Annotated in this window: 66 protein-coding genes and 2 riboswitches (1 of these 68 running past the window's edge); of the genes, 11 read left to right on the top strand and 55 right to left on the bottom strand. The window is 30.4% G+C overall.

The annotated features are described in order from the left end of the window. The 3 genes from LGK97_RS14435 to LGK97_RS14425 all read right to left on the bottom strand — a co-directional run. A protein-coding gene (locus LGK97_RS14435) for a GNAT family N-acetyltransferase (RefSeq protein ID WP_226260461.1) crosses the window boundary here: on the bottom strand, positions 1-86 show its beginning. The gene continues 475 nt to the left of window position 1, outside the view; 86 of the gene's 561 nt are visible here — the first part of the coding sequence; its start codon is at positions 84-86; its stop codon lies off the left edge, out of view. Positions 87-206: 120 nt separating this feature from the next. Next, positions 207-773, bottom strand: a complete 567-nt coding sequence (locus LGK97_RS14430; RefSeq protein ID WP_226260460.1) for a GNAT family N-acetyltransferase — start codon at positions 771-773, stop codon at positions 207-209. A 152-nt stretch (positions 774-925) separates the two neighbouring features. Then, positions 926-1,834, bottom strand: a complete 909-nt coding sequence (locus LGK97_RS14425) for an AraC family transcriptional regulator (protein ID WP_226260459.1) — start codon at positions 1,832-1,834, stop codon at positions 926-928. A 575-nt stretch (positions 1,835-2,409) separates the two neighbouring features. On the opposite strand from LGK97_RS14425, the gene LGK97_RS14420 reads away from it, so the two are divergent. Further along, the gene (locus tag LGK97_RS14420) at positions 2,410-3,006 is read left to right on the top strand and encodes an HAD family hydrolase (protein WP_226260458.1); all 597 of its coding nucleotides are present in this window, start codon (positions 2,410-2,412) and stop codon (positions 3,004-3,006) included. A 154-nt stretch (positions 3,007-3,160) separates the two neighbouring features. Here the strand turns inward: LGK97_RS14420 and mntA (LGK97_RS14415) are convergent, their stop codons facing one another. From mntA (LGK97_RS14415) to LGK97_RS14400, 4 genes are all read right to left on the bottom strand, one after another. Beyond that, positions 3,161-3,598, bottom strand: a complete 438-nt coding sequence (gene mntA, locus LGK97_RS14415) for a type VII toxin-antitoxin system MntA family adenylyltransferase antitoxin (RefSeq protein WP_226260457.1) — start codon at positions 3,596-3,598, stop codon at positions 3,161-3,163. 134 nt (positions 3,599-3,732) lie between these two features. Next, positions 3,733-4,257 (bottom strand): dCTP deaminase, encoded by a 525-nt coding sequence (dcd, locus tag LGK97_RS14410; RefSeq protein WP_226260456.1) that lies wholly within the window; start codon positions 4,255-4,257, stop codon positions 3,733-3,735. 130 nt (positions 4,258-4,387) lie between these two features. Continuing rightward, the gene (locus LGK97_RS14405; protein ID WP_226260455.1) at positions 4,388-5,380 is read right to left on the bottom strand and encodes a S66 peptidase family protein; all 993 of its coding nucleotides are present in this window, start codon (positions 5,378-5,380) and stop codon (positions 4,388-4,390) included. Positions 5,381-5,496: 116 nt separating this feature from the next. Beyond that, entirely contained in the window at positions 5,497-6,498 is a 1,002-nt protein-coding gene (locus LGK97_RS14400) for a Fic family protein (RefSeq protein WP_226260454.1), read from the bottom strand. Between the two features lie 267 nt (positions 6,499-6,765). Between LGK97_RS14400 and LGK97_RS14395 the strand changes: the two genes are divergently transcribed. From LGK97_RS14395 to LGK97_RS14385, 3 genes are read left to right on the top strand one after another with little or no spacing between them, the layout of a single operon-like run. Further along, positions 6,766-7,785: an ABC transporter substrate-binding protein gene (locus LGK97_RS14395; RefSeq protein ID WP_226260453.1), complete on the top strand. Its 1,020-nt coding sequence runs from the start codon at positions 6,766-6,768 to the stop codon at positions 7,783-7,785. Further along, on the top strand, positions 7,760-8,521 hold the full coding sequence (locus LGK97_RS14390) for an ABC transporter permease (RefSeq protein WP_226260452.1): 762 nt from the start codon (positions 7,760-7,762) through the stop codon (positions 8,519-8,521). Before LGK97_RS14395 ends, LGK97_RS14390 begins: the two co-directional genes overlap by 26 nt. After that, the gene (locus tag LGK97_RS14385; protein ID WP_226260451.1) at positions 8,518-9,132 is read left to right on the top strand and encodes an ABC transporter ATP-binding protein; all 615 of its coding nucleotides are present in this window, start codon (positions 8,518-8,520) and stop codon (positions 9,130-9,132) included. Before LGK97_RS14390 ends, LGK97_RS14385 begins: the two co-directional genes overlap by 4 nt. A gap of 71 nt (positions 9,133-9,203) precedes the next feature. Here LGK97_RS14385 and LGK97_RS14380 read toward each other — a convergent pair whose 3' ends face one another. After that, positions 9,204-12,140, bottom strand: a complete 2,937-nt coding sequence (locus tag LGK97_RS14380) for an insulinase family protein (protein WP_226260450.1) — start codon at positions 12,138-12,140, stop codon at positions 9,204-9,206. A gap of 288 nt (positions 12,141-12,428) precedes the next feature. Continuing rightward, positions 12,429-12,531: riboswitch (TPP riboswitch) on the top strand. 149 nt (positions 12,532-12,680) lie between these two features. After that, positions 12,681-12,808, top strand: a riboswitch (TPP riboswitch). Between the two features lie 72 nt (positions 12,809-12,880). Between LGK97_RS14380 and thiS the strand changes: the two genes are divergently transcribed. The 6 genes from thiS to LGK97_RS14350 all read left to right on the top strand — a co-directional run bounded on the left by thiS (position 12,881) and on the right by LGK97_RS14350 (position 17,589). Continuing rightward, positions 12,881-13,075, top strand: coding sequence for a sulfur carrier protein ThiS (gene thiS / locus LGK97_RS14375; protein ID WP_226260449.1), 195 nt, complete (start codon positions 12,881-12,883; stop codon positions 13,073-13,075). A gap of 3 nt (positions 13,076-13,078) precedes the next feature. Next, positions 13,079-13,690 (top strand): sulfur carrier protein ThiS adenylyltransferase ThiF, encoded by a 612-nt coding sequence (thiF, locus tag LGK97_RS14370; protein WP_226260448.1) that lies wholly within the window; start codon positions 13,079-13,081, stop codon positions 13,688-13,690. Between the two features lie 27 nt (positions 13,691-13,717). Then, the gene (locus LGK97_RS14365; protein WP_226260447.1) at positions 13,718-14,494 is read left to right on the top strand and encodes a thiazole synthase; all 777 of its coding nucleotides are present in this window, start codon (positions 13,718-13,720) and stop codon (positions 14,492-14,494) included. After that, positions 14,494-15,597: a 2-iminoacetate synthase ThiH gene (thiH, locus tag LGK97_RS14360; RefSeq protein WP_226260446.1), complete on the top strand. Its 1,104-nt coding sequence runs from the start codon at positions 14,494-14,496 to the stop codon at positions 15,595-15,597. Before LGK97_RS14365 ends, thiH begins: the two co-directional genes overlap by 1 nt. A gap of 68 nt (positions 15,598-15,665) precedes the next feature. Next, complete coding sequence (gene thiC / locus LGK97_RS14355) at positions 15,666-16,979, top strand: phosphomethylpyrimidine synthase ThiC (RefSeq protein WP_226260445.1); 1,314 nt, start codon at positions 15,666-15,668, stop codon at positions 16,977-16,979. A gap of 1 nt (position 16,980) precedes the next feature. After that, on the top strand, positions 16,981-17,589 hold the full coding sequence (locus tag LGK97_RS14350; RefSeq protein WP_226260444.1) for a thiamine phosphate synthase: 609 nt from the start codon (positions 16,981-16,983) through the stop codon (positions 17,587-17,589). 24 nt (positions 17,590-17,613) lie between these two features. On the opposite strand, the gene LGK97_RS14345 is transcribed toward LGK97_RS14350, so the two are convergent. The 40 genes from LGK97_RS14345 to LGK97_RS14150 form a co-directional block, all read right to left on the bottom strand. Next, positions 17,614-19,314 (bottom strand): ABC-ATPase domain-containing protein, encoded by a 1,701-nt coding sequence (locus LGK97_RS14345; protein ID WP_226260443.1) that lies wholly within the window; start codon positions 19,312-19,314, stop codon positions 17,614-17,616. 73 nt (positions 19,315-19,387) lie between these two features. Further along, positions 19,388-19,807, bottom strand: a complete 420-nt coding sequence (gene mntA, locus LGK97_RS14340) for a type VII toxin-antitoxin system MntA family adenylyltransferase antitoxin (protein ID WP_226260442.1) — start codon at positions 19,805-19,807, stop codon at positions 19,388-19,390. Between the two features lie 115 nt (positions 19,808-19,922). Further along, positions 19,923-21,248 (bottom strand): FtsW/RodA/SpoVE family cell cycle protein, encoded by a 1,326-nt coding sequence (locus tag LGK97_RS14335; protein ID WP_226260441.1) that lies wholly within the window; start codon positions 21,246-21,248, stop codon positions 19,923-19,925. Further along, a complete protein-coding gene (locus LGK97_RS14330) occupies positions 21,239-21,580 on the bottom strand; it encodes a PadR family transcriptional regulator (protein WP_226260440.1) in 342 nt (113 codons plus the stop codon). Before LGK97_RS14330 ends, LGK97_RS14335 begins: the two co-directional genes overlap by 10 nt. A gap of 181 nt (positions 21,581-21,761) precedes the next feature. Beyond that, positions 21,762-22,025, bottom strand: a complete 264-nt coding sequence (locus tag LGK97_RS14325; protein ID WP_226260439.1) for a hypothetical protein — start codon at positions 22,023-22,025, stop codon at positions 21,762-21,764. 205 nt (positions 22,026-22,230) lie between these two features. Beyond that, positions 22,231-22,842 (bottom strand): class I SAM-dependent methyltransferase, encoded by a 612-nt coding sequence (locus tag LGK97_RS14320; protein ID WP_226260438.1) that lies wholly within the window; start codon positions 22,840-22,842, stop codon positions 22,231-22,233. A 60-nt stretch (positions 22,843-22,902) separates the two neighbouring features. After that, the gene (locus LGK97_RS14315; protein ID WP_226260473.1) at positions 22,903-23,241 is read right to left on the bottom strand and encodes a GNAT family N-acetyltransferase; all 339 of its coding nucleotides are present in this window, start codon (positions 23,239-23,241) and stop codon (positions 22,903-22,905) included. 28 nt (positions 23,242-23,269) lie between these two features. Then, positions 23,270-23,812: a GNAT family N-acetyltransferase gene (locus tag LGK97_RS14310; RefSeq protein WP_226260437.1), complete on the bottom strand. Its 543-nt coding sequence runs from the start codon at positions 23,810-23,812 to the stop codon at positions 23,270-23,272. Between the two features lie 38 nt (positions 23,813-23,850). Further along, complete coding sequence (locus LGK97_RS14305) at positions 23,851-24,387, bottom strand: AAA family ATPase (RefSeq protein WP_226260436.1); 537 nt, start codon at positions 24,385-24,387, stop codon at positions 23,851-23,853. Positions 24,388-24,429: 42 nt separating this feature from the next. Further along, entirely contained in the window at positions 24,430-24,948 is a 519-nt protein-coding gene (locus LGK97_RS14300) for a GNAT family N-acetyltransferase (RefSeq protein ID WP_226260435.1), read from the bottom strand. Positions 24,949-25,069: 121 nt separating this feature from the next. After that, positions 25,070-25,897 (bottom strand): MBL fold metallo-hydrolase, encoded by an 828-nt coding sequence (locus LGK97_RS14295; RefSeq protein WP_226260434.1) that lies wholly within the window; start codon positions 25,895-25,897, stop codon positions 25,070-25,072. After that, the gene (locus LGK97_RS14290; RefSeq protein WP_226260433.1) at positions 25,897-26,823 is read right to left on the bottom strand and encodes an aminoglycoside phosphotransferase family protein; all 927 of its coding nucleotides are present in this window, start codon (positions 26,821-26,823) and stop codon (positions 25,897-25,899) included. The genes LGK97_RS14295 and LGK97_RS14290 overlap by 1 nt, the downstream gene beginning before the upstream one ends. A 13-nt stretch (positions 26,824-26,836) precedes the next feature. Next, a complete protein-coding gene (locus LGK97_RS14285) occupies positions 26,837-27,400 on the bottom strand; it encodes a DUF1697 domain-containing protein (RefSeq protein WP_226260432.1) in 564 nt (187 codons plus the stop codon). Positions 27,401-27,402: 2 nt separating this feature from the next. After that, positions 27,403-27,777 carry an MmcQ/YjbR family DNA-binding protein gene (locus LGK97_RS14280; protein ID WP_226260431.1) on the bottom strand — a complete coding sequence of 125 codons (375 nt, stop codon included), beginning with the start codon at positions 27,775-27,777 and terminating at the stop codon, positions 27,403-27,405. A 24-nt stretch (positions 27,778-27,801) separates the two neighbouring features. Then, entirely contained in the window at positions 27,802-28,284 is a 483-nt protein-coding gene (locus tag LGK97_RS14275; protein WP_226260430.1) for an NUDIX hydrolase, read from the bottom strand. A 44-nt stretch (positions 28,285-28,328) separates the two neighbouring features. After that, positions 28,329-29,489, bottom strand: a complete 1,161-nt coding sequence (locus LGK97_RS14270; protein ID WP_226260429.1) for a MerR family transcriptional regulator — start codon at positions 29,487-29,489, stop codon at positions 28,329-28,331. A gap of 114 nt (positions 29,490-29,603) precedes the next feature. Further along, a complete protein-coding gene (locus LGK97_RS14265) occupies positions 29,604-30,356 on the bottom strand; it encodes a class I SAM-dependent methyltransferase (protein ID WP_226260428.1) in 753 nt (250 codons plus the stop codon). Positions 30,357-30,735: 379 nt separating this feature from the next. Beyond that, positions 30,736-32,046 (bottom strand): helix-turn-helix domain-containing protein, encoded by a 1,311-nt coding sequence (locus LGK97_RS14260; protein ID WP_226260427.1) that lies wholly within the window; start codon positions 32,044-32,046, stop codon positions 30,736-30,738. Positions 32,047-32,142: 96 nt separating this feature from the next. Then, positions 32,143-32,607, bottom strand: a complete 465-nt coding sequence (locus tag LGK97_RS14255) for an NUDIX domain-containing protein (RefSeq protein ID WP_226260426.1) — start codon at positions 32,605-32,607, stop codon at positions 32,143-32,145. A gap of 40 nt (positions 32,608-32,647) precedes the next feature. After that, positions 32,648-33,052, bottom strand: coding sequence for a VOC family protein (locus LGK97_RS14250; RefSeq protein ID WP_226260425.1), 405 nt, complete (start codon positions 33,050-33,052; stop codon positions 32,648-32,650). A gap of 67 nt (positions 33,053-33,119) precedes the next feature. Continuing rightward, a complete protein-coding gene (locus LGK97_RS14245; protein ID WP_226260424.1) occupies positions 33,120-33,698 on the bottom strand; it encodes a hypothetical protein in 579 nt (192 codons plus the stop codon). A gap of 201 nt (positions 33,699-33,899) precedes the next feature. Beyond that, a complete protein-coding gene (locus tag LGK97_RS14240; RefSeq protein ID WP_226260423.1) occupies positions 33,900-34,367 on the bottom strand; it encodes a GNAT family N-acetyltransferase in 468 nt (155 codons plus the stop codon). 69 nt (positions 34,368-34,436) lie between these two features. Beyond that, positions 34,437-35,066, bottom strand: coding sequence for a non-canonical purine NTP pyrophosphatase (locus LGK97_RS14235; RefSeq protein WP_226260422.1), 630 nt, complete (start codon positions 35,064-35,066; stop codon positions 34,437-34,439). Positions 35,067-35,083: 17 nt separating this feature from the next. Continuing rightward, the gene (locus LGK97_RS14230; protein ID WP_226260421.1) at positions 35,084-35,650 is read right to left on the bottom strand and encodes an NUDIX hydrolase; all 567 of its coding nucleotides are present in this window, start codon (positions 35,648-35,650) and stop codon (positions 35,084-35,086) included. A gap of 15 nt (positions 35,651-35,665) precedes the next feature. Further along, positions 35,666-36,430 (bottom strand): peroxide stress protein YaaA, encoded by a 765-nt coding sequence (yaaA, locus tag LGK97_RS14225; protein ID WP_226260420.1) that lies wholly within the window; start codon positions 36,428-36,430, stop codon positions 35,666-35,668. Between the two features lie 7 nt (positions 36,431-36,437). Continuing rightward, the gene (locus LGK97_RS14220) at positions 36,438-36,980 is read right to left on the bottom strand and encodes a GNAT family N-acetyltransferase (protein ID WP_226260419.1); all 543 of its coding nucleotides are present in this window, start codon (positions 36,978-36,980) and stop codon (positions 36,438-36,440) included. 57 nt (positions 36,981-37,037) lie between these two features. Continuing rightward, a complete protein-coding gene (locus LGK97_RS14215; RefSeq protein ID WP_226260418.1) occupies positions 37,038-37,535 on the bottom strand; it encodes an NUDIX domain-containing protein in 498 nt (165 codons plus the stop codon). Between the two features lie 20 nt (positions 37,536-37,555). Then, a complete protein-coding gene (locus LGK97_RS14210) occupies positions 37,556-38,161 on the bottom strand; it encodes a class I SAM-dependent methyltransferase (protein WP_226260417.1) in 606 nt (201 codons plus the stop codon). Between the two features lie 31 nt (positions 38,162-38,192). Continuing rightward, a complete protein-coding gene (locus tag LGK97_RS14205; protein WP_413228441.1) occupies positions 38,193-38,561 on the bottom strand; it encodes a GNAT family N-acetyltransferase in 369 nt (122 codons plus the stop codon). A gap of 30 nt (positions 38,562-38,591) precedes the next feature. Next, positions 38,592-39,071, bottom strand: coding sequence for an HIT family protein (locus tag LGK97_RS14200; RefSeq protein ID WP_226260415.1), 480 nt, complete (start codon positions 39,069-39,071; stop codon positions 38,592-38,594). Between the two features lie 85 nt (positions 39,072-39,156). Next, positions 39,157-40,926 (bottom strand): M3 family oligoendopeptidase, encoded by a 1,770-nt coding sequence (locus LGK97_RS14195; protein ID WP_226260414.1) that lies wholly within the window; start codon positions 40,924-40,926, stop codon positions 39,157-39,159. A 182-nt stretch (positions 40,927-41,108) separates the two neighbouring features. Beyond that, positions 41,109-41,522, bottom strand: coding sequence for an NUDIX hydrolase (locus LGK97_RS14190; protein ID WP_226260413.1), 414 nt, complete (start codon positions 41,520-41,522; stop codon positions 41,109-41,111). 95 nt (positions 41,523-41,617) lie between these two features. Further along, entirely contained in the window at positions 41,618-42,094 is a 477-nt protein-coding gene (locus LGK97_RS14185; RefSeq protein WP_226260412.1) for an HAD domain-containing protein, read from the bottom strand. A 71-nt stretch (positions 42,095-42,165) separates the two neighbouring features. Continuing rightward, positions 42,166-42,771: a lactate utilization protein gene (locus tag LGK97_RS14180; protein ID WP_226260411.1), complete on the bottom strand. Its 606-nt coding sequence runs from the start codon at positions 42,769-42,771 to the stop codon at positions 42,166-42,168. A gap of 143 nt (positions 42,772-42,914) precedes the next feature. Next, positions 42,915-43,202 (bottom strand): NUDIX domain-containing protein, encoded by a 288-nt coding sequence (locus tag LGK97_RS14175; RefSeq protein WP_226260410.1) that lies wholly within the window; start codon positions 43,200-43,202, stop codon positions 42,915-42,917. Between the two features lie 60 nt (positions 43,203-43,262). Next, positions 43,263-44,669 carry a helix-hairpin-helix domain-containing protein gene (locus LGK97_RS14170; protein ID WP_226260409.1) on the bottom strand — a complete coding sequence of 469 codons (1,407 nt, stop codon included), beginning with the start codon at positions 44,667-44,669 and terminating at the stop codon, positions 43,263-43,265. Between the two features lie 211 nt (positions 44,670-44,880). Next, a complete protein-coding gene (locus LGK97_RS14165; RefSeq protein WP_226260408.1) occupies positions 44,881-45,168 on the bottom strand; it encodes a hypothetical protein in 288 nt (95 codons plus the stop codon). A gap of 66 nt (positions 45,169-45,234) precedes the next feature. Next, positions 45,235-45,645: a GNAT family N-acetyltransferase gene (locus LGK97_RS14160; RefSeq protein ID WP_413228440.1), complete on the bottom strand. Its 411-nt coding sequence runs from the start codon at positions 45,643-45,645 to the stop codon at positions 45,235-45,237. A gap of 491 nt (positions 45,646-46,136) precedes the next feature. Then, on the bottom strand, positions 46,137-46,502 hold the full coding sequence (locus tag LGK97_RS14155) for a hypothetical protein (protein WP_226260407.1): 366 nt from the start codon (positions 46,500-46,502) through the stop codon (positions 46,137-46,139). A 158-nt stretch (positions 46,503-46,660) separates the two neighbouring features. After that, the gene (locus tag LGK97_RS14150) at positions 46,661-47,131 is read right to left on the bottom strand and encodes a hypothetical protein (RefSeq protein WP_226260406.1); all 471 of its coding nucleotides are present in this window, start codon (positions 47,129-47,131) and stop codon (positions 46,661-46,663) included. 760 nt (positions 47,132-47,891) lie between these two features. Between LGK97_RS14150 and LGK97_RS14145 the strand changes: the two genes are divergently transcribed. After that, the gene (locus LGK97_RS14145) at positions 47,892-49,334 is read left to right on the top strand and encodes an amino acid permease (protein ID WP_226260405.1); all 1,443 of its coding nucleotides are present in this window, start codon (positions 47,892-47,894) and stop codon (positions 49,332-49,334) included. Between the two features lie 242 nt (positions 49,335-49,576). Here LGK97_RS14145 and LGK97_RS14140 read toward each other — a convergent pair whose 3' ends face one another. From LGK97_RS14140 to LGK97_RS14110, 7 genes are all read right to left on the bottom strand, one after another. After that, the gene (locus LGK97_RS14140; protein ID WP_226260404.1) at positions 49,577-50,086 is read right to left on the bottom strand and encodes a hypothetical protein; all 510 of its coding nucleotides are present in this window, start codon (positions 50,084-50,086) and stop codon (positions 49,577-49,579) included. A gap of 65 nt (positions 50,087-50,151) precedes the next feature. Beyond that, positions 50,152-51,126, bottom strand: a complete 975-nt coding sequence (locus LGK97_RS14135) for a hypothetical protein (RefSeq protein ID WP_226260403.1) — start codon at positions 51,124-51,126, stop codon at positions 50,152-50,154. A gap of 744 nt (positions 51,127-51,870) precedes the next feature. Further along, positions 51,871-52,770, bottom strand: coding sequence for a GNAT family N-acetyltransferase (locus LGK97_RS14130; RefSeq protein ID WP_226260402.1), 900 nt, complete (start codon positions 52,768-52,770; stop codon positions 51,871-51,873). A gap of 155 nt (positions 52,771-52,925) precedes the next feature. Next, positions 52,926-53,156: a hypothetical protein gene (locus LGK97_RS14125; RefSeq protein ID WP_226260401.1), complete on the bottom strand. Its 231-nt coding sequence runs from the start codon at positions 53,154-53,156 to the stop codon at positions 52,926-52,928. A 343-nt stretch (positions 53,157-53,499) separates the two neighbouring features. Then, positions 53,500-54,723, bottom strand: coding sequence for an alpha/beta hydrolase-fold protein (locus tag LGK97_RS14120; RefSeq protein WP_226260400.1), 1,224 nt, complete (start codon positions 54,721-54,723; stop codon positions 53,500-53,502). A 314-nt stretch (positions 54,724-55,037) separates the two neighbouring features. Next, positions 55,038-56,276: a toll/interleukin-1 receptor domain-containing protein gene (locus tag LGK97_RS14115; RefSeq protein WP_226260399.1), complete on the bottom strand. Its 1,239-nt coding sequence runs from the start codon at positions 56,274-56,276 to the stop codon at positions 55,038-55,040. Positions 56,277-56,535: 259 nt separating this feature from the next. Next, positions 56,536-57,336 carry an HNH endonuclease gene (locus tag LGK97_RS14110; protein WP_226260398.1) on the bottom strand — a complete coding sequence of 267 codons (801 nt, stop codon included), beginning with the start codon at positions 57,334-57,336 and terminating at the stop codon, positions 56,536-56,538. Positions 57,337-57,671 lie beyond the last annotated feature (335 nt).

The raw sequence follows: 57,671 nt of genomic DNA, 5'->3' as shown, positions 1-57,671 counted from the left end.
TTGTCAGAAAGCCATTTAAATAATAAGTGTTTATCGCCACTTTCCAAACTACGAACAGTTAATTTATCAATTTTGCAAAATATCATAATTTCACCCACCTTAAATGTAAGTATAATATACTGAAATCTTAAATATATCTATATATCTTAGATTGTAGTCCTTTCTTAATCAGCTCTAGAATAAGTACATTGTTAGTAGTAACTATATTATTTATTCAATGCCTTATCAATTATAGAGTTTTGAAATTCTTCACTAAGCATATCCATAAAAACTTCATCGTACTCATTATTTCCATATATAATTGATTTTCTTCGTCTACCAATTTCTTTAAATCCACATCTTTTACATGCTTTTATTGCAGCTTCATTGAAAGATAAAGTTTCAATCATAATATTCTTTAGATTAAGAATATTAAAACCAAAGTCTAATAATAGAGTTGTAGCTTCTGAGCCTATACCTTTGCTCCTATCTGTTTTTTCTCCAACAAAGATTCCCATAACTGCATTTCTATTTATAAAATTTATTCTCATTAGTCTTCCGATTCCAATAACTTCGTCATCTTGTTCTCTTATAATATAAAATCCATAACCCCTACTATTATTCATGTTTTCAAGATAACCTCTTTGTGATTCATAGGTAATCATATCTGATATATCACCTGTTCTAAGAGCCACATCAATATCATTGCTCCATTTAGCAACTTTTTCTGTCTCGCTAGCATCTGCTGGTGATAAATAACACTTCTGTCCAATTAATTTTCTTAAATGATTCAATAATTCCACTCCCCTTAATATCTAGTTTACCTACATAAATATATCAAAATATAATATAAAGATATAAGTCTTACTATATTTTAACATAGCAAGACTTATATTTACAATTATTCTTAAAAGAGGGCGAAAGTATCTGTTATTTCTAATAAAGTCTATTCGTTAATAGGTCTCACTGGTCTTGCTTCAATATATCCTCTGTAGCCCATTGGTGAAAGCTGAAATCTAGGACCATCGTTGTCAGACCATTTAAATCCATATAGTTCGGGGTTATAAATTTTCATTACATCCCATAATTCCTCTATTGCCGCCTCAAACTTTTCGTCTTCATAAGGTTGGCCTTGGAACACCATCATTTTGCATGCCGGTAGCTCAATTATTTCAAATCCTTCCGGTACTTCTCCCTTATAAATTAGTGGCACTTCTACTCCTTGAGCATAAATTGATGTTCCTAGCGTTTGAAGATTTTCTGGTAGCCACATCCCTATTGGCTCATAAAGAGCTTCTTTTATACTTGACAAGATTCCCCAAACATCACATCCAATTTCTTCGCAATATTCAAAGTAGTGAGTGGCTTTAACACCTCTTTTTAAAATTAGCTTTCTTTCTGGTCTATCAATAACTTGAACAAAAATAGTATTGTTATTAGTTTTTTTACTCATAGCACTCTCTCCCTTTTGTAACATAAGGTAATAATCACGAATGTTATTAGGCATAAAAAGTTTTAACGGTGGCGTATTTTTACTATAGTACTTAGGTGTTATACCAAACTGCTTTGAAAAGGCTCTTGTAAACCCTTCATGAGAATCAAACACAAAATCAAAAGCTACATCAATAATTTTGGTGCTCTCATCTCTGATTTTAACTGCTGCTAAAGAAAGTCTCAACGATCTAATATACTCAAATGGTGATTTCCCTAGTAGCTCTTTAAATATTCTTGCTGAATGCCACGGAGAATACCCAGCCGATTTTGCAAGCATATATAAGGTAATTTGTTCTGATATATGATCTTCTATATAGTCCTGCATACGTGAAGCCGCATTAACTTTTTCTAATTTTTTCATGATTTCACCTCCTAACAACAATGATAGCACTATATAATATCACTTTTCTTGACCTGTATTGCTATAAAAATATAATTTCATATATAATTTCCACCAAAATAACTCCTCTACTTCTCCACTCTCTGTTATTTTAATACTCCTTTTAAATTTTAAAATATCCATTTTATTAAGCTACCAGCTGCTTCAGTCATATAGCCTTTTTAAATCTATGTTGAAAAGTGACTTTAATATCTTCATTCCAGACCTTGATATTTGTTTTAAGCCCTAATATAATTCAATCATAACAAACAATGGAAGTTTATTCTGCCTTTTAGTATAATAAAATAAAATATATTGTTATTACTCGAGATGCTGTATTAATGATGAAATACAAGAAGTATATCAACTTCTAAATCGATAGTTATCATTAAATATGGGTTCCCTTATTATTGAATGCATGAAACTAGACATGAATTTTTAGATTGGCAGAGTGTTAACGAAATCCTCGATGATTAAATAAAACAAACAAATTCACCTTTGAGTTAAAATTTAGACTTTACATATTGTATTTTAATTAATTTACTATGGAGGTTAAGATGGTTAAAAACATAATCTTTGATATAGGAAATGTGTTACTAGAATTTAAGCCTTTGGATTACTTAAAAAGAACATTCAATGATGATAACCTTGAAAAGCTTCTTTATATGGAGATATTTCTAAGCGAAGAATGGCTTCATTTAGACAGAGGAATATTAACTCAAGATGAGGCGATAAAAATAATATCTTTAAGAAATCCTATGCAGGAAGTACACATCAAGAAATGTATGGAAAATTGGATTGACATATTGTCACCTATAGAAGGTACAGTAAAAATTCTAAATGAATTAAAAGAAAATGGATATAAGCTATATTTACTTTCAAATTTTCATTCATTAGCTTTTGAAACTGTTTATTCAAAATATGATTTTTTTAAGTATTTTGATGGAGGAATAATATCCTATAAAGAAAACCTCTTAAAGCCTGAAAGCGCAATATACTCTAAACTTTTAGATACATATAAGCTAAATCCAGAAGAGTGTTTGTTTATTGACGATACTTTAGTAAATATTGAAGCAGCTAGCAGGCTAGCTATTAACACAATCCACTTTGAAGGTTGCGAAATGTTAAGTCAAAGCTTAAGAGATTTTATTTAAGTATTAACCGCATTTCAGAGATCGTTAGCATTGCAGCTTCGCAAAAGATGATGAATCGCTGCACAGGTGATGCCTTAATTATTCTAAAAAATCCCCTTGTCCATAAATAAGACAAAGGGATTTCTTCTAATGGTTACTTACATAATCAATATATTCAGAAAGATTTATCGGGTAACGGCGGATTACATTTGAGTACACCATTTCTTTCACCTCTTATAAAGTTTTCTAAATATACCTTTTCTAATATTCTGAATTTCTTAGTATCATTGTATTGTTTTATAGTATTAGTGTAAAACTCAATAAAAGTTTCATCCTCTTGGCAGAATAATATCTTATAATTTGATATTATCTCAAACTTTAAAACGGGATCAGCATGATTTAAAATAGCAATATCAAGGTTATTTTCTTTGAAAACAACCATTAAATCCTTAATTATATCTTCGAAATCATAGAAATCATCTTTTAAGAGCAACCCTAAATCTATATCACTTTGGGCATTGCTATTGCCCCTTGCATGAGAGCCATATAATAAAACTAGATTAATACCATGCTTTATACATGTATTAGTTAATTTCTCTAAATTATAATCCATATACACCACCCTCTTTGCTTCTATTAGGATAAAACAATGAAAATTGTTCTAGGTTGTTTTACAACATGTATTATACTCTAATTGTAGATTTATTATATATTTTTGTCAAAGTATTATATTGAAAAACATTACATTTACTTTCCTTGGAAATCCTTAAATAATAAACTCGGCTGAATATCTGTATTATATTGATACTTTCCACTTATATACTTTTCATATTCACCTTCAATACTATGGTAATATATTTGGCATATTTCTACATTAGGATATATTCTTATTGGTTGAACACAGAAAATTTCCAGTGTCCAAAAACCGCTAAAACCTACATCACCGAATCCAGCTGTAACATGAATGAACAAACCAAGTCTACCAACTGAAGATCTTCCCTCAAGCATTGGCACATACTTATCTGTTTTTGTATATTCAACAGTTCTACCTAAGTATAACTTACCAGTTTCAAGCAGCAATCCCTCTGGCGGTATAATTAATCTTTTAGCTTTATTCTCTTGCTTCATATCCAAAACATTGTTTTCATATACAAGTAACTCATTATGTAATCGTAAATTATAACTATTAGGGTTGAGTTGAGTCTCTTCATAAGGCTCAATAATGATTTCATTCCCTATTTTATTCTTAATCTCTTTACCTGACAATATCATATGAATCTCCCCTATCGCAAATGCTTTAATTTCTGTTGTTTTTAAAGCCTATAATATTTATTTCATTTAAATATACCATTAATTCAAGTAAAATACTATCTTTTAACTATATGATTTAAGTCATGTTTAGCTAATCTTCAATAATAGTTATTTTCTTATTTGTAGCATCTAGTTCCACCATGCAACCTATTGGCAAGGTAAGCATTGGATGGGTATGACAACAATCAAACTCGGCTATAAATGGCAACTTTTTATCACCTAAGACTTCTAATAATATTTCATAGGGCTTCTTACCGGTTTTACAGTCATTAAAGCATTCGTGTTTTCCAAGTATGATTCCTGAAACTCTATCAAATACTCCATTTACCTTTAGTAAAGAGAAACTTCGTTCAATAGTGGCAGGGTCTTTAAGTGAATCTTCTATAAAAAGGATATCGCCATCCTTTATTTCAGGCATATATTCACTGCCCCAAAATCCCTGCATTGTATTTAAGTTCCCACCAATCAATCTTCCACGCACAATTCCATTATAAACCGTGATTAAGTGATTTTCATTTTGAATTTTTGCTCTATCCTGTGTTTCCCAATCTATGGATTCTTCTGTCCAAAATGCTGGTGTTTTTAAAGTATAAGGCAGTTTGATTTCATCTATAAGTAGTTCTTTAAAATATTCATAGGTATCATCAACAAAAGGTGAAAACTCTCCAAAGGATGCCACAAGTGCAGGACCATAATAGGTGTGTATTCCCGTTTTTGCATAAATCGCGAGTAAGATTGCAGTAACATCTGAATATCCTATTATTATTTTGGGGTTTCTTTTAAATGCATCATAATCTATATAAGGAAGAATTGAATTTGAATTCATACCCCCTATTGTGGATATAATACATTTAACATCTGGGTTTCTTATTAAAGCATTTAGTTCTTCCGCCCTATCTTTAATACTACCAGATCTGTAGTAGTCATACTTACATGTTAGTGCTCCTTCAATAATTTTAAAACCTTTGTTCTTTAAATACTCTGTTGCCCTTTCAAATCTTATAGGGCATGTATATGTTATTGGGGATGATGGTGAAAAAATACCAATTGAGTCCCCTGCTTTTAATCTATCTAAGCTATTCATGTATACACTCCTTATATAAGTTTTTATAGTTTCCTGCAAGAAAATCTAACGTTACTTAATAACTTTGTTTGACATTGTTTTTGCTGTTTTTACCTTTTTTTTAGATGCTTAAAGGACTATCTTTTTACGTATTTTATACAACGATATTTCTGCTTACTACTATTGGGCTTATCTGGTATTGTCATTTCTATATATCCTAGTTCTAGTGCCGGTAACAAATAATTTTCTCTAAAAGATGGCCTGTGTTTTAACCCCATCAATGCCATGATTTCTTTAGTTGAATATTCCTTATCATCCATAGTTGCTAACAGTTTTTCAACTTGTTCGGTTACTTGTACGTAGACTTGTTCGGTATCTACTATTTCACATAAAGCATCATAGATAGTTTTAAGTAAAAACTCCACGAATTTACCTGAATCGGAACTGTAATCACATTCACCAAGTACCTTATAATATTCTTCTTGACGTTCCCTAATTAATGTTTCTATGGGAAGCCAACCAAACAAAGACTTCCATTTATAAAGTAGCAGAGTCTGCCACATTCTACCCATTCTGCCATTACCATCAGCAAATGGATGAATAAATTCAAATTCATAGTGAAATACACAACTTTGAATTAACGGATGGACCTCTGCTCCTTTTGCCCAATCTACTAATTCCTTAATCAGATGTGGTACTTGTTTTGCCGGAGGTGCCATATGAACCAGCTGCTTTCCAGCAAATATCCCTACGCCACCACTTCGAAATGTTCCAGCTTCCGTTGTCAACTCATTCATTAATACTTTGTGAGCTAACAGTATGTGATTTACATTATAGGGGTCTAACTCTAAAAGTTTGTTATATGCTTCAAATGCATTTTTAACTTCACATATTTCATCCGGTGCTCCAAGAATTCGTTTTCCATTGATAATGTCGGTAACCTGATCCAAGGACAAAGAATTATTTTCTATAGCTAACGAGGCATGAATCGTACGGATACGATTATCCCTACGAAGCCTTGGATTATTACTCATATTATCATTTATTGTGATTTTAGTTATTATTTCAGTAATATCAGAGATCAAATTTACTGTTTTATCTGTTATTGTATAAGGTGGAACATAACCTTTTTCGCTCATATTTACCTCACTTCTTGTTGAATTTTGCATCTTTTAAATTAATGAACTAAGCTTTTTGACTTGTACTCAATTATACCGTACAAGTTTATATATTGCTATTACTTTATTAAACTTTTTTAATATAATAATTATAAAGGTTTGTCTAAACATGAATATGGATGTAAAATAGTATTGGATAGTGGAAACATTTTTCCAAAGTTAACATGTTTTTAAATTTATATCATCAGTTAGTTACAAATTTAAATATATTAAGAGGAGTGAATTTTTATGAAGAAAAAACTAAGCATAATTTTAAGTGTTTTATTTGCAATGTCAGCCTTTACAGCTTGTGGAGCTAAAAAAGAAGAAACTAAAAAAGAAGTTAAACCAGAAGTTAAGCAAGAGCAGAAAGTCGAAGCTAAGAGTTTAAAAGTGTTTTATCCAGATGGAATTCCAGCTTTAACTATAGCTAAGCTAGTAAAAGAAAATCCAAGTATTAATAAGAATATAACTATAAGTTATGAACTTCAAAAGACACCAGATGCGTTAGTTTCTAAGGTTTTAAGTGGTGAAGCAGATATCGCTATTGTACCATCAAATTTGGCAGCACAAGCATATAATAAAAATATGCCATACAAACTCGCAGCTACTGGAGGCTGGGGATCATTTTTCTTAATAAGCACAGAAGATATAAAAGCTTTTAATGATATAAAAGGAAAAGAGATCCACAACATAGGAAAGGGATTAACTCCAGACATAGTGTTTAAATATATTTTGTCAAAGAATAGCATAAACCCAGACAAAGATGTAACTATAACTTACCTTAATTCAGCAACAGAGCTTGCACCAACATTTATTTCAGGAAAAAGTAAAATAGCAGTAATCCCAGAGCCAATGCTCACAAATGTAACAATGAAAAAACCAGACATAAAAATAATCTTTAATTTAAATGAAGAATGGACAAAGATTACTGGAAACGCTAATGGATATCCTCAATCTAGTTTAATAATTAAAAAAGATTTATTAGAAAACAATAAAGAATTTGTAGAAGAATTTTTGGTTAAATATAAGGAAAGTATAGAATGGGCTAACAAAAACCCAGAGAAACTTGGTGAATATGCACAAGAATTGAAATTTAGTATGACTAAAGAAATTGTTCAAAAATCCATAACAAGAGCAAATATTAAATATGTAGACATTAAGGATTCAATAAAGGATTATGAGGTTTATTTTAAAGCTTTATTTGAATTTGAATCTAAGTCTATAGGAGGAAAGCTACCAGATGAAGGATTATACATGCAAAAATAGTAAGTATGTAGCGGTTTCTATAATAGGTTTAATCTTATTATGGGCAATTGCTTCAAATATTGTAAGTAATGAAGTAATAATTCCATCTATCAAAAGTACTATATTAAGTTTAATAACTATCATTAAAGATAAAAGCTTTATATCAATAATGTGTGCAACTTTATTAAGAAGCCTTATAAGCTTCTTAATTTCCTTTTTTTTAGCATTGTTTTTTGGGGTAATTGGAAGCATCTCAAAGACTGTATACAATTTTATGATACCTATACTAGCTTTCTTAAAAGCGGTACCTACTATGGCGGTTATTATGCTTGCACTTATATGGTTAAACAATGATAGTGCACCAATACTTATAGGATTTATTATAGTTTTCCCAATATTATACGAAAGTGTTTTAGCTGGAGTTCTAAATGTAAATCCTAAAATAGTTGATATGGCAAGGCTTTATAAGGTTAAAAAATGGACAGTTATTAAAGATATATATATTCCCAATATTCTAATGAATATTAATAGAGTTATGAGTTCTGCTTTAGGACTTAATTTAAAAGTAGTTATTGCTGGAGAAGTGCTGGGTCAACCTAAATACTCCATAGGTAGCGCCCTTCAACTAGAAAAAATGTACCTTAACACCTCAGGGGTATTTGCATGGATCATAATAATAGTTATTTCAGTAGTTATTTTAGAAAAACTAATCAAGCTTTTAAATATTAAAATGTATAATTGGAGTGATAATATTTGAAATATGGTGTTAAAAATTTGTATAAGAATTATGATAATTTAAAGGTTTTAGATAACCTTAACCTTGAGTTTAAGGAAGGCGCTGTAACCTGTATTTTAGGTCCATCAGGTTGTGGAAAGACTACCCTCTTAAACATATTGAGCGGTGCCATAGATTTTGACTCCGGCGAAGTTTTAGGATTTAAGGATGAAAGTATAAGCTATGTTTTCCAAGAGGATAGACTTATTGAGTGGAAAACTGTTAAAGAAAATTTAGAGTTCGTTCTTAAAGATAAAATGCCCAAAGATAAACGAAACGAAATTATTACAAGCTATTTAAAGGCTGTAGACATGTTGGATTACATTGATTATTATCCCAATAAATTAAGCGGAGGTATGAGGCAAAGAGTTGCAATAATTAGAGCCTTTACATATTCCTCAAAGCTGCTCATAATGGATGAGCCATTTAAATCACTAGATATGGAAACAAAACAAAACGTAATGGATTGCTTCATAAATTTAAGAAAAAAAGAAAAACGCACATGTATTATAGTTACCCATGACATAAATGAAGCTAAATATCTAGGAGATGAGCTTATTATGTTGTCAGCAAAACCTTCTAAGGTCATTTAAAAAAGGGTTTCTAAAAGACACATAAGTTAAGAAAAGGGACATGCCAGTGTTCACGGCAGTCCCTTTTGAAATTACAATAACATACTTATCTTATCGAACATATCTTTATTTTCTTTTATTTTACCTTCATTACCAACTACGCAGCAGTAATTTTCATCCATTCCCAATTTAATCATTTTTGCATAAGATTTTACATCTTCAACAGTTGTACTTAAAATTTCATCTAGTTCCTTTTGAGTATCGGCGTACGATACATTGCAAATGTAATTTACAACTGCTTTTTCACCCTTTTTATCAGGTGTCAGTGGCCTGTATACCTGTCCTACTGTCCCAATTATGAAACTTTCCATATCCTTTTGCGTAAAGGCTATAGTCTCTAAGAACTTATATGCATGGTTATAAGTGTTTATAGTTTGTGTAAGATTTGGGTCCCGGTAAGATGCAAAAGCTAAACTGCCGTCTTTATTCATATTAATAAAGCAACCATAAGCTCCACCTTGAAGGCGAACTCTTGTATAAAGATATTCACTAGTTAAAATTTTCTCCATAACTCTCATTTTTCCTGAGTACTTGTAGCCAAGTTCTGCAAAATTAAATCCTTTAGCCACAAATTGTACATTACTAGCTGTAATTAAGCCTTCGACTTCTTTTGATGGTTGCCACGAAGCACTAATATTTTTTAATTTATCTGTTTTTATATTATCCAAAATAATATTAATATTAGAAACTAATTTATTGCTTTCACTTTCAGATCCAACCACCGAAATAAGTAAATTATTTTTATTAAAAATGGTTTCATATACTTTTTTAAGATTTGTTCTAAACTCATCAATATTATCTTCAAAGGTCTTTTCTAAGTTGCAAATAAACTGGTAGTATAGAGCCCCAGTGGTCATGTCTTTGTATTTATTTACATAAGAGAATTTAGAAAATACTCTAGTAATTGCAACAGAATGCCCTGCATTTATGATTTTCATTTGAAGCTTTGATTTTATCTCTTGAATTGCCTGTTTAATTCTACTTGTATCATCAAACACAGTGGAGTTAATTATTTCATTAATTAACTGAAGTAAAGCAGGGATATTCTCTGAAATTACTTTTGATTTAATAATAAATTTAGGATGATATGCTTCTGCATTATTTTTTTCAGAATAAATCTCATTTTCAAAGGTTATCCCACCAGTATTTTTATGAATTTCAGTAATGAGATCTGAATATGATCTCTTTTTCGTATCAAGCTCCCCTAGAAGATTTCCTAAAAGTGCAATGTATGGAGTATATTTTTCTTCTATAACACTTGCATCAAATAATAAATTTATATATGCTATTTTATTTGTATAAATATCATGCTTAAGTACGGTTACACCTTGAACGCTTACCACTTCTTGTGGAAGTTCTTCTGCTTTTTTACATACTTCACTTATAGGGAGTCTAGGAACAGTTTCTTTAGCTTCTTGTGTGTCTACAGTAACTTGCCCCTCTTTTAATTTTTCATTTCTCACGTTTAGTTCTTTTAACTCTTTATCTGAAAGCGTTGCTTTGTAATTTTGAAGTTTTTCGTCTAAAGCCCTTGTTTTCATTTCCTCTAGTCCCTTTTTAGGGTTTAGAATCACTAGTGAGTAATGAGAATTTTTAATCATATATTTTTCAATAAAGTTTTCGAAATAATTATTATTTATAGATGCTTTTATATTATTTAGATTTTCTTCATATCTTAGATGAGCAAGAGGATCGCCGTCATAAACCCAACCATTTAATACCCACTCATTATATTTAATTCCCTTATTAGCGATTCTCGATGGATCTGCTTCACGTAGTTCAAATTCAATTGAATTTATAGAGGCCTCTAGTAGATTTTTATCAATACCATTTTTCACAAGATTTCTAAGTGTATCAAAAATAACATTTTTAAATTCATGCTTTTTACTTTCTTCTGTATTCTTAACTGCTACTACGAACATGTCTTTTTTAGTTGGGTCCATATTCATGTCATCAATTGTAAGCATGCACTCCCCTATTCCTTCTTTAAGTAAGGCTATTCTTATAGGAGATGCAGAGGACTTAATAAACATATTGTAAAGTATTTTCATAGCTAAATATTCTTGCGCATTAGTTGTATTTTCACAGGCAAAGCTTAAAGCTAAAAAAGTTTTATTTTTTTCATCCTCTTCTTCATTAATAGAATACTCAAAAGTTTGCTCTACAATACTTGTAAATGCTTCAACATCTTCTATATTTGAAGGTATTTCTATACTATCAAACTCCATAAGATATTCACGATCTATGAACTCAAGACACTTATTTAAATCTTGATCTCCATATAAAAATATATAACTATTAGATGGATGATAAAATTTCTTGTGGAATTGTTCAAAATTCTCTTGAGTAAGCTCTGGTATCACTTCAGGGTCTCCACCTGCAACAAATGCATAGGTAGTATTGGGAAATAAAGAACTATATATGTTGCTACAAATAACTTCCTCTGGTGACGACAGCGCCCCTTGCATTTCACTATATACTACACCCTTACAAATCATTTTATTTGTAGCTGGATCTATTTCATATCTCCAACCTTCTTGACGCAGTATTTCATGATTTGTATAAATATTTGGATTCAAAACTGCATCTAAATACACATTCATTAAATTCATATAATCCATCTGATTTCTACTTGAAACTGGATAAATAGTTTTATCAGTGTAAGTCATTGCATTTAAAAATGTATTCAAAGAACTCTTCTCAATTTCACCAAATGGGTCTTTACTTTTAAATTTGCTTGAACCACAAAGCACAGAATGCTCTAGAATGTGAGCCACTCCAGTACTATCTGTAGGTGTTGTTCTAAATCCAATTGAAAAAAGTTTATTATCATCACTGTTTTCTAAATGTATAAGTCTTGCCCCACTTTTAATATGTTTAAATATTCTAGCTACTGATTGAATTTCATCAATCTTACTTTCTTCTAATAACTGAAAACCATAATACAAATTATTAATTTTAAATTCCATATAAATCGCCCCCAAATTTAGATAAATTCTTAATGTAAATCATTAACATAAATCATTTTTAAATTTTGATAATCACATCCTAAACTTTTTTAAAATAAGCCCGTAGGATATATATTCTATACTTAACTAAGATTTCCTTTAATTTAAGCACCATCCACGCGGCATGTTTAAAGTTATAAGTTTCCATAAAGTTTATTTATGTTTCAAAGAAAACCTTTACAAAATAGTATTTCAATACTATAATAGTTTGAAGTGATATTTTGGTTATTATTGGCATGAAAAATGAATAAGATTAACTAGGGGCGCCAATTTGGCTGAGAAGATTATACTAATCTAACCCTCTGAACCTGATGTAGTTCGCACTACCGTAGGAAAGTTATTTGCGATAATTATTATGATTGTTTTGTTATAATAGATTTTGTAGGAGCTTTGCCTAAGGGTTAAGCTTCTTTTTACTTTGTACTAAAATTTAATAAGTTAACATCTTAAAATATAACTAAGCATAAAAAATTAGCATTATAACAAGTTATATTTAAGTATGTATAAAACAAGGGGAGCTTAATAGTCACATGAAAATGTGCTTCATAAGCTGAGAAAGAGATGTTGTCTCTGACCCTCATAACCTGATTTGGGTAATTCCAACGTAGGGAGTGTTTTACAACTATACATTTGTATATTGTTGCAAGCTCTCTATGGGCTTGCATTTTTATTTTCATGAATATTAGTTTGGGGGTGAAATCATGATAATCAATGGTAATGAAATGAAGTTTGAAAATGAAATAACCATAACTACCTTGCTTGCAAATTTGAATCTTTGCAGTGAAAAAGTAGTTGTAGACGTAAACTATGAGATTATAGCAAAGGAAAACTTCGGAACTCATAAACTTTATGAAACAGATAGCATAGAAATTCTAAGTTTTGTGGGAGGTGGTTAAAAAGTGGACAATACTTATATGATGTCTATGGATCAAATAACGAAAAAACTTAAAAATGCTACAGTTGGTATTGCAGGACTTGGCGGGCTTGGTTCAAATGTTGCAGTAGCTTTAACAAGAATAGGTATAGGAAAACTTGTGCTTGTAGATTTTGATAAAGTGGAAAAAAGCAATTTAAATAGGCAACAATATTTCTTAAGACACATTGGAATGCTCAAAACAGAGGCTCTAAAGGATGTATTACAGGATATTAGTACTGATGTGGATATTGAAATTACTAATGTGTTTGTGGATGAAACTAATATAGAGCAGTTGTTTAAAGATGTAGATATTGTAGTTGAAGCCTTTGATGATTCTCAAAGCAAGGCTATATTAGTTAACACTGTACTTATAAAAATGCCAAGTAAAGCTGTAGTAACTGGATCTGGTATGGCATCACATTTTTCAAGCAATTCAATTAAAACAAGAAAAGTTAGAAAAAATTTTTATGTCTGTGGTGATGAATTTTCTGATATAAATCTAGGATATAAACCCTTAGCACCAAGGGTATGTATAGTTGCAAATCATCAAGCTAATATGGTTCTTAGACTTATTTTAGGTGAAAAAGATGTTTAAATTTATATTTTAGAGGGAGTGAATACTATGGATAATCTAATAATCGGTGGCGTAGAACTTAAAAGTAGATTGCTAATAGGCACAGGTAAGTATAGTAGTAATGATATGGCAACCAAAGTTATTGAAAGCTCTGGTGCACAAGTAATTACTATGGCAATTAGAAGAGTTAACTTATCATCAAAAGAAGAAAATATTCTAGAGTACATACCTAAGAGTTGTATATTATTACCTAATACTTCTGGAGCTAGGAATGCTGAAGAGGCAGTTAGAATAGCTCGTATTGCCAAGGCTATGGGATGCGGAAACTGGATTAAGATAGAAGTCATATCAGATAATAAATATCTATTGCCTGATAATTACGAAACTATAAAAGCCACTGAAATCCTTGCAAAGGAAGGATTCGTAGTACTACCTTATATGAGTCCAGATTTAATGAGTGCAAAACGATTAGTTGATGCAGGTGCTGCTGCAGTAATGCCACTTGGTTCACCTATTGGAACTAATAGAGGAATAAGAACTAAGGAATTAATACAGATATTAATAGATGAAATATCCCTACCCATTATTGTTGATGCTGGTATAGGACGACCATCACAGGCAGCAGAGGCAATGGAAATGGGAGCTGCTGCAGTTCTTCTTAATACTGCTATAGCTACATCTAACAATCCTATAAAAATGGCAGAAGCATTTTCTCTTGCAGTAAGAGCTGGACGGCTTGCCTATAATGCTAAGTTCGGGTTAGAAAACAATTTAGCTATAGCATCTTCTCCCCTAACTGGATTCTTACATGAAGGTGATAATTAATGAGCTTTTATGATTGTTATACTGAAAATAAAAATATGGATTTTGATTCTTTCTTTAACCAAATAAAAGATGATGATGTTTTGAGGATACTTAGTAAAGATAAAATTTCAAACCTGGATTTTTTAGCACTACTTTCTCCCTGTGCTGAAAAACATATAGAGCAGCTAGCACAAAAGGCTCAGCAATTATCACTGCAGCACTTTGGAAAAGCAATTTTACTTTATACCCCTTTATATCTATCAAACTACTGTGTTAATAAATGTGCATATTGCAGTTATAATGTAGAAAATAAAATAAAGAGAAAAACCTTAACTATGCAAGAAATTGAAGAAGAAGCAAAAGCCATTGCAGTTTCTGGACTTAAACATATTCTTGTACTTACCGGAGAAAGCAGTAAGGAAGCTCCAGTATCATATATCATTGATGCGGTAAAGATTTTAAAGAAATATTTTGATTCAATTTCAATAGAAATATATCCTTTAACTACAGAGGAATATATAAAAGTTGTTGAAGCAGGTGTAGATGGGCTAACTGTATACCAGGAAGTTTATAATGAGACTATTTATGACAAAGTGCATATAATGGGACCCAAAAAAGATTATAAGTTTAGATTGGATGCGCCAGAAAGAGCCTGCATAGCTAAAATAAGAAGTGTTAATATCGGTGCTCTACTAGGTCTTGATGATTGGAGAAAAGAAGCATTCTACTCCGCACTTCATGCAGATTATATTCAAAATAAGTATCCCGAAATGGAAATTAGTATTTCTACACCTAGAATAAGACCTCATGTAGGAAGTTTTGATGATATTTCTTTTGTAGAAGATAAAAACTTACTTCAAATAATTCTCGCTTTTAGAATTTTTCTACCTTATGTTGGCATAACTCTTTCTACAAGAGAAACACAAAGCTTTAGAGATAACTTAATCCCCTTAGGGATAACTAAAATGTCTGCGGGTGTATCTACAGAGGTTGGAGGACATTCATACTCAAACACTGGTGAGAGTCAATTTGAAATAAGTGATAATAGAACTGTTGACGAAGTTAAAAAGGCTATAATATCTAAAAATTATCAACCTATTTTTAAAGACTGGATGGCAATATAAACTAATATAATAACGAAGCCAAGTCAAGTATTTACAAATAAATAATATATAATAAAGGAGATTTTAAAATGATTTATACAACTCAAATGGACGCTGCAAAAAGAGGTATTGTTACAAAGGAAATGGAAATAGTAGCTAGAAAAGAAAATATGGATATTGAACTTTTAAGGAAACTTATTGCAGAAGGAAAAGTTGTTATACCAGCCAATAAAAATCATAAATCTTTAGACCCAGAAGGTGTAGGACAAGGTCTTAAAACAAAAGTCAACGTAAACCTTGGTATTTCAAAGGATTGCTATGACATTGATGAAGAGATGAAAAAAGTACAACTAGCTATAGATATGAAAGCTGAGGCTATAATGGACTTAAGCTCTTTTGGAAAAACAGAAGAATTTAGAAAAAAACTTGTTGAAGTATCCTCTGCTATGATAGGAACTGTACCAATATATGATGCTGTTGGTTTTTATGATAAAGAGTTAAAGGACATAACTGCAAAAGAATTTTTAGAGGTTGTTGAAAAACATGCCAAAGAAGGTGTGGATTTTGTAACCATTCATGCAGGTATAAACAGAGAAACAGCAGACGTATTTAAAAGAAATAAGAGACTCACAAACATTGTTTCAAGAGGTGGGTCCCTTCTTTATGCATGGATGCAACTTAACAATAAAGAAAATCCTTTCTATGAGTATTATGATGAGCTATTGGATATATGTACAAAATATGATTTAACTTTAAGTCTTGGAGATGCATGTAGACCTGGATCTATAAATGACTCCACGGATGCTTGTCAAATCAAAGAATTAATGATACTTGGAGAACTTACATTAAGAGCTTGGGAGAAAAATGTACAAGTTATAATAGAAGGTCCAGGACATATGGCATTAAATGAAGTTAAAGCAAATATGTTACTTGAAAAAAAACTTTGTCACGGTGCTCCATTTTACGTACTAGGACCAATAGTTACTGACATAGCACCAGGATATGACCATATTACAAGCGCTATTGGTGGAGCATTAGCAGCAAGTAGTGGGGCAGATTTTCTATGCTATGTAACTCCTGCTGAGCATTTAAGATTACCTAACTTAGAAGATGTTAAAGAAGGAATTGTTGCTGTGAAAATAGCTGCTCATGCTGGTGATATAGCTAAAAATATTCCAGGGTCTAGAGACTGGGATAATGAGATGAGTAAAGCAAGGCAAGAACTTAATTGGGAAAGAATGTTTGAACTTGCCATTGATCCAGAAAAAGCTAGAAGATACAGAAAAGAATCTTCTCCTGAGCATGAAGATAGCTGCACTATGTGTGGAAAGATGTGCTCTATGAGAAACATGAATAAGATAATGGAAGGAAAAGATCTAAATATTTTAAGAGACGACAACTAGTATGCTCTACCTCATAACAAATAGAAAGCTGGCTTATCATAAGGATTTTTATAAAATTATTGAGGATGCTATTAATGGCGGAATATCTGCAATTATTCTTAGAGAAAAAGATTTACTTTATGATGAACTTTTAATTATGGCGAAAAAAATTAAGGGTATCATCGGACATAGAAGTGTAAAACTTATAGTAAATAGCAATTTAGAAGTGGCAAAGGGTGTGGAAGCTTATGGCTTTCACGTAAGCTTTGAAAAATTTATTGAAATGAAGTTCTCCTTTAAGGGTATTATTGGTGTTTCTGTTCATAGCCTCAATGAAGCTATGGAAGCTGAAAAGCAAGGTGCAAATTATTTATTGGTAGGACATATTTTTGAAACTGATTGTAAGAAAGGTCTTCCACCTAGAGGCATAGAACTTATTAAAGATATTAGAAAAAATGTTTCTATACCTATAATTGCATTAGGTGGAATTACCACTTTGAATGTTCTTAAGGTTATAGAGTCAGGAGCACATGGGGTGGCAGTTATGTCTACCATAATGAAAGAGAAAGACCCTTTCGTTGTAACAAAACAATATATTGATAAACTCAAAAGAGGAAGTGTTAATTACTAACACTCCCTCTTTTGAGTTATAAAACTACACCTTTAAGTTTCTATACCTATTATAAGCTGCCATTATTTCTTGCTTTCTAGGCATAGCTAAACTTCCACTACCACCTTTTACTTTTTCCAAAGATAGTAGTCCATTTTTTTCTACTTCTAAAATTATATTATCTACCATACTTTCAAAGCCCAAGCCTTTATCCATGATATTAGTCTCTGCCCATTTCATAATTGAACCTATAGCATTTACTTGCTCAGTATCAACTATTTGTTCCAAAGCCCTTAAATCTATGTCTTCTCTATTTATGCTAAGTGTGGTTAACCCTATAGCTTTGATTTTAATACCCTTCTCCCCTACCTTGATTGTACTAGCTTTTACTACTTTATTAAAAGCAATATGTATTTTTAAATTTCTATCATTAATTCTTTTTAAAATATGACCTTTGCTTAGATTTTTAGCCTCTTTTGTAACATCCATAGCCTCATAATTGTCCATTTGTATTACAGAATCTGCTACATCAAAAAAATCTCCGCAGCTCCCTACTACCATTATAGTGGAGATACCCTTTTGGCTATATAAAGGTCTAACTATTTCAATAAAAGGCGTAATTGGTTCTTTTTCTTTAGAAACCAATTTCTGCATTAAATCATCTCTCATCATAAAATTAGTAGCAGAAGTATCCTCATCAATTAAAAGCACACTAGCTTTACTTTCGATTCCCTCAATAATGTTCGCTGCCTGTGATGTGCTACCACTGGCGTTATCTGTATAAAATTCTACAGTATCTGCGCCGCTTGGTAAGTTGCTTATAAATAAGGATATATCGGTTTTAGTGATACATCTATTATCCTCTGCTCTTACTTTTAAAGCTGAGCCATCAGTTATAACAAACTCTCTCCCATCACCTTCAATATGATTGTAAACCCCAAGCTCTAAAGCTTTTAATAATGTAGATTTACCATGGTAACCTCCACCTACTATAAGAGTTACACCCTTCTTAATACCCATACCTATAATTTTGCCCATACTTTTGGTATTAAACCCTACCTCTAATTCTTTTGGGGAAACAAAGGATTTTCCACCTTTTAATACTTTTGAAGATATGCCACTTTCCCTAGGAAGCATTGAACCGTTAGCAATAAAGGCAACTAGTCCTTTGTTATGTAGTTCGCCTCTTATATATTCTTGGTCTTCTACTAGATTTACTCTAGTTATTAGCTTTAAACTATTAATATTTTTATATATTAAGGTTTTTTCTACAATGCTTGGTATAACATTATATAAAATTTTCTCAAGCTCTCTTGATAAAACACTTCGTCCACTTGCGGGGAAACCAACATAAAACCTTGCTTCTATTTTATCTTCATTTATGGTTATTGAGGTTCTATTTAAAATTTCTTGGGGACATCTACTTATAGCTATTAATCCACTCTTACCAGAACCAAAAACCTTTTCAGCGCATCTATTAATATTCGAATAAAATTCTCTTGTTAAATAGTCCGCTACCGCAATGTTTTTGTTTATATTATCATAAAGTTCTTTTGGAAACTTTGAAACCCTCTGATTAACTACTACTCTAATTCTTGATGGGGATGCAAAGGGGTCACCTTGAACGTGATCTATACAGAGTGTGTAATCACCAAAATCATATTCTCCCTCTAAATCCTTATATGATCTGTAGCTTTTTCCATCAATTCTTTTTAAGTCATTTCTTAAGAACTCTGAATTTTTCATATAAATCGCTCCTGTATACTTTTTTAAAACTACTTCACGTATGATTTGGCTATTTTCATTAATATTTCTTAATTCATGATAATACATCCACCTTTCTAAAGTATATAAAGTTTTCATTTTCTCTATATATTTTATCAACCTCATCATATAAAATATTTAAAGATTGGCTATTATCTTTAGAGTAAATAACCTTTCCTGTATTTAAAATATTTATTTTTAAGAATAAATCAAGAACTTCACTTCTTAGATCTAAAATATCAATTTCTCTATTTAAGAGGTTTTGCAAAAACAGCTCTATGTCTAAAATTTTATCTAATTCAATTTCTATATCAGCTACCAGTGCTAAGTCAACATCTGATTCATCATTGAACTCATTATTAGTAATACTTCCAAACATAATCATAGTAGTTATATTGTATTTATTTAAAAAATCAATTACATCCTTAGATTTTAATATTTTAATTATTTCTGATTTATCATATAGTATATCCACTAACTGCGCACCTACTTTATAAATTATTTTATAAAAAGAAAGTTTATGTTCTTATTATATACCATATATGCTTGTTCTTAAACAATCATATATGGTTTTACATGTAGTTACCATGTTACTGAGACAAACTTCTCCTTCTATACACGCTCATAATAATCCCTACAGCGCCCATATTAATAAGACTTGAAGAACCACCATAGCTTATAAAAGGAAGTGCAATCCCTAAAATCGGGAACAAGTTTAAGTTCATTAATATATTTGCTGAAAATTGAACGATGAATATGCTAATTAACCCTGATATAAGTAGTCTACCATAACTATCCTTAACATATTTTGAAATGTTTAGAATTCTATATATGAAAGATATAATTAGAGTAATAATAGCTGCAGCTCCAAGCCATCCAAAAGTGTGAACTATATAATTAAATATAAAGTCTGATTCTAGCACAGGCACTCGTAATAAATTTTCGTTTGCAGAAAACCCATTACCAAAAATTCCAGAGGTATGAGTTATTTTATACATTTGTACACCTAAGTATCCAGCTCCTTCAGGGTCAGCGAAGGGATTTAAAAAACTAAAAAATCTTTTCGTTCTATATGGGGCAGATAAAACAAAATATAGAAAACAAACAGCATTAAATATTACTAAGTAAATAGCATATCTTTTTTTCATATTTGATTTAAGTGCTAAAACTATAAATGCAATAAAATAAATCCCACAGTAGGTTAGCCCATTTGCACATAGCATAAAGAATAGTGGAAGGCATAAATATGCTATAGCCTTAATTAAATTTATTTTATTAGTCCAGTCATAATTGTTAAATATACCTGCTAATGCAATTATAAATACATACAAACTAATTGCTTTAAAATCAATTGTGAAACTTCCTATCCTAATAAAAATATGTCCATTTATAGTATTTCCCATAAAAATTGATATGATAAATATGAAGAGCATTCCTGCGAAAATATGTTTCGAATATTTTTCTATTTTCCTGTAATCGAAGAAATATAATATCACTATGCCTATAGTACCAATAGCAGCATATAACAAGCTATGTGTAAATAAATAATCACTACTTCTATATAAGCTTTTATATTTCATAAGATACATCAATATAATCCCTGTATTTACAAGTAATATAGTTAAAAGTAACGTAATCCAATCGGGCGTTCCTTTATGTGCTATGTTTAGCTGCTTACCTAGGCCTTCTCCATCTCCCATTCGATTGATAGCTTTAGCAATGGCTTCTTCTTGTAATAATCCATGTTCGGCATTCACGGTTGCAGTGAATTCACTTCCCAAAGTGTATTCATCTAAAACATCCTCAATGTGTGATGATAGTTCCTCTTTTATTTCTTTATGGGCTTCTTTATATTTCACAAAAGAACAAACATAATCTATATATTCATTAATTTTAAAATTATCCTCTATGCCCATGATATAGCCTCCAATAACATGTTATCAACTGCTGATCGAAATGTTGCCCATTCTTCTTCTTTTTCCTTTAAAGATGATTTACCTTCCTTGGTTATTCTGTAGTATTTCCTTTTGCGTTTTGAAGATTCCTCATCCCAATATGCCTCTACTAATCCGTTTGCCTCTAAAGTATGTAAAATGGGATACAATGTACCTTCTTTTAACGTAAATACACCCTTTGATTTTTCGTCCATTTCTTTTATCATCTCGTAACCATACATTGGTTTCTTATTAATTAGTTTTAAAATAAGAGTTACCGTACTACCTTTTAAAAGTTCCTTGTTTATTAACATTGTTACGCCCCCTTATATATAATTAAATATTATGATTTATACCTATTAAATCTATGCATAGACATCCTATGTATAATCATATCACTGTTCCACATAATGTCAATAGAGATAATGAATTATATTTAATAAGTAAAAAAGTACAAACCAGCTTGCCATGGTTTGTACTTTTATATAATATGCCTTATTTCACTGCTTTTAATTTAGCTATATCAGCATAATTGTTTGCAGTAACTATTTCAACTGTTGATACATCTTTTCTAAGAGCTTCAATATTTCCTTTGATATGAGATATATCATTAGACATTTTATCTTGTTCAGCTTTACTTACTTGTGCAGAATGCTCTAATGCTCTTAAAATTTGTGTGTGCTCATCTAACGTTTGATTTATTGGTCTTAATTTATCGTCAAGCAATTCACTTAGCGCTTTTATTAATTCTTTATCCACTGATCTCACCACCTATAATAATTATAACATCTTTTAGTTTGGGTAAAAAGTGTTAATTTTATACTTACCATAATCCGTATTTTGAGGATATTACAAGTCTATTTATTACCATAATCTTACGAAAGTTTTTTTATAAAATGTACTCACATAGAATTTTATATTGAGGTTAGTATAATGTCAATGAGTTATGAGTTTATACATTGGTTTAATTTTTTAATAATATATAATCAAGATATGCGCAAGTATAGTTAATGCCATCTATCTCCCTTTTAATTATTCGTTTTTCCTTATAGATAACTTTAAATTTTCCAAAGTAGCCCTGGATTTCGCTATCTTTGTAATGACAATAAAGCACTTCTTCATTATCTTCAATTTGCATGAATTCACCGTCACCTAGCTGTATACCCTCTCCATATGAATCGCACTCTTCACTTAAGAAGTTAACATAACATAACCCATTAGACTTTAGTACACGGTAAAATTCTGATAAAGCAAGTGAAAAACCCCCTTTTTTCATATGAACAGAGGTATTGTAAGAAAATAGAAAACTAAACAATTCATTATCAAAAGGAATTTTTTTTATATCACCATGCATAATGTTTAAAGCTGTATTATGTTCATCACAGAATATATTTGCCTTTTCTAATTGTCCCTTAGATATTTCAATGCCATAAGTTTTATATCCAAACTCGTGAAATAAAGAAAGTGGTGGATTAGAGCCACCAGCGCCACAATCAAGAATAATTTTATCAGAGGAATTGGCATTACAGTATTTTAAAAAGTTGTACAACGGAAATGCAGATATGAGATTATGCATATTTAGTAACCGCCTTTGTGTTGTTAATATTGCAGCATTACAAATGATGATTTAATAAATCTATCTATCTCCAAATTGTCTATAAAAATAAACAGTTTGTACTATTTCAAAACCTAGAGACTCATATAGAGCAATTGCTTTAGTATTAGATTCTAAAGCGCTTAGGTTAATAAGCTTTGCATTTTGCCTTAAAGCCTTATTAATTCCAAATTGAGTAGTTTTCTTTCCATAGCCCTTTCCTTGATAATCTGGAGTAACCATTATAAAATCTAGGTAGTTATCTTTTACAAAAACAGACGAAACTAATTGTTCTTTTTCAAATGAAACAAATATAAAATCCTTGTTTTTAAGTTTATATTCTCTATCATGCTGACTAGGTGGAAGATCATAGGGTTGTATATCATTTTCTTTTCTTAATCCATAAAAGCTATCTTGAATAAGTTGAATTATTAAATCTAAATATTAATTTTTCTCCCATAACAGTTTCACCTGTAGATTCATGATAGTTATTATTTGTATAATTACTTACAGTTTTTCTCCAGAATTTCTGACCTACTAAATTCTTTGGTAAGTGGTTTGTATATAGTTCCCATCTACCTTTGAATTTATCAAATATTTGTTTTGCAGCAATTTCTCCTATACTCTTACCTCTATATGGTCTTAATACGAAGAATTCATTAAGATAATAATCGCTTGTTTTTGGAGCATATGGTTCTGTAGCCATAAGAATAAATCCTGCTGGTTTATCATCTACCATAATAATATGAGGAAAAAGTGCGTTAGGCTTTTCAAACCATATATTCTGAACTTCATATTGCTGCGCTAATGTTTCCATGGGTTCATCTTCATATATCCCATATTCATTAGGGAAATCTTCATAGTGTTCTGATAAATCATGTAAATATAATGGATATAGGTTCTTAATGATATTTGATTTTTCTTTAGTTGCTAAAACAGTAGTAATTTTCATTTTAGGTCTCCTTATATTTGTAATATTGGTTGTAATGCTTAGTCTGCATCACCTAAAGTCTTTCTTACTATAATATTAACAATCTCTTTAATTTTTAAATTCTCAGTATCAATGTACTCACTGAAATCATATTTTTCATATGCATTTATACATTTTTCAGTTTGTAGAAATGGCCAACCACCTGGTTGGTCTCCTCGCTTTTTAAGTCTTTCATGTGTCGTAGTGAGAGATGCTTTCAAACAAAAATGATATATTTCACTATCAATATTCCCTAAACCAGTATATATGTATTTAAAATACTCTATATTACTTAAAGTCATTGGAACTATTAAGTGCCTATTATATTGTTCTTTTATCTGTTCAGCTATGATTACAACAAGTTTTGGCCATAGCTGGAAATCTTGAAAATCCCCTGTTTTTTCAGGTTGTCCCATTACTTCATTAGGAATTATATTTCTTAGCAAAATTCCGACTTCCTCAGGATCATAAATCATGCTGTTTGGTATCTTTTCGACTAAAGCCTTAGATACTGTTGTCTTTCCAGCGCCAAAGGCACCATTAATCATAATAATCATAAATTGTACCCCTTCTCGTAATGAAAGTTTGGTGATGAATCATCAACTGAGATGCTTATCATCAATACTTAATTTTGGATTTTTATACCTCATCCTTATAAAATCATATACAGTTCCATCACAATCTTCACTATAGTTTTCAACAAATTCAAAACCACATTTCTCATATGCTTTAAAGGCTCTTTTATTAAAAGAAATTACATCTAATAAAATATATTCTCGGTTATAATTATATTTAGCAAGTCCAAAGCTTAAAGATTGTGAAATTAATTCTGGACCATAGCCTTTTCCAACAAGATCAGGTCTTAGGCCTTGACCATAAAACATGTCACCTTGTTCGAATGGATTATCTACCTCTTGAGGAACATCATTATTATAAAAGGTTACTTCTGCAACCAATTCATTGTTCTCATCCAAAACTGCATACATATCACACCAATTATTGGGGTCTAATAAACCCTCATCATTTTCATAATTGTAAATTGAATAGTCCCCACCATATTTCCAATTTTGAATTACATTAGCATATTCTAAATTCATGTTAGTAAATTTATAGTTCATTTGATTGCACCCTCTTTATAACTCCATTTTTTATAATGCTTTAGTGCTTCATAAACATTATCCACTCCACCAATATAATTATTAGGTGATTGTTCAATAGTTACACCAAAGAAGTTAGCTACTAGACTTCAATTACCATTCCTGTTTTTAATTCACTTAAATTGCTCATTTTTTGACTTAAGTAGTTATATGATTGTTCACCAGTACAGTGACAAGTATAATACTTACCTACATTGGCATTATTTAGAATGGCTGAAAGTTCATTTAAATAATCTTTGGAATTCGAATCCTTAACATCCATTCTCATTAAGTGGAATCCACCAATTACTGTATTTAAATCATAATTTATAATATCTTTTGTTTTTTCAATTATGTTAACAATACCTTTGTGAGCACATCCGCAAAATAGATTGTACTTGTCATTTTCTTTAATCAATAGATTTATTTCATGTTCAAAGTCATCTTTTCCTACAGATTTATCACTATATTGCTTTAATAACTTGTCATTACCTTTTGGCAGCATTTTATTTCCTTTAATATTACCAAATAAAATCAGTTCCTCATCTATTTTCATAATTTCATCTATAAACACAAGCCTTTTGCTGCTTATTAATTCTTTCTTTAAACCTATATTATATTTAAAAATTCCAAGAAGTTTTATTAGATGATTATCAAATGCCCCCTGCCCAATGTAAATTTTTGCTTTACTATTGAGTTTTAAAAATGTTTCTAGACCACCACCATGGTCATAGTGTCCATGCGAAATAACTACTATATCTATCTCTTCTACTTTAACACCTAATTTGCAGGCATTATATGCAAATGTACCATCTGTTCCAGTATCGAATAATATTTTATGATTAGATGTTTCTATATATAATGATAAACCATGGTTACATTTATACTCTTTTGAGATGCTTCTATTTTCAAACAAAGTTACAACTTTCATCAATATTCTCCTTTCAAATACCACTTAGGAACTCCATGAGACTCAAAGTCATGTGTATTATATATTTTAATTTGTCTTTCCTGTACTTTATCTAATTGATTATAAGAATGACCTCCAATAATACTTGCATGAAAATTTAATGCTACGAATAAATTATACTTTCTCCAAAATATATCTGGAATAGCATTATTAAAATATCCATCTATCTGACCTTTTGAGAACTGCACACTTATTTCATTTGTATATTTAGGGAGTTTAAAAAAGTCTTCTATGGGATCTCCCCAATCATATCTATTAAAATCTATAATTCCAATTAATTCTTTCTCGTTAATTATTATGTTCATAGGTTGAAAATCATCGTGCTGAAATCTTATGCAACTATCTTTTAATATTATAAAATTTTCTTCAATATAATGCTCTATCTCATCCTGTTTATAAAATCTACAATTTAATTCAAATAATTGCTTTTTCTTTGATTGATACTTTTCCCATCTTCTTTTATACCAGTCAAAAGGTTTTGAAGGCATAACTTCATGTATTTTTCTCAATTCATTTGCTGCTTCATATCCCAAGGAATACTGTATTTCTTTTGGGAGTAATGGTAATGCCTCATCTCCACTTTTTCCCTCTAAATATGTCAATATAGTGATACATACATTGAACTTCTCTATTATAAAGAAATCTAATGGTTTTGAACATTTAACACCGTTTTTGTAATGAATATTTAAGTAATCAAATTCTTGTTTTTTCCTATCATAGTCTTTCATACTAGAAACCTTCATGAGTAGTGTGGTCTTATTATTAATTTCCAATAAATATTTTTCATCTTTAGAATAACCTTTTAATAATGGTTTAACATTGCACGGTTTATACTTATTAAGGAATGTTAGCGCTTCATCAATAATTGCACATTGTATGTCGTTCATAAAAAAAATCTCCTTATAAAATTTCCATAGCTTTTGCTAATAGTAATAGCTTGTTTATGGTTTTCCAATTACGCACAGTAACAGGAACCTCCAACTTATGAAGATTAGTAGCAATCTTAGAATTTCGAATACTATTACTAAATAAAAGATAGATATCTATTCCTTCAATTAAGTATTCTTCACTTTCACTCTTGTAGGCGTTCAAGCGCAAGATATTTTCTTGCAAAGGCTCATGACTTAACATGGCTACGTATAAGATTTCTCCTTCCGCTGAGCTTTCTGCTTTTAATATTGATTCCTTTGAAAATGGGCAATTTTGAATAATTTTCTCTAATTCTACAGATTGCCTTATAATAACTGCAATTGAAAATCCGAAAGTCTTCTCAATTGCATGTTCAATTTTATTGCGTAGAGGTTGCTCCTCTTCATTTGATTTAAATAGGATATTGCCACTTTGAATATATGTTTGAGAGCCTTGAAGGCCTATGGATTCAAGCATATGTTTTAAGTCTGCCATCTTAATTATGTTCTTTCCACCTACATTAATACCTCTTAATAGTGCAATGTAAATCTTCATAATCATATCTCATTATTAATACTATTTAGGATTTGACTTTGAACTTTCTTACTCAATGATTTAAATACCAACTCAAATGACATATCTATCATTTGTTTTAAAACATCATCAGGTACATCGCCATCTAAATATACAGAGTTCCAGTGCTCTTTATTCATATAATATCCAGCAACAATGTGTGGATATTCTTGGCGCAGGGTATGCCCAAATTCAGGGTCACATTTTAATGTAATAATAGGTTTCTTATATTTATCTCCCCCTTGCATTGCAAACATTTTACCTGCAATTAGATATCTAATTGCATCCCATTCTATCTTGAAATCTTTTTCTGAGCCTACTTTAGAAAGGCAATACTCATCAAGCCATTCATACTTCATATAAAAAACCTCCACATATAAATATTAAATATTTCTTTTTAGTTTTAATTCAAACTCAGGTTGAGTTGTATACTCCATATAATTAACGGTTCCATCAAAATCTAAATATGCTTGATATCTTTCGCGTATAGCTGGAGCTTCAATCATAGTAAGAACTTCATCTTTTGATACCCAGCAGCTATCCGATGTTTCTTCTGATGTGCACAATTCTCCACTTATTGGAGTGCATATGAAATCCATCATAACTTTTGTAGGAACAATTTTTACACCATTATAACCCTTATGTTTCGACGTATTTGAGTATATTCCTATTAGTGAGGAAACTTCAACATCAATCCCACTTTCTTCTTTGATCTCTCGAGTCAATGCATTCACTAGATTTTCACCTTCTTCAACTTGTCCGCCTGGAAAAACCCATCCACCATGATATGTTTTAACCAAAAGAATATTTCCCTCTTTATCTTCTGTTATTCCACCTACTGCAACTATGTGTGTTGGCATTACCATTTTAATTCCCCCAATCGTTATTTAGCACATACACCATTAAATAGTCATTTTTTCACTTTGAATAAGCAGCCTTTTGTAGTTATTGATATGTTGCCTTTTCCTTTGATATAATCTTCAATATACCTTGCAAACTCATCTTTCTTTTCTCCAATAAGTATGGAACTTCCCTTTATTGTAGAAGACTTATAATCAACTATAGGCTTAGCATCATCCACTACAATCTTTCCTTGTAGAACATCCATTTCAACATCACTAAAATACTTTTCAAGTAGTATTTGTCCACTTTTATCATCAAATCTGTCGCACATTCCATTATTATTTAATCCGATTTTAGAATCAAACTTTTCTATAAGCTGATTTAACTCTCTCATGGCCTCCTGTGCACTAGTAGTTGTATAAAATGTACCACCTTTAACTAGAACCCTCCTTATTTCACTTAGGGCTTTTTCTATATCTGGAACAAAATAAAGCATATTTCTTGCAATTACTACGTCAAAACTTTCATCTTCATAGGGTATATTCTGAGCATCAATCTTTTTATATGAAAAATTATGTTTAATTTCTTTCAATCTTTCTTTTGTACTTTTAAGCATACCTTCTGAAAAATCGGATAAGGTAATATCCCAACTCCTATTTATATTGTGGGCATTTTTATACCAAAAATGTCCTGTTCCACAACCTAGTTCCAGTATTTTCGGAGCACTCGGAAACTCCATTTGATTAAAGCACCAATAATCCCAATCTGTTTTATTAATATTATAACTATGAAGACTACCTCTTAATTTAAATTTTTCTGCGGTTTTATATTGCTCTTTAACGACGATTTCCATATTTGTTATCTTGATAATATCAATGAGATTCTCAACTTCTAAAAATCCATTTTGTTTTATTTGATTTTCAGCCTTATTAAAGACAGTCATAACTGAATCCATATGTTTTTTCTTTTCTTCTAAAGCTTTCTTTTGGATCATAATCATACTTTCTAAGTTTTCACCTGTTTCATATAAAAGCTGCTTTATCTCAGTTAATGTTAACCCAATAAATTTCAAAGTAGTAATGTGCTGAAGTCTTAAAAAATCCTCATCACAATAAACTCTATATCCAACGTCAGTTTTTTCTTTTGGTTTTAATAATCCAATTTTATCATAGTGAAGTAGTGTCTTTATAGTTACTCCTGCTCTTTTAGCGAATTCACTGATTTTCAAGAAATCACCTCCCTTAAGAGCTATTCTAAACTCCGACCTAGGGTTAGAGTCAATGCTATTTTTTATAACTTTATATGGCCTATCTTTTTAAATTCATTAATATAGGATTATAAACTATTTAACAGCAAGTATAGTAAATTCGCCAGGTATCTTTTCATTATTCCAATTAGGATGCTCATCAAATTTTTTTAATTGAAAACCAACTGTAATAACTGAATTTATAATCTCACTAAGAGTATAAAACCTAAAAGAACAATCTGGAAAATCCTTTTGCTGATCATCACTAAAGAATTGTTTATATGCTAAATCGCCATTATGCATTTCTTTATCAAAATAATTTCCATGCGTTTGTCTTGAATTTCCTTCATCAATGCATTTTCTTAATGGATGAAAATCACTTAATACCATTTTGCCATTATCCTTTAACAATGAATAAAGAATAGACAATAATTTATTAATATCATTAAAATAATGCAGTATTCCCCCTTCTAAATAAAGAATGTCAAAAGAACCTTCATATTTTTTAAGATCAATATCATATATATCACAAACAATATAATCTATAGAGGTATTCGCACACCTTGCAAGTTCTATGGCATACTTTCTATTTTCTTCTGAAATATCAAATACTGTAACACTTGCACCCATTAAAGCTAATGGAATGGCCTTTCTGCCATTAGAGCCGCAGATATTAGCAATGTTCTTACCTTCAATGTCATTGAAATACTCCTGATGATGCTTAAGACAAACTTTAGGATTTCTCAAGATTTTATTAGCTTTATCCGTAGGCGATCCATCCCTATTATTCCAAAATTCATATGCTCGATATTCCCAAGCCTTTTTATTTAATTTGCTTTGTTCATTCATTATTAAATTACCTCACTTAACGAAAATGAATATTATTTAATCATGCAAAAATCTTTTTTAGCCTATTTTAAATTATACTATATCCTCCATCCAATTTATACAAGATTGCTTATAATATACATAAAGAATCAATCTTTAACATTCACTGTTTCATATTTAAGAAGGAAATTCTTTTTATTTTAATAAAAGAATGAAATAATTGCTTTAACCGTGGTTAATCATATCTACAATTAATTTCAGAATAATATAAAAAGGTCATAAAGTTATTAGCAAATAGCTCTCTTCATGGCCTTTTTATAAGTGCATTTAAATAAAAATAATGTGAAATGAAATGTTAACTATATAAGTATTCGTAGTAGCCTAGAATAAAAATATTACATTACTCAAAAGTTAGTTTATTTGAATTTTCCCAAATCCAAATAAGTATTTTTCTGTTTTCCATTGAGATGCTCTTTTCATTGTCACCACCGTTAAGCCAAGCAATAAATATCATTTGAATAGAATATATAACGTATAATATTGCCTTTTTTTCGTCTGAGGATAAAGGACATATATTATCATACCCTGCAATAATTCCTCGCAGTATCTCCGGCCATTTTTCATAACCGCCAGATATATTGCCCGCTTCTGAAAGTATCCCTGTTGCACAATAACATGGATCAAAAAGTCTTACATTTCTTTCGCTAATATCGAAGTCAATAAATCCACTAAACTCACTATCATTAAAGAAAATATTTGTTGGATTAGGATCTCTGTGTATAATATGCCGTGGCAGTTTATCATATAGTTTACCAAAATTACTTTCATAGTCTAAATAAAACTGATCTGGTAAAGCACTATTCCACTGCTCCATAATACGTTTTGTTTCAGGCATTGCCCAGTTGATAACCGTATCATACAAATTAGTATCATTTACAGCTAAATCATCATCTAGCTTTTTAAGTACTCTATGCAGCTTACCTATGGCCTCACCATATTTCTCACCAGTAATTTTTCTATCACAAGCATATCGTTCCTCTGGTGAGAGATATCTACCATCAATGCGATTTAGTAATACATAAAAATGATCATCCCTTTGATAAAGATCTTTGCCATCTTTAGTTTTTATTTGGTAAGCAGCAGCCATACCTTCATTTGCAAGTGCATTGGCAATTAAAATGTGAGTGCGTAATCCTACAATGTTTGTACCAGTTTTAAACACATACCTATCACCAATATTCCAAGCCTTGATATCTCCAGCAAAAAAATAAACTGTACCTATTTCCGACTTTTTATCAATGTCCCACTCCGAAAGAAATTTTCTTATTTGTATCTGTGTTAGCATCAATTTAGCCTCCCGTCTTAAATTTACACATACAGAATGATGAACTAATGAAGTTTTGATAAACTTTGATGGAGAGCATCCATATTCACGCTTAAAGGCTTTAAAGAATCCTGCGTGAGTATCAAAACCATAAAGAAGTGCTGTATCAACCATTTTTCCACCTTTATAAATATCATAAATAGCATGTTTGATTCTGCGCCGTGTAATGTAAGCGGATAAAGGCATACCTACAATACTAGCAAAAACATGTAAAAAATGATAAGTAGAAAAACCAGCTATAGTAGCAAGCTCCGTAGAATTAAGTTCTGATTTTAGATTTTCTTCAATATAGTCTATTACCTTTTGCAAAGTATCAATCATATCCATATCTGTCCACCTCCTGTATAGTAATTTAATTCTAGCATTTGCTAATTTGATAAATATTTCCTACATTGCGGAGTTTCGTAAATAGTGATGAAAATCTTATAACGTTGACAAATATTCATTAACTATATGTCTATGTGTTTCTGCGATATTCAATTCATTTAATTCATCATAACTAAAATATCTTAGTTCCTCTGATTCATCACTACATACTAACTTGTGACTCTCTGTTAAATTCAATTGATATACAGCTGAAATTATTCTAAGAATGTTTCCATCAGGATATGCTCCTATACGTGAGGGATCTGAGCACATTTTCCAAAAATATAAAGATTCTTCCTCAAGTACAAGTCCTGTTTCCTCTTTAATTTCTCGAAGAATACACTGTTCTAAACTTTCATTAATGTTTAAACCTCCACCAATTAACGCCCATCGATTGCTGTCTGCTCTTTTTTCTAGTAATATTTTCCCATCATACTTAATAATGGCGCAAGCACCTATATGGTTTGGTTTATTAGGTGTTGGGGCATTTTCATTTTTATAATAAAATTTTGCTTCACTCATATTATCAACATCTCCTTCTAATACAATATGGTTTTAAGTTTTATATTTCAGAATCTCTTATTTCAATTTCCGTACCTTCAGGTGCTACAATTTTAAATAAATACCCATCTTCAACTTTATATATTTCCTTACCATTTTTAATCTTGAAGTTTGTATAAGCGAGTTCTGTTATCCTATTAAATTCATCGTAAACATTATCTACTAAAAAGCACATATGGACTATCCCTTCATTTAATGAACTCCAATTTTTTAACTTATCACCCCTTTTAGCAGTTTGTAACTCAATCATAAATGATTCTAATCTTAACCAGGTATTAAAGTCTCGCCCATGGAAGTTAGCTGTTTCTTTAACTACCTCAAATCCTAGTATTTCAGTGTAAAATTTAAGTGATTCATCATATTTTTCTGTTTGAATACAGATATGGTACAGCATTTTTATACTCATAATTTCTCCTTCCAGTTGGCATATAAGTTATCTGATTTTTTATTAATACCTTTATTTTTATTTATAATCAAATCTCTCGTATTAATGTGCCTAATAAACCCTTCCTTTTATCACTATTTAAATTATGGTACTCATCCTCTGATCTATAATCAGGTATTATAAAATTGTTGTCAATGGTTAGTAGATTCGCTAAATGTATATTAAAATTATAAAAGCTTACTGGTTTTTCTCCTGCTATATTAATTGTTCCTCTAAAGTTTATATATGCTATTTCAATAATCGAATCGGCTAAATCTTGTACATGAATAAAGCTAGCATACATATTGGCTGTTCTTAAATATGTCTCACCGGATTTTGACATTTTAAGCAATGCCCTCATACGCAAATCCATTTTTACATCATAATCATAGCCATATATGCTCCCGGGCCTCACGATAACGTGATTAGCATGCTTGCGGACAATCTCTTCTCCTTTAATTTTGCCGTTAATATATTTAGGTAAATGTTCATCAGGAGTGCGTTTATGGGGAATTATACTTTCTAGCTGATCTCTACCTTGTCCAACTGTAGTAGAAACATAAATTAATCTCACATCCTCAGATATGGAATTAACAATATCATTTAGCCCTATGAGTGATAAGTCCATTTCTTTTTCAAAATTATAAATACTCCAAATAATTATATCTGGTTTATATGAAAGCAATTTTTTAATTTTTTATATATTGTATTGCCCAAGTAGCCACTTGCGCCTATAATCATTAATTTCATAGTTAGAATCCTCCAAAACAAAATATATCTTTTTAAGAATGATATTTATTTATAAAAACAATTACTATTTATAGGTATCCTAACCGCTATATTTCATAACATAAAACTCACCAAATCCTAGCTTGGTTTCTTGTTCTTTAGTATCGACAACCTTAAAACCTTGAGATTTATAGCAACTTACTGCCCTTTTATTCCATGTTCTAACTTCTAATACAACAGGTTTATTGGGGAATTTATTTTGACTTTCAATTAGAGCCATCTTTGTAATCAGCTTACCTATACCTACGCCACAGACCTTTGGATTGACGCCAATTCCAAAGAATACAGAGTCTCCTTTATCAAGTAAATTAACAAATCCAACTAGCTCCATATATTCATTAACAAACCCAATATATCGGTCTCTTTTAGTATTATCACTTAGCGAATACTTCTCTTGAATCATTTCTGACCAGGGTGGGAGATTATAAATTGAATAGTCCCCATCATATTTCCAATCAGATATTTCTTTTGCTTGTATTTCTGTAAGTTTATCTGCTTTTAAATTCATTATTTTACCCCCATTTTAGTTCTTCCTATTCAAACATGTAATTATGTAATACTAGTGATTATAGAATATTTAAGATGAATTAGTATATAAATAATCATTTAAACTTCTAATGAAGAAATTTCTAAACCCCTCTATAACCCCTAAATTTTCACTGTTATTACCTTCTAAATCATAATAGTATTTCATACTAGCGATTTCTACGGATAATGAATCTAAAGGAAATCCTTCTCTGTACTTTTCGTGTGGTTTATCTACAATATAAAACTTTTCAGAGTTTATATCCTCACCATCATATTTATAAACATGATTAGCATCCATTACTAAACATATGGAATTCTTATAATATGCAACTAACTTACCGTCATATCTTGTTGCTAAATTGCTGTAGTAGCTAAGCATCTCACTGGAGGACAAATTGTTTCCATGAATCCTTTTTATAAGTATTCCGGGTTGATCTTTTTCATCAACTCCTTCAAAATATAATCCGGAATCACAAGAAAATAGAGGTTGTTTAATTTGATTAAAATAAGACATAGCCTTTTGTGTTGCATTTGATAATGGATCATTTCCAGTTTCCTCTGCTTCTTTTATTTCCATATCTAGAGTTTCAAGGCCAGTAATGAAAAGATTCAATCCATTCAACATCTTTAGCATGCTTTCCAATTTAGATGGATTATATGTTCCGTATAGTAAATTCATAAATAACCACCCATAATCTATATTTTGACTTGTTTAGCCCTATTAATTATCTTGTTATATAAATAAACATCATTAGCATCAAAGTAATCTTCATTAAATTTATTCAAAGGAAACCATGCCACACCTGTGTTTTCATCTTCCTTTACTATAAGTGCTTCTTCTTCACTTGCTATGAGAACATATGCTATAGAAAGGTGTAAGTGTGAACTAACATACTTACCTTTTTTCTCATGTCCATATACAGGTAGAATATCAATAGATATAATTTTTTCAGTAAGGGCTGTCACAGTAGTTATACCTGTTTCTTCTTTTGCTTCTTTAATTGCAACATGTAAAAGATCTGTATCTCCATCAACATGACCTCCAGTCCACGCCCACGCATTTCGTATATTATGGTGAATCATTAGTACTTTATCTAGTGATTTATTCATTATAAATCCTGAACTTGTAATATGGGCAAATTCATTTTCTCTAACCAAAATATTATGTGGATATTTTTCTATGTAATCAAGAAGTACCTTCTTATCTTGTATTTCTTGTTTGTTTTCAGGAATAAATTCAATAATCTGTTTTATATATTCCATAGATGTACACTCCTTTTATCTAGTAAATACCAATTCACCATTAGAAGATAGATAATCATTATAACTGTATCCTTCTTCATTAAACTCTTTAAGCTCATTTGGCACTATAATATTATTCTCAATTATAAATCGACTCATAAGACCTCTTGCACGTTTTGCATAAATAGTTATAACCTTGTGGGTTCCATTTTTATATTCCTTAAATACTGGTGTTATAACTTTTACATTTATTTTACTCATATCTATTACAGAGGAGTACTCCTTTGATGCCAAATCTATTAATATATTATCATTTTGACTTTGTAATTCTTTTTTTAGATATGTAGTAAGCTTATGATTCCAAAAACTGTATAGATTATTGCCATATCTGTTTTTCAACTTGGTTCCCATCTCTAATCTATAAGGCTGAATTAAGTCTAGTGGCCTTAAAGCACCATATAAACCTGAAAATATCCTAAAATGATCGTTAGCAAAAGACAATTGCTGCTGACTTAAATCACTTGCTTTTATTCCTTGATATACAGCGCCATGATATGCTAATAAAGCCTGTTTGCTATTGGACAAATCATGGTTTTTATTCCATGAAATATGCCTCATAAAATTCTGCTCAGCAAGTTTGCTGTTCACTTTCATTAGACTTTCCATTTCTGGCAGAGAATATTTTATAAGTTCTTTAATCAAGGCATTGGCTTCTTTTATAAATATAGGTTGTGTGTATAAATCTGTGTTAAGTGCCTTTTCCATTTTTAAAGTTTTCGCTGGTGATAATATTGTAATCATTTGAAACTCACCTCATCGTCGTATCTAGTGTAGTTGACTTTTCATTTACATGTATAAAATTCAATTTATCTTCCCATCTATCCTGCATATTATAATACTGATTTTCTTTACTTACCAATTTAAAACCAAGTCTTTTCAATATACCTTGCATTTTCAAATTAGAGCCCATTGTATCAGCGTATATATAGTTAAGATTTAAGGAATTAAATATATAATCTACCGCTAATTCAACTGCTTCTGTTCCGTAACCCAATCCCTTGTAATTATCATTGGCAAGGACAATACCAAGTTCGCATTGGCTCTTTTCATGATTGATCCTTTTAAAAGATAGTTCGCCAATTGGAAATTCACTAGGCAAAAAAATTCCTACCCTGGGATACCATGACTCTTTTTCAGTAATAGAGTCATAGTTTTTATCTACCCTTTTTTCATCATAAACATAAGCCGTTGGGTCCATAACTGAATCTGCAACATAGGATTTCCAATACTTATGATATTCTTCTCTTGTAAATGTTCGCAAATTAATACGGGTACCTTCAATACTAATCATGATTTCCTCCACTAAGTGAAATATTAATAATTTATTTCTTATAACAATTTAGAATGTTTATACTATTTCCCTAACATAATTCTCCATAACAATTCTATACTCCTCTGGTCTGTAATCCATACTTCTTATTAACTTAATCATTTCGTTTCTTGAGATATATTTAACATCCTCTACTTCGGATATTTGCAATGTTAAATCACAAATATTAATATCTTTGCATACTGCATAGATGTCAATAAAGTGATTGTGCTTTTCCCAAGTTATCCTTTTTAAGAAAGATATATTTCCTATCTTTATACCCAATTCTTCGTGTATTTCTCTAATAATAGCTGTTTTGCTTCTTTCCCCAGCTACAACATGGCCCATATGTATATCCCATCCACCTGGCAGAAAATCTTTTGTTTGAGACCTTTTTTGAAGCAAAAATTCTCCTTTTGAGTTATGTATATATGCATGCACGCCTAAATAATATTGATCATTTGCCATTAGGTCACCTTTTAGTGCTGTTTTGCCGCTGATGCTTCCATCTTTATTTAAAATATCAAAATACTCCATAAGAATTCCTCCACAGATTATTAATCTTTTTTTCTTAGAATTATAGATTGATGGTGGTATTTACCACCTGTTTCAATCCTATCAAAACTAACTAAGTCAAAATATTTAACTACAATATCGTTTATCTTTTTATCAGAATATAATGAGAAAAACCTATGAGGTGTGTATATGTCTTCTTCCCATATACCTTCCTTATCTTCGCCACCATATATGCCCATAAAAAATAATCCTGAAGGTGAAAGTACCTTATCAATTTCCTTTAAAACTGTTTCTAAATCTGCCTTTTTAACGTGCAACAGGCAGTTCATTGACCAAATGCCATCAAATGTTTTATTCATTTGAGAAAGGTTATAGTAATCCATTTCATAGGCTTCAATCTCCTTTGTCCTACATATCTTCACCATTTCATCAGATAAATCAGTTGCAACTACTTGAAATCCATTATCTATAAAAAATCTACTATCTCTGCCATTACCAGCGCCTATTTCTAGAATGCTTTTCTTTCCTTCTTCTCTTAATAAATTCAGAAACTTATTTCGTGGACCAGCTTTCCATTCTTGAATTTCATCTTTTCTTTCATGAGCATGATTATTGTATGATTGTTTCAATGTCTCTTTAGTATTCATGTATAAAACAACTCCCCCTTATGGTTTGAAATTAACCTAAATCAAAGAATAGCTCAGTTTTTTCTCCTGCTTTTTTAAAACCACATTTTTTATACATTTCTTTTGCAGTATCCACACTATCAGTTATAAGATAAACAAATTCAACGCTATTTTCTTTTGCCTCTTCTAAGAGGTATTTTACCACAGACGTACCAAACCCTTTTCTTTGATAATCATTTAATATATCAAAATCTTCTATTTTAGCAATATCACTATTTAGCATTAATTCACAGTTTCCAATAGGTATGCCTCTATAATTACAAACGTATAAATCTAAATTTGAATTTGACTTTGTATATACCTCTGATTTTCTATATATTGAATGTAGCATTTCATTAACACTTAACTTTTCATAAGCAATTTACAAGCAAAGTCCTATAACTTAACTATTTTAACCATTAAGTATCTTCCTAACATTTTCTACTTGTAATAGTATACTTTCTATGTTTTCCTTAGACTTTAGATTATTTTTAGCGTAATTCATTATTTCCCTTACAGTTGATAATGAATTTGCAAATTGCTCATTCATCCACTGGTATCTTGGTAAAAGCCATAAGTGGAAATGGCCTGATCTTTCTTCTTGAATTATAGTTACTTCTTTTAAATCTGATACATTATTTAATGCAATCCTTGCTCTGTATACTAAATCAAATAACTCTCGGGATTCTTCACTACTAAGCTCAGATATTGATTTTATATGTGACTTAGAGCCTATAATCAAGAAACCCTTTATTGGTATTTCGGGATCTTGATGAAGTATAAAGTTCTTTGTTTCAGCTATTATTCCCCCAGGTGAAAGTACCTCTCCAGAAGCAATTGAGCAACCTATGCATTGACAGGACCACTCTCTATTTAAAATATCTGTAAACATAATAATAAACCCCTTTCTAATACATAAAAATCTTCTTAATATTTGTATTTTTACTAAAATAAGTTGCAATATTTAATACGAAAACCTATGCCTTGCTAATAAACTCTTCAATGTCCTTTTTAATAAGATTTAATGAATTTCTCCAAAAATCTATTGAATGGACATCTATATCAATCATCTTTGCACTATCAAGAATATTATTTTTACCTGTAGCACCTAAGAAATTATTATACTGCAATACAAAAACTTCACCTTTTTTTATATACTCTGCGTAAAGACCCTTAGAAAATAAAACACCAAATGAATACGGAAAATTTAAGTACTCTTCACCAACCATATAATATCCAATTTTATTCATCCACATATATGGATGGATGGTTTCAACATCAACACTTTCACCATAAGCTTCTGACATGCATTCAATCATTAATTTATTTAACTCTTCAACAGACAATTGACCTGATCTTCTTCTTTCATATAACTTGTTTTCAAATAAATATCTAACATAAAAATCAACAATATAATAACCTGCATCTGAAATGCTTTTTTCTAGTAATGATATGCTCTCACTAGGTGGTAAAATATTAATCAATGCATTATTTACTATGGTTTCACAGAAAATTGAAGCTGTTTCTGCAATAGGTGTATGATAAACCGTATTTAACATCTTTTCATCTCTAAGACAATAACTATGATAAGCGTGTCCAATTTCATGAGCCAGTACGCCCACATCACCAAAATTTCCAGTAAAGTTAGCCAAAATTCTGCTTTCTTTTATTGGAAAAATATCAACACATAGTCCGTAATTTCCTTTGCCAGCTCTTGGCTCAGCATCAATCCATCTATTATCAAAGGCATTTCTTGCAAAGGTCGCTAGCTCTTCACTGAAAGTTTTAAAACTTGATACAATTAAATCCCTAGCATCTAAATATGATATTTTTGAATTAGCATCACCTATTGGTGCAAAGATATCGTAAAAGGGAAGACTAACTTTATGTCCTAGAATTTCAGCCTTTTTTTGATAATATTTATGAAACATAGGCAGGCTTTCTTTTATAGCTGAAACTGTAGCATTTAAAGTTTCAGCATCCATCCTTGACACCATTAGAACTTTGTCTAGTGGTGATTCATATCCTTTCATGTCATAGATAGTAAGTGCCTCTCCACTAATCCCATTTAAACATGCTGCAGACACATCTGATATACTTTTACATGCCTGTTCTTCTGCATAATAAGTTGTCTTTCGCAGCGATGCATCTTTTTCGTAGGCCATATTTCTAAGCTCTGAAAGAGACATTTTCTTTGATTTGTCATCTATGACTATATCCATTTCTATATTAGAAACTAGTTCCATATAAAGTCTTTGCCATGATTTAGAGCCAGTGCTTTGCATTTTTGCTATTAATACTTCTTCTGCTTCACTCAATAAGTATTTAGACTGCAAAATAAGCTCTTTAAGATAAAAATCATGTTCTATAAGATAAGGTGAAGATGCTATAAGCTCATCTATATTATTAAAATAATTAAGCCATTTGTTAAAACTTACAAAAGTATCTATAACAGATGCATCAATATCATCCATCTCATCTAAAATATCCATAGCTTCTATATTAGAACTATCTGCACTTAAAATTAAATTTGCATAACAAGATAAACTCGAATATAAGGTTTTATAATCATTATAAAGCCGTAAAAACTCTTCAATTTTAAAAGTAGCATTAGTTGTATCTTTAAGGTTTTTTTCAGCCCATTCATTTAAATATAAAATGCGCTGATTAAGAAGCTCCATATCACCCTTAAATTTTTCTGAGGTGAATGAAGTATAAAGTTTATCTAAATTCCAAGTTAAATCCATTAAAAATATCTCCTTCGTATATCTAGTTTATTATTTTTTGAAAATGGTTATAGAAGTCATCTACCGACCTAAACCCATACCGAGAATCCCTTTCGTTTATCAAATTATTTGCATACCAAAATTTTAGGTTGCATTTGGGATCGCTGTTGAATAAGGGCTTACTTTCAAAACAATATTTGTAATTATTCTTGAAAATAGTAAGTAGCGCAGTTACATAATAACTTATTAATGCCACACTTATGATAAGGCATCAACTTATCAGCCATAGAAAGTTCCACCCATGTTATTTCTGAAATTTCATGAGGATTTTCAATTGAAATTTTTCCTCCAATGATCTCTGCCCTAAAAGTGACAAATAACACTTGTTCTTTATCTTCTTTAAAAAAGCATTCATTTATTGCAACTACATCGTTAATTTTCACTATTAAGCCTGTCTCTTCCTGTACTTCTCTTATGGCTGCTTGTTCTAAAGTTTCACCATCTTCTACTGCTCCTCCTGGCATAGTCCAAGAATCTGAATCAATATTGTGTACCATCAATACCTGTTGACTTTCTTTATTATAGATTAAACAATATGCTACATTCACTCTTTTCATTTATACTTGCTCCTTTTCATAATCTTTAAATTATTTTATTTAATCCCCTGTGACATATCTATAAAACTCCTCATATTTGTCTTCACTGCTTGTACTTAACTAATCATAACAATTGCACTCTTTGCATCATCTTCAGTAATACCAACCTGCGCATTTGTTCTAACTAAATGTGAATTTATTTCTTCGTTCTTCAAATCCAAATCATCTAACACAACATATTTATAAACATTTTCATGTTTACTTAACCACGCAATAATTTCCTTAGATTTTACATGACTAAAAGTTTTTTTAGTTCGTATTTCTTCGGTACTAAAATCAGGTGTTTTATCAAATATTTTTATATTAAATTCGCACAAAACGTCATATAAACATTGAGAATATCCATCCTTTGGCATCATATTGTCATCAAACCATAATCTCCAACCAGAAGACATAACTATAACTGCTCCTGTTTTATCAATTAGACTTTTTAAAATAGCAACACTATTTCTATCAATCATTTCACTTTGATTTATCTTTAAAAATTCTTCAGAATTAAGAACTCCGTCTATATCTAAGAATATAACTTTCATAAATTTAAAACCTCCTATGGACTCATAATATAATATTAAGCCAAAATTACAATTCAAGCTTTGAAACCACTCTAATAACCAAGCTCATCATTAATAATAAAAAGTTTCATCCTATTTTTATCAGATTGTCCTTCTATTATTGAAAGACTATTGCATACTCGTTCCTCTGAAGTACAATCCACGCATTTATTTAGTGAAACACATGGTGGATTAAATCCTGCTCGCTTAGCATTTAGTGGGCATGCTATATTTTTCACCCTATATATTGCTTCCCCTAACGAATTTACTATTTTGTTTTTTCCTACAACGATAATAACATTTTCAGGCCCAAATGTTATTGCAGCTACTCTATTACCACTATGGTCAACGTTTACAATACGTCCATCTTCTGAAATCGCATTTGATCCTGAAATGTACCAGTCCGTAAGTAATGATTTTTTCTTTAACACTACGCATTCTTCTTTACTTGTAGCAAGCTCTTTATCAAATACAATATTGCCTCTTTCTATTAACAAATTTGTTATATTCATTTTCTGGAGAGTTGAAGAATGGCCAATTCCAACTGTGCCGTCAATTGGAATTAATTTAAGTATCATATTTATTGCTTCTTGAATTGTATCAAAATAACTTACTTCAATATTTCTCAATTTAAAATTATTAAAAAGTTTATTAAGCAAAATAATCCCCTCCATAAATACTGATACTGTAAACACTATCTTTGTTCTATTTATTTAAATAATTAATACTTGAAATTAAATTACAACTATATTTTCTGCTAGATATTTTTTTGCTTCTTTTATTGCTTCTAATTCTCTTTGTTTTATGTATTCTTCATACTCATTTTCTTTAGTTCCAAATTTTCAATTACTAAGCCTAATTCGCTAATGATTTCAACATTTGCACCTGTTTCCTCTTTTAACTCACGATGTAAAGCTTCTTCCATATTTTCGTTTAAATCTACTCCACCGCCTGGTAACATATGAAAATTCATGTTTGTTAAATTCATTAGAATTATTTCTTTTTTGTCATTTAGCACTATACCAGTAGCTCTATTTCTTTCTCTCAAACTGCCTTGTATTTCTCTTCCAAAGGTATTTAATTCTTTCATACTGATTATCTCTCCAAAATATTATTACCATAGGCCTAACAGTTTGATTTAAAAAATATTCTACAGTTTTCTTAATAAGTTATAGAACTCTTCTATAGACGTAAACCCATGTTTAGAATCTCTTTCTTTTGTCAAAATTTTTGCATGTTCAAGTGTCAATCCGTCTAAAGACAAGAGATCAATTTCAGTAGCGGTATTTATATCAAAATGATACTTAGTTTTTTCCTCTGGACTCCATGGTATAGGAGTTATAACTGCATCTGATTCAATCCATAATTCTCCTGCTAAGGCATTATCTAAAGATAACTGGCAACTTAATACTCTATCATATAAGTCTTGCTTTAGTTCCTTGGTTTTTCTAAGTATATCCTTAAATACAACAACTTCACCCCTGCGACCAATGCGATATAAATTTCCGAAATCTTCAGTTGCCTTTAAACTCACTGTTGAATAATGGGTTACATTCAGGAAAACATCATATAGATCTTTTTTCTCATTTGGAAATTCATCTCCATAACTCCTGATAAAGTCTATCATTAATGTTGTTTTTTTAAGATCAATTTTAGAAAGAATAAAAATCATCTTTAAATAAAGGTTTGTTAACGGGGCAAGTTCATTTTTATTAATACCAAATTGAGAATAAAATTTATCATCTATAAATTCACTTTTGAATAATTCATGTTTATACATTTGATAAAAGATTGAAGAAATAACCCCTTCAGATGCCATCATCTGGTTGCCGTTTTTTAATTTTTCTGGGGTAAATGCAGATGAAGTAATATGAGCAAAGTGAAGATGGTTGTATGTATTCCAATCTTCACAGTAAGGTAAGGCAGTATGGTAGATAAATCTATTGTTTATAACAGCGTGATATCTTAGTTGTTCATCACGTAAGCAAAGCCAAGCATTTACATCATATCCATAATCCCAGAATTTATTTTCTAAACATACGTTATGCACTAAATCCTTTGTTACAATCTCAAGATGCTCAGCAAAACCTTCACTAAACGCCATGAATGGATCGGTTATTGCAGTACATGTATGAAATTTATTAGACTTTGATAATTCAAAGTCATAACCAAGTAAATTTAGCCATAAATGTGAAAATTCATGGGCGAATATTTCTTCAATACCTGATTTTTTAATATCATCCCAATTACTATTAAAAGCTAAAAAACTAAGATTAGGGTAGTCTATCACTTCGTTTTCTGATTCCAAGCGAAGCCCAACCATCTCAGTAGGGTCAGTCCAATCTGTAACAAACACTAAAGGTGTGTCATTTTTAAGAAAATAATTTAAACAATCTCCAATCTTAAGAAAATATGAAATTGTTGAATTTTCAAACAAGTGATTTATTATTTTGTACTTATTTGAATGGGGGTCTAATACCCTTGCATGACATAACTTATTACCATTTTTATCTTCTAAAAGTTCTGTTACCACTGCTTCTGCAAATACTAAATTCATATAATAATCCACCTCATCCAATATAAATAATCTTAACTAATCATAAGAACTATTCTCTTTGCATCATCTTCAGTAATACTAACCTGCCATAGCTCCTTAAATCATCACCTGCGGAGCTCTTCATCTTCTTCGAATCTGCAATATTAACGACTTCAGAAGTATATTTAGGCTCCCACTGAAGTTTTATTTTGCTAGGATAGTTGACTTCCACTTATAGAAGTGGAGACTTACCTTCTGAAATGTCGTTAAAACTATTTTTGCAAATCAATTGATACTTGATATCTACCCTTATATAACTTGATGGTTGCTCCATACCTCTCCCTAATATTTCATTCAATTTAAAATTCTTAATCCAAAGTAATTCATATTTTTCAGTTAGGTGTGCTCTAAAGTAATAAAATAAATTATTATTTACTACCTTCATAGCTGTTTCAACTAATTGTGACCATGTTACTACTTCTGTGTGGGTTACATTATATGCTTGTCCATCTGATTGCACTATATGAATAGCACTTTCAAATACTTTAACTAAATCACTTATGTATATAAATTGGTCTAAATATGGTTACAGGAAATCTTTTATATTTAGTAAAACATCCTCCACATTTACACTCCATACCATATGGTCATCGGCTTCTCCCCAATAATTCTCCAAGAGATAGTCAGGTTTTCCGAACTTCTTGATCCATGTTTTCTGTGCACTTTTGTATCCACTATCAAGACAAAACTTCTTTATTTTATTGTTCTTAAGCACCATAAACATTAGATTTAACATCCTACTGCCAATGCCTTTATTTTGATAGTACGGGTGCACAAATACTGTTCCTATCTCCACTAAATTTTTTAATTCCCCGTTAGTACATGAAATAATTAATTCATTGGATTCTCCATATTCAATTGATCCTACTATCTTATCATGTTCTTTAGCTATCAGAAAATATCTATTAGTACCATTACTTTCTATATCTTGATTCAAACATCTTCTCTTATCTTCAATTTCTTCTGCTATTATATCTACTAAATCTGAAATTCCATTCTTTTAAAATGTATCTCTGATTACAATCTCAAAAAACTCATTAATCAGCTCGGTATCTTCAAGTTTGGGTCTGCTAATTTCTATATTTTTCATGAACTAACACTCCTTTTAATGTACATCAAATAATTCTGATAGAGACGTCCAAATATATTTCATCAAAAAAGTGAATTATATCATTATATTTCAAGAATTTAAGAGTTGAATTCTCTCTATGTGTCAATATATAACTTTATGGAATTGCATTCCTAAGTCATATTATAACTATAATGCTAAAAATTATCTAGTAATTAATTGTTTTTTACTAAACAGATATTACTATAAAATAAACTCCTGAAGATTTGACATCATCAGGAGTTTATTTTATAGTAATTATTAAAACTAACTTAATAATTTTGATTTTTTTAATATTCCTATAGGCTCTATTTTTATAGTTAATCAAAGAAAAAAGCAAATCCTAATATAATTATAGCGGATATAATCACCTGCACTGCACCTTTACTAAAAACAATTATATTTCCATTGAGCATCCTTTCATAATAAGGTTTTTTACCCTTCGCATAGTATTTATCTTCTAAAAGAATATTAGGATTCCTAGAATTATTTATAGCTGCTCTCTCACTGGGGAGAAATGCTGCTATGCCCATAATTATAAATATTATTCCCATTATCTTCATAGTTCCAAAAAAACTGACTTTATCAATAAAGGCTACAAGAGCAGATAAGGGTACTGATATACTAAGTAATACTGCTAATTTAATTCCAGTAGATTTTAGAATTTCTTTTATAGCTTTATCCATATAATATTCCCCCTATATTGTTATTAATACAATTATACTCTTATAATATCTGTAATTCAAATATAAATTACCCAAAGTAGTAAGTTTAAGGTTAATCATTTATGCCCTTTAATCTTCAATAAAACATTATATATAGAGTTGATAACTTAATACGTAGATTAATTAATAAATAATTCTCTAAAATAATCTAAATCAAAATCCTTAGTAAATTTATAAGGATTTATATTGCCAGCTATGCGATGTACTCTTTCTTTATAGGTATAACAAATTATATATTTATCACCTATAGTAGAGACCCAACCAGAAGATTCCGTAGTATTGCCATAAAAATCAATATAATAATTTTCAGCATTAGATTCATAAGTACTTCCCCAATTTGTTACTATACGCCTAACTGTTTGATTTGATAAATATTCTATTGTTTTTGTAATTTGATCTTTATTAGTTATATATATATCTTTTGTTTTTATACCGCTTATTTGTGTTATTTTAATACTTGTCACATTATTAATTAAATATTCTTTTCCCATTACTTCACCAAAATTTCTTGGATAAAACCTATGGGCATTTGCTACAATTATAAAAATTAAAATCAGTAATATAATAAATTTAATTAAATTTATTTTCATTAAAATCCATCCTTCTATTTAAATTAATGGAGATAATCATATAAATGTTCAAATTCTTTCCTAGATATCTTTCCCTTATACTCTTTAGTAAATAGAAATGGTAGGAATACAATAGACAATAGACAATATTTATGAATAACTATGTTTTATTCTCACTTTATCATAAATTGTAAACATTCATAAATTTATCTACCAGATAGCCATTTATGAATTCAACTACGGCAGCTTTTGTAAAACTTTCATGCGGATCACAACCATATTTTAAGTTAGTTGCAGCCCAAAATTCCTATTAGTATTAAATACAGATTATTTCTTATTTATACAGAGATTTTTTAACACATTGCCTAATTATACCATTAATAAAATTAGATTTATAGAGTTAACTACCTTTTCTAAATTGAATTTTTTGATTTTTTATTTAATCATATTTTTTTTATTTATGTATGATAGCACCCGCAATTTCACCCTGTCTTTTGATCTAATAAATTATTTATAAATTTAAAGATAAGCCTAGATAATCGCATTTAAATTTAAATTATTACATTCTTTTAATCATTTATCTCTATTTTCTGTTTGCAGTGTTTACGTTCTTATAGTAAAATAAGAAAGTTGAAATTTATGAACTGTAACATTATTATTGTTAATTGATAGCCTATGCTTTGATGGAGGCTATTTTTTTAAGCATATTTATATTTAATTTATGACATAATTTATGTTTGCAGAAATTAACAAAAGAAAATATATTTATAGGAGGGTTATTATGAACAAAACAAAAAAACTTGGTCTATGGACTTTGATAATGTTAATCTTTGTACCAACGTTTGGATTTGGTAACATTACTTCAAATTCCGTTGCACTTGGACCAGCATCTATTCCATCTTGGCTTGCGGTATCTTTATTATTCTTTTTACCATTATCCGGAATTATAGCTGAATTAGCATCAGTAAACAATGACAAAGACGGAGGTATATATGCATGGATTAATAGTTCCCTTGGAGCAAAGTGGGCATATATAGGTACATGGTCATATTTCATTGCTAATTTATTCTATTTACAAATGGTTTTTGCGAGAATACCAGTTATGGTATCTTGGGCAATATTTGGAGAAAATAAATTTAATGACTCTAATGCCTATATGCTTTCATACATAGGTATTGTATTAGCAATAGTATTAACCTTTATCGCTACAAAAGGTATAAAAAAATTCTCGAAAATTAGCGACTTTGGAGGTAAATTTACCATTGGAGCTACAGTGATCTTCATATTATTTGCAATTATAGGTTATTTTACAGGAGAGCCTTCTGCAACAAATTTTAATGCTGCAACAGTTATACCAAAACTTAATACTTCATATTTTTCTACTTTCTCTTGGTTATTATTTGCAGTTGCTGGAGCGGAAGTAGCAGGAACATATATCAGTGAAGTGGAGAATCCTAAGAAGAACTTCCCAAAAGGAGTTATCTTCGCAACAGCTTTAGTTGCTATTGCTTACATTGTAGGTTCTGTAGCGGTTTCTTTAATTGCTTCACCAGAATTATTACAAAAGGCAGGTCTTAAGGATGCAAGTTATGTAGTATATAAACTATTAGCAGAGAACTGGGGGTTAAACGGAAAAATTATAGTTCAACTTTATGCAGTTATCTTAACAATTACTTCTGTAGCAGCATATGTTTTATGGATGGAATCTCCAATAAGAGCCATGTTCTCAGAAGTACCAGAAGGAACCTTCCCTGAGTTTTTAACTAAAAAATCAGAAGATGGAACTTTGAAAAATGCATTATGGACTCAATGTGTAATTGTTATTGTATTAGTAGTGGTTCCATTAGTAGGATTAAATTCAATTGATGCATTCTTTAAATTATTAACTGATTTATCCGCATTATCACTAATTTTACCGTACATAATCTTAGCTGTAGCATATTTAGTTTTTAGACTTAAAGGAAATAAAGCTCCCTTTACAATGTTTAAGTCAAACGCTGTAGCTATAACTATATCTATTTTCGTATTAGTATTAGGTATAGCTGGATTCTTCGGTGCTGGTCTTGATTATATAGTTGGAGCTGAAAGTACTGCTGAAGCTATAAAATTAATTGCTAAGACTTACGGTGGACCTATTTTACTAATTATATTAGGTTACTTATTAACTATTATAACTAAGGCAACAAGCAAAACTAAAAGTGAAAATCAGAAAAAATCATCATAGAAAAGTACTAAAAGATAGAGATTTTATATTTTCGCGTAAAAGATAAAGTATTTTATAAAAATAAGGCTCCATTGCGCTTATAGCAATGGAGCTCTTGTTTTTTCTTTCGTACATTGATATGCCCATAATTATAAATTCCAAATGAAAGTTCTTTATTTACAGAGCTTAAGTTTCAGCCCAAAGTTCCTGTTAGTATTAAATATGGATTATTTCTTCTTTCTACAAAAATCATCTTATCATTCCTACTTACTTATACTATCAATAACATAGGCTTTCATAGAGTTAACTGCCTTTTCTATGGCTAGATTCTTTGCTTTTTTAATTGAACAGATTCCTTTTATTTCAGATACGACAGCTCCCTCAATTTTACCGCTTATTTGATTTTCCTCGGTAAAAATATTATCAGTATTCATATTGGACGTCTTAAAGGTGCACTCATATGTAGTTGTGAATTTTTTATAGAATGGCATGAAATAATTACCAGTGAAATTATATTCTTCTATTTTCACAATAACAGAAACAAGTTCTTGATTGTCATTCATGATAATGTGTGTATATATATTTTTGTTGTTATATTCAAATTCAATTCTATATTTCCCCGTTTTTTTTGAGTTTGCAATTGATGCAGTTTGATTTGAATTAATACTTGAACTATAGAGGTTAAAATCAATAACTCCTACTAATCGTAATACAATCAGTAGCAGAATAAAGATCAGAATTAATAGAAGTATTCGTCTTTTTTTATATCTCATACTTTCCCTCACATACCTTTCAAATTAAATAATAGGCATATTCCTTAATGAATCATTTATTATTATTAAATTATACCCTCTGTTTCACTTCCTGCTTCATGTAACTCTTCAGTATCTTTTAAAAGTAGTTCGGATGCAAAGCTAGAAATATAATCAAACTCTATATTTTTCCATTGCTCCTTGTCATAAACATACTCTTGTCCAAATACTAAAAAAGAAAGTTGCTTTATAATTGAATATGCTGCATATGAATGTGGTATTGACTTGTCATTCTCTGATTGATTTAAGAATTTTTCTATTAAGTTATATGGTTGGGGGTTATAGATAAGTTCAGTCAATTTTGCCCTATACTCTAAATTGCGCCCGTTTAAATTTGGAAAATTTGTATAATCACTTAAATGTTGTGCTTCGTGTTTTAAAAACCATACTTGAAACTTGGTAGAATTCGTATCTATATTTTCGATTCCATTATTAACGTAATATAGTCCTTCAGGTTTAGCCCATCCCCCTGCATAATGTTTTCCCAGTGTAGCAAAGTGCGCCCAACTTAACATTAAAAAATCAGAAATAAAGTACACTACTACATCATGCTCACCATCAGGCAATGATACATTAAACTCTTCCTTTAGAGTATTCTTCCAAATATAAGGACCTCTAAATGATGATGTCAATCCACCTAAAAATGAATATCCTTTCTCTTTAAATATATTTTCTAATTCTGATTCTATATCATCTAAATTAGAATCCCAATTAATGGTTACCAATTTTGACAAACTCAAAATTAATCTCTGTTCAGCCTGTTCTGTAGAATTATTAATTAACACAAAACGAAAATAACTCAAATAACAATTTAATACATCTTTTACCCATGAATCATCTGAGTCAATTTTATAAACTTCATTATCAGTTAAAAAGCGTTCTTCATATTGTTTTATTAACATAAGAATATCATTATTTTTATCCTTAAATGTTTTTAAATATTTAATGGCCTCAAGTACATTTCCTTGTAAGCACATTGAATAGAATCTATCCATATCCATATTTTATTACCCCATTTTCTTTATGATTTCATGCAATTATGAAGTTTTTTACAATCGTTCGTCAATTGGTATTGTAGTAATGTCTGAGTTACTAGCTCAGAACTTATGGGACAACGCGGCGCACAACGTTTCGTGTTGCCAACGTTTCTGAACCTTAGCGCGACGCGCTTGGTGAAGGAATGTGCCTTGGTGTTAGTTTTGATTTTCTTAGTTTGAGATATCCATTCTTTGTATAAATTATACCTATTCAAAAGACTCACCAGCCAAGGCGAATGGCAACATTTTGTTATAGGTCGTTTAGTAACTAGACTTTGAGGAAGACCTACCCCAGATATCGTAGAATATGATCTTTACTCCATAACAATTGTTGCACAATATATAAAGGATTCAAATTAAAAAAATATTTAAACTGCTATTTGTATGGCTTTATTATTGTTTAAAAAGATTCCTCTCGCCTAAGACACCTTTTATTATATTAGAGATAGAATCTCTATTTCCAATGCTATTAATATATTTAATAAATTTTTTATTCATATTAGTTAAGGAAATATTAAATATATCATAAATACCTGCTTGAAAGTTTTGTTTAAGTAAACAACAAAATACCTTGAATTTCTCCATCCCAAACATTAAAATGATATATCCTACAAATGTCCTGCAATAGGATATGTTATTAGCTTATTCTTACACAAATATAAAAATAAGCACCATTGAGGTCGTAGGAGATGACTGCAAGTCAACTCCTTATATATTTTTATGCTTTTTCCATACATATATATTTCCAACTACTTTAAATCCAACTGATTCGTAAAGTTTATTGGGAGCTGGATATTTTTCTGGCATAGCAGTATATACAGTAACTTTATCTGCACCTAAATCTTTAGCGATATTTAATTCATGTAATAGTAATGCTTTACTAATGCCTCTTCCCCTATAATCATGGTAACAGGATACTGCTTCGATAGTAACCAATTTATTTTTTTCATCATATCTTCCACTACATAAAGCTACTACATTTCTATCAGGACCAATAACTACTAAGTCTAATTCTTTTTTATAGGTTGATGTTTTATAAAAGTTTTGAAAAATATTCTTATTGAATAAAATTCCATAGCATAGCTTATAATCCCTATATACTTCATCATGCTCTTTAAGATTGGGAACTAATTCTATGTAAAAACCTTCAGGCAAATCAATGCGACTTACTGTATTATTAAAATCAAAATCCCTTCTTACCCAGTACTCCTCTGACTTATTATACCCTCTATTTAATAATACATTTTCATAGTCGGTGTCTTTGTCATAAACACTACATTCAACATTGTTATCAACATCAGAATAAAATTCTTCTGCAATTTTAACAATTTCATCAAAGATAAATCTGTAATCTACTGCTATACAAAAGGCGCCATCTTCAAGTATTCCAATTAATTTATCATCATCAAACCAAAGAAAAACTTTTTCTAACGCCTCATCTATGCTCTTAACAGACTCTTCTAATCCACATGATAATGCACACTGAAATTGGAATAGAGATAAATTATGATCAAACCTTGTCCCATAAGACTCATAATTTTTTTCTAAGAATGTACATATTCTTTTATAATCATCTATATCTTTGTATTTTTGATATGTTATTGCCATTTTTTTAACCTCAACTTTCTAAATTTATCTTTAATACGAATATTCTAAAATCTGTAGCTTATTGCTACATAAATATAAAAGTAAGTACATGCGGGTCGTTGAGAGACGAAGTCGAGCTTGATATGTTACCTTTTAAGAAGATTGCGTACCAATTTTTAGTGATTCTTTTTATATTGACTAATGTGAACAGGAAAATTAATAAGAGATATAACTATGAAAATTACTATAAATTTTACAAAAGTATGTGAGTAATTTTCATTTATAATTGATGGAATTACAGAAAGAGCCAGTGCCTCAAGGATACATGTAATAAAAACTACAAATACATATTTAGATTTGCTTAATGAATAAATCCACATGTTATATTTTTCAATAGATTCTTTCAATAAAGTACGCCCCCTTTTTGATTAATAATTACTGAATAATATTTTACAACTGTGTCTTAAAAAATAATTCCAAATAACCTTAGATAAATAATTTTCTTGCTTTAAATGACCTATAACGTGACCTGTTGCCAACGTTTCTGAACCTTAGCGCGACGCGCTTGGTGAAGGAATGTGCCTTGGCGGTAATTTAGGTTTCTCAATATTTAAAGACTACAGTTAAATAAGCACTTGTTACACTCAAAGTGCTTATCCAGCCAAGGCGAACAGCAATATTTTGTTAGAAGATGTGTCCCAACTTTTAATTCTATGGTTCAATAATTGTTAGTAGAAATATAATGTTACACTATTTTATTCCGATAAGAGAAATCACTCCATGTGCCAAGGTCTCTCCCCATGATAAGTAATCATGACCACCATTAAACCATTGCAAATCAACCTGGTAGCCTTTACCTATCAAGGTATCTCTTAAATTTATATTGGGATCTATAATTTTATATTTAGTTTCTAAAATTCCCATATCTAAATAAAATTTAAGAGGCAGCTTATTTACTTCCTTAAACTTAGCACTCATCCAGCAGTCCTCACTAGGTGCAAAGTCTTCTGAATTGTACCAAAAATAGCCTGATTGAGAAAGAACATTGCCAAAAATATCTGAATAGTTTAACCCTAAATAAGCCGCTGTTAAACCTCCCAAACTTACTCCGCAAATTATAGCCTCTTTTGGATTGCTGGAAATATTATAATTTTCCCTAACCCATGGAAGTAATTCTTTTGTAATAATCTCACAGAAAGAGTCATTACACTTTAATTCTTTTCCCCTACTTTCTGTTGAATCAATAAATATTGCAACTATAGGAGGTATTTTTTTAGAAGCTATAAGATTATTCAGAGTTTCCATGGCAGAAAGAATAGTGATGTAGTCATCACCATCAGTTAAAACCATGAATCCATAAGGTTTTTCTTCCTCGGCATATCCATAAGGCGTGTAAACTCTAACTCTACGCTTGTCCTCTAATTTATTACTTTCAAATTTATATTCATCTATATTGCCTCTTGGTACACTCTCTATTTTTTTAGCCCAAACATCATTTGGTGACTTTGGCATTATTACATAAGAACCTTTGTCTTCTACATTTGCTTCATTAAAAATCAATGCTTTTTTACTAAATCTATTATATTTAACTCTATTACCAAATCTATCATTCCAATTATCATCCAATGGATCATTAGGTGAAAAATAGTATATAAACCGCAAATCATTTTTCACTTCATATGTAATAAACCATAGGTCTGTTTCCATTATCCTTTGCATTTGAAAATCTTTATAATTATCTTTAAATCTATCTAATCCTATATCAGGCACAAACAAAACACTTTTACATTCTATATCCCCACGGTATATAAAAGTAACTAGATTGTTTTGAGTATCATCTTCTAACTCTTCTATTATTGGCGCACCCGTCTCCTCTAAGCGACATAGAAATTCTTCTATTGCTCTATCTTCATACTGTTTAATTTTTTCTTCTAATTGAAGGATAATCCTACTTTTTAATGAAGATTTTTTCATACAAATTTCCCCCCTTGCTTTCATCACTTTTTAGATTTAATACTACTTTTTTAAATGACCCGTTAGAAGCGACCATGAAGGACATTTCTTCTAACGTTTCATGTTCAAAACGCCGAGAGCCTTAGATAACTCTTATCTTAGGCTCGCAGGTGTGCTTTGCAGTCTTTTCATGCAAAGCGAATTTGAACATATTGTTAGCTGAAGGAATGTTCGATATAGCTTATATGCTGCTTTGCTAAAAAGTCCAGTTAAACATAAACATTATCTATATAACTATAAAAAGCCGGGAAATTACCCGGCATGAATAATCACAACTACAATTTTGTAGCTATATTTTCAATTCCCTTTGCAATATTTAAAAAAGCAGCATCCAGATCAGCCCAAGTAGACACACTTTTGCCATCTGTAGGTAATGCTAGTAATTTAGCAAAAGGTGCTGAATGCCAGTCGCAATTTCTAAGTATTATCGGAACAATAACTGCTTGCTTACTCTCATGCATTTCTAATGCCTTATTCATTTCAATATCATAACAGTAGTCTGAAACTAAAAAATCTACACTTATTAATAAAAGAATAATATCTGCTTCTTTAAGGTTATCATCAATCTCAGCATTTAGAACACTACCAGCATCAATTCGCCTGTCATGCCAAGTATTTATTACCCCTTTACGTTTTAGCATAATAAGGTGTTTTTCAAGTTCATCTCTCATTGCTTCATCTTTATGAGAGTATGAAAAGAATACCGTTACACCATCTTTAGGCGGCTTTTTTTCTACTACTTCTTGCTCAGTTACAGCTATTAATTTATCTAAGTCTCTTGTTTTATTCTTTTGGGCTATGCACAGCTTATAAAAGCCTAATACCTTTGTTAACTCAAGGCCATCATATTTTAAATACTGATTTAAATATTGTGCTATTGAATCTACCGTAAATGTACTATCAATATAATCTCTAGGGTCTAGCAAATTTTCAAAAACACTAGAAATATCCTCATTTTCATTTATCAAGGCTGTACGTTCTCTGGTGAAATCTATCCTTGAAGGAAAGCCTTGACCATATGTATCATTAAATCCTAGCTCATTAAAGAATTTAACAAGTTCATATCCTTTTCTATAAAAAGATTTTCCATTATCACCTGTTATTGTTTGCGCTAAAGCTTCGACTGTCTTATTTGAAACTTTAATAGTGCCATTTCCCAGCTTGCTAACATCATTATTCTCTACATTTTCTACTTCGGATTTTTCGAAATCCGAATCGTTTTTAGAAGTCATTATTTGTGGTTTTATTTCAACGCCAAAATAAGCGTATTGCTCATCCTCCATAAAAATATCACCGCAATATTTATTTATTTCAGACTGAAATTCTTTTAACCTGCCCATGTTAATAACAGGCACCCTTAAATCAACGTATGCCCTAAATTGATATGACTTTGTAGCAAATACGCTAGTATAATTAAAATTCAGTTGACAATCTTTTAACAACGCTAATATTTCCTCTTTACCTTCAGCACTAATATATTCTTTTAATGTAAATAAAAAATCTTTTTCATTCATGTTCATATACCCCGCCTATCCCAAATTAAATCACTTTGTACATATTATACCACATATAAATATATCATTAAAATATTTTTATAAGTGTGATAATAAGATAGTTTCTTTCAGCTAATACCCATAGGTAAGACTTTGAAATTTTCTCCATCTTTTCCCCGGGTCCACACTGTGCATGCAACTTTCATCGCACACAGCGTACCAACAAACGAATTTACTTTTCTCCATCGAATTTCAACATTTTACAGCCTTACTGCATGTATTATGCTCTAACAACTTTAAGTTCTTCTTTGTATGCCTTTATTTTAATTTTAATTTCTTTTGTAGTTTTTATTGGTATAGTCATTCCATGAATATACTCGTGACAAGTGACACATGTGTAAGCTAAATTTGGTACTTTGTTTATTTCATTAATAGGTAATGAATTTCTTATATGATGGCAATGACTTTCGTGCTCTTTCAGAGGCTTATTACAAACTCTACAGTTACCTTTGTCACGGTTATATGCATAAGCTCTATTCATAAAATATTCAAAATTGTAAATTTGCCTATTGGCAGTCATTGTAGATTCTACGGCTTCTAATATATTAGGTCTGTTAAGCGGTAGCTTTTTAGTTTTACCATTTCGTTTTATATATAGTTCTCTGCCTTCTTCCGTATAAGGTGTCATTTTACTATTAAATGGACAGCGTTCCCAATTGCTATGAGTTATAAAAGCTTTTGTTATCCCAATATAATTATTCTGTACTTTCACTGCAAAAGTTTTTGTTTTATATCCATTATGTCTATTTTGGTTATTAATTAGTTTCTCTAATGGTACGCGGTGATTTCTTATTTTATTACCATACATTCTCTTAAATGTGGCATAAGCACACCTATGAACATTTTCATCTATATAACTAAAGGTATCACTACATATGGCTGTTTTCCAATACTCAGCAACTCCCATTATTATAGAGTTAATTTTGTTTATTTTAAGTGTTCTTAGTGTATCAGACATAATATTTTTAAGTTTTCTTACTTCATTATTTATATTTTGAACCTGACTTTTAACTTTTTCCATATTGGGATATGCTTTTCCTACTAACTTTACTTTACTACTTGTCGGAGCACCTCTCGGTGCCGCTGCTTTAACGATGAACCCTAGAAATTTTATAGGGTTTACTGTCAAGTTTGTTATGGATGTTTTTTTCCTCTGATAGTTCTAATTTAAGTCTATACCTATAATATTTTCTCAAGTAACATAGAATTCTCTTTGCTTCTTTCTCTTCTGTTGTTAATATAATCCAGTAAGTAAACCAAGGGAACTTCCCCCTTAGTTTCTCTCAGAACCGTACGTGAACCTCTCAGCTCATACGGCTCCCATCATTCAGCTGTTGGCAATATTCCCATTTTCCA

The sequence above is a fragment of the Clostridium sp. CS001 genome (assembly GCF_020443565.1).
In the GTDB taxonomy this organism is placed as follows: Bacteria; Bacillota; Clostridia; order Clostridiales; family Clostridiaceae; genus Clostridium_AD.
This window is presented reverse-complemented; position numbering and strand designations above follow the sequence as displayed.

Coding starts and splice junctions, on each gene's coding strand:
- LGK97_RS14425 (WP_226260459.1), bottom strand. CDS start 1,834: ATGAAAAAATTAGAAAAAGTTAATGCGGCTTCACGTATGCAGGACTAT.
- LGK97_RS14420 (WP_226260458.1), top strand. CDS start 2,410: ATGGTTAAAAACATAATCTTTGATATAGGAAATGTGTTACTAGAATTT.
- mntA (WP_226260457.1), bottom strand. CDS start 3,598: ATGGATTATAATTTAGAGAAATTAACTAATACATGTATAAAGCATGGT.
- dcd (WP_226260456.1), bottom strand. CDS start 4,257: ATGATATTGTCAGGTAAAGAGATTAAGAATAAAATAGGGAATGAAATC.
- LGK97_RS14405 (WP_226260455.1), bottom strand. CDS start 5,380: ATGAATAGCTTAGATAGATTAAAAGCAGGGGACTCAATTGGTATTTTT.
- LGK97_RS14400 (WP_226260454.1), bottom strand. CDS start 6,498: ATGAGCGAAAAAGGTTATGTTCCACCTTATACAATAACAGATAAAACA.
- LGK97_RS14395 (WP_226260453.1), top strand. CDS start 6,766: ATGAAGAAAAAACTAAGCATAATTTTAAGTGTTTTATTTGCAATGTCA.
- LGK97_RS14390 (WP_226260452.1), top strand. CDS start 7,760: ATGAAGGATTATACATGCAAAAATAGTAAGTATGTAGCGGTTTCTATA.
- LGK97_RS14380 (WP_226260450.1), bottom strand. CDS start 12,140: ATGGAATTTAAAATTAATAATTTGTATTATGGTTTTCAGTTATTAGAA.
- thiS (WP_226260449.1), top strand. CDS start 12,881: ATGATAATCAATGGTAATGAAATGAAGTTTGAAAATGAAATAACCATA.
- LGK97_RS14365 (WP_226260447.1), top strand. CDS start 13,718: ATGGATAATCTAATAATCGGTGGCGTAGAACTTAAAAGTAGATTGCTA.
- thiH (WP_226260446.1), top strand. CDS start 14,494: ATGAGCTTTTATGATTGTTATACTGAAAATAAAAATATGGATTTTGAT.
- thiC (WP_226260445.1), top strand. CDS start 15,666: ATGATTTATACAACTCAAATGGACGCTGCAAAAAGAGGTATTGTTACA.
- LGK97_RS14350 (WP_226260444.1), top strand. CDS start 16,981: ATGCTCTACCTCATAACAAATAGAAAGCTGGCTTATCATAAGGATTTT.
- LGK97_RS14345 (WP_226260443.1), bottom strand. CDS start 19,314: ATGAAAAATTCAGAGTTCTTAAGAAATGACTTAAAAAGAATTGATGGA.
- LGK97_RS14335 (WP_226260441.1), bottom strand. CDS start 21,248: ATGGGCATAGAGGATAATTTTAAAATTAATGAATATATAGATTATGTT.
- LGK97_RS14330 (WP_226260440.1), bottom strand. CDS start 21,580: ATGTTAATAAACAAGGAACTTTTAAAAGGTAGTACGGTAACTCTTATT.
- LGK97_RS14320 (WP_226260438.1), bottom strand. CDS start 22,842: ATGCATAATCTCATATCTGCATTTCCGTTGTACAACTTTTTAAAATAC.
- LGK97_RS14310 (WP_226260437.1), bottom strand. CDS start 23,812: ATGAAAATTACTACTGTTTTAGCAACTAAAGAAAAATCAAATATCATT.
- LGK97_RS14305 (WP_226260436.1), bottom strand. CDS start 24,387: ATGATTATTATGATTAATGGTGCCTTTGGCGCTGGAAAGACAACAGTA.
- LGK97_RS14300 (WP_226260435.1), bottom strand. CDS start 24,948: ATGAACTATAAATTTACTAACATGAATTTAGAATATGCTAATGTAATT.
- LGK97_RS14295 (WP_226260434.1), bottom strand. CDS start 25,897: ATGAAAGTTGTAACTTTGTTTGAAAATAGAAGCATCTCAAAAGAGTAT.
- LGK97_RS14290 (WP_226260433.1), bottom strand. CDS start 26,823: ATGAACGACATACAATGTGCAATTATTGATGAAGCGCTAACATTCCTT.
- LGK97_RS14285 (WP_226260432.1), bottom strand. CDS start 27,400: ATGAAGATTTACATTGCACTATTAAGAGGTATTAATGTAGGTGGAAAG.
- LGK97_RS14280 (WP_226260431.1), bottom strand. CDS start 27,777: ATGAAGTATGAATGGCTTGATGAGTATTGCCTTTCTAAAGTAGGCTCA.
- LGK97_RS14275 (WP_226260430.1), bottom strand. CDS start 28,284: ATGGTAATGCCAACACACATAGTTGCAGTAGGTGGAATAACAGAAGAT.
- LGK97_RS14265 (WP_226260428.1), bottom strand. CDS start 30,356: ATGAATGAACAAAGCAAATTAAATAAAAAGGCTTGGGAATATCGAGCA.
- LGK97_RS14260 (WP_226260427.1), bottom strand. CDS start 32,046: ATGGATATGATTGATACTTTGCAAAAGGTAATAGACTATATTGAAGAA.
- LGK97_RS14255 (WP_226260426.1), bottom strand. CDS start 32,607: ATGAGTGAAGCAAAATTTTATTATAAAAATGAAAATGCCCCAACACCT.
- LGK97_RS14250 (WP_226260425.1), bottom strand. CDS start 33,052: ATGAGTATAAAAATGCTGTACCATATCTGTATTCAAACAGAAAAATAT.
- LGK97_RS14245 (WP_226260424.1), bottom strand. CDS start 33,698: ATGGACTTATCACTCATAGGGCTAAATGATATTGTTAATTCCATATCT.
- LGK97_RS14240 (WP_226260423.1), bottom strand. CDS start 34,367: ATGAATTTAAAAGCAGATAAACTTACAGAAATACAAGCAAAAGAAATA.
- LGK97_RS14235 (WP_226260422.1), bottom strand. CDS start 35,066: ATGAATTTACTATACGGAACATATAATCCATCTAAATTGGAAAGCATG.
- LGK97_RS14230 (WP_226260421.1), bottom strand. CDS start 35,650: ATGGAATATATAAAACAGATTATTGAATTTATTCCTGAAAACAAACAA.
- yaaA (WP_226260420.1), bottom strand. CDS start 36,430: ATGATTACAATATTATCACCAGCGAAAACTTTAAAAATGGAAAAGGCA.
- LGK97_RS14220 (WP_226260419.1), bottom strand. CDS start 36,980: ATGATTAGTATTGAAGGTACCCGTATTAATTTGCGAACATTTACAAGA.
- LGK97_RS14215 (WP_226260418.1), bottom strand. CDS start 37,535: ATGGAGTATTTTGATATTTTAAATAAAGATGGAAGCATCAGCGGCAAA.
- LGK97_RS14210 (WP_226260417.1), bottom strand. CDS start 38,161: ATGAATACTAAAGAGACATTGAAACAATCATACAATAATCATGCTCAT.
- LGK97_RS14200 (WP_226260415.1), bottom strand. CDS start 39,071: ATGTTTACAGATATTTTAAATAGAGAGTGGTCCTGTCAATGCATAGGT.
- LGK97_RS14195 (WP_226260414.1), bottom strand. CDS start 40,926: ATGGATTTAACTTGGAATTTAGATAAACTTTATACTTCATTCACCTCA.
- LGK97_RS14190 (WP_226260413.1), bottom strand. CDS start 41,522: ATGAAAAGAGTGAATGTAGCATATTGTTTAATCTATAATAAAGAAAGT.
- LGK97_RS14185 (WP_226260412.1), bottom strand. CDS start 42,094: ATGAAAGTTATATTCTTAGATATAGACGGAGTTCTTAATTCTGAAGAA.
- LGK97_RS14175 (WP_226260410.1), bottom strand. CDS start 43,202: ATGAAAGAATTAAATACCTTTGGAAGAGAAATACAAGGCAGTTTGAGA.
- LGK97_RS14170 (WP_226260409.1), bottom strand. CDS start 44,669: ATGAATTTAGTATTTGCAGAAGCAGTGGTAACAGAACTTTTAGAAGAT.
- LGK97_RS14155 (WP_226260407.1), bottom strand. CDS start 46,502: ATGGATAAAGCTATAAAAGAAATTCTAAAATCTACTGGAATTAAATTA.
- LGK97_RS14150 (WP_226260406.1), bottom strand. CDS start 47,131: ATGAAAATAAATTTAATTAAATTTATTATATTACTGATTTTAATTTTT.
- LGK97_RS14145 (WP_226260405.1), top strand. CDS start 47,892: ATGAACAAAACAAAAAAACTTGGTCTATGGACTTTGATAATGTTAATC.
- LGK97_RS14140 (WP_226260404.1), bottom strand. CDS start 50,086: ATGAGATATAAAAAAAGACGAATACTTCTATTAATTCTGATCTTTATT.
- LGK97_RS14135 (WP_226260403.1), bottom strand. CDS start 51,126: ATGGATATGGATAGATTCTATTCAATGTGCTTACAAGGAAATGTACTT.
- LGK97_RS14130 (WP_226260402.1), bottom strand. CDS start 52,770: ATGGCAATAACATATCAAAAATACAAAGATATAGATGATTATAAAAGA.
- LGK97_RS14120 (WP_226260400.1), bottom strand. CDS start 54,723: ATGAAAAAATCTTCATTAAAAAGTAGGATTATCCTTCAATTAGAAGAA.
- LGK97_RS14115 (WP_226260399.1), bottom strand. CDS start 56,276: ATGAATGAAAAAGATTTTTTATTTACATTAAAAGAATATATTAGTGCT.
- LGK97_RS14110 (WP_226260398.1), bottom strand. CDS start 57,336: ATGGAAAAAGTTAAAAGTCAGGTTCAAAATATAAATAATGAAGTAAGA.